Raw genomic sequence first — 56,959 nt, forward strand, 5'->3', positions numbered from 1 at the left:
AATCCCTGTCGAATTCCGGCCAGCGTGGTTTAACGGGGCGCCTAAGATCAAAAGCGACTCGCTTCGCATCGTGGTTACCGTCGCCTGCTACAACCTACAAAATTGTGTAGATACCTATGGCTATCGCAGTTCAAGCCAGCTCCCACATTTGATCTCTGTCGGATAGACTCCTCCACACTTCCCCCGCCCGCGAGCCGCCCCCATGCTCCATGTGTTATTCAGCGTTTACCTGAAGATGCTGGTGCTCTACAGCCCGTTTTTTGTGCTGTCCTGCTTTATCAGCCTGACCCGTGGCTATTCCAGCAAGGAACGTCGGCGCCTGGCCTGGAAAGTCGCACTGGCGACCCTGGTATCGAGCGTGTTGCTCTACCTGTTCGGCAGGGTGATTTTCAGCGTGTTCGGCATTACCGTGGACGCGTTCCGTATCGGCGCCGGCAGCGTGTTGTTTATCTCGGCCCTGGGCATGGCTCAGGGCAAGTCGGCGGTGCAGACCGACAACGTGCAGCAGGACGTGACCATCGTGCCGCTGACCATCCCGCTCACTGTCGGCCCAGGCACCATCGGTGCGCTGCTGGTGATGGGCGTGAGCCAGCCCCACTGGGACGACAAGCTCACCGCCATCCTCAGCATCGCCTTGGCCAGCCTCACAGTGGGTGTGGTGCTGTACCTGTCCAACCGTATCGAACGGATTCTCGGCGACCAGGGCTTGCAGATTGTCAGCCGGTTGATGGGCCTGTTCGTATGCGCCCTGGCCGCGCAAATCATTTTTACCGGGGTTCGCGGCTACCTGGTGCCTTAGATCCGGTATTTGGCAATCGCCAGCTGCACCTTGTCACCGGCGCTTTCGCGCATCAGCTGGATGGTTTTTTCGTTGACCACCGAGGTGTTCAGCACCAGGCAGGTTTGCCCGCTGAAAGCCTCGAACGATGAGCTGTCCCATTCAAGGAACGGCACTCCCACCTGTTTGTTCACGCCGTGGCTGCTGAAGGTCACCAGCACCATCATCACTTCACCATTGGTTTCGGCGCAGGACGCCACGCCGAAGTCACCGCCCTCATGCACCGCGCTATTGCGCTTGAACAAATCAAAAGACGCCGGCTGCCGCTTCAATGCCTCCAGCGCATCGGCGGCCAGTTTTGGCAGCGCGGTAACCAGCGGCCCCGACAGTGACATCGACGCCAGCAGCGCGCCGATAATATTCAGCGCCGCCAATTGCACCGTCAGTCCCTTGCCGGAGCGCGAGACACGCTCGAAACTGCTGCGCACCGGCAGCCAGCCAAGACTGACCATGACCTTGATAAATTCGTCGTACCACGCCTCGGTGCCCCGATGTACTTTCAATACATCGCTCACGTAACTGCTGGCCAGCAGGTAACTCTTGCGAATGTATTCGCGGTTCAGCCCAGACAGCCCCTCGGCGAAGGAAATCACCCCGTTGTTGACCACCGCCGCATTGCAGTCGTCGTCAGTGTCCAGGGGTAACGCCGCGTGCACTCCTGGTGCCCCCGGCAACTTGTAGGCGGCAATCAGCTTGCGCCGTTTGATAGTGTTGATCCTTCTGTGACGTCGCTCCATTTTTCAGTTCTCCACAAGCACCCGACATGGGGCTTTCCTTCACACTAGTCCAGCGGGCGGAGGGCTTTCCATGCGACAAACATGCCTTGGTGGCACCGGTCAAAACCCAGTGCCCAGCAATCACAAGGCACAGCCGGCAGGCTTGCGGTTTTCACCGTAAAAAAAAGAAAAAGCCCCGAACAACCTCAGGAGAATCCCAGGGTCATTCGGAGCTTTCCGGCGGCCAGCGGGCCGTTTTCAGGAGGCGGGTTTGTCGCCGTACCAACGCGGCGTGTACACCCACGCCCCGCCACCGGCACGCGGGAACACGCAGGTGGTGGACGAGCCGATCAGCACCATGGTGCGCATGTCCACCTGCTCGGGCGTCAATTGGCCCAGGGTGGTGACGCGTAGCGTCTGGCCCGGGCGGCCGATGTCGCGGCCCAGCACCACCGGCGTATCGGGCGTGCGGTGCAGGCCGACGATCTCCAGGGCACGCCCCAGTTGCCAGGGCCGCGAACGCGAGATCGGGTTGTAGAACGCCAGGGCCAGATCGGCCTGGGAAGCCAGGTCCAGGCGCTTTTCAATGATCGACCAGGGCTTGAGGTTATCCGACAGCGACATGACGCAGAAGTCATGCCCCAAGGGTGCACCGGCCTGGGCAGCGGTGGCCAGGGAGGCAGAAACCCCCGGCAGGATTTCCAGGTCGACCTGATGCCAGGCCGGGTCCGTGGAGTCGTGCAGCGCCTCGATCACCGCGGCGGCCATGGCGAATACACCCGGGTCGCCGGACGATACCACCACCACCGAACGCCCCTGCGCAGCCAGCTCGAAAGCATGGCGAGCGCGCTGCATTTCTTCGCGGTTGTCGGTGCAGTGTTGCACTTGATCGTCACGGAACGGCCCGGCCATGCGCACATAGGTTTCATACCCCAGCACATCGGTGCAACGCGCCAGTTCCGCCTTGACCGCCGGCACCATCAACTCGGCCGCGCCGGGACCCAGGCCGATCACTGCGAGACGGCCACGGGGGCGTCCCACCTGCGACACGTCCAAGGGCTGTTCGGCCACTGTAATGCTGATGTCCGCAACGGGCGTCACCGGGGCAAAACGCAGCGGCACACCCAACGCCAGCGCAGCTTCATGCAATGAGGCGTCGGCCATCTGCAGGTCGCTGGCCAACAGGCAGGCCACGGCTTGCACCGCGATCCCCGCCTCATGCAGCGCAGTGCGCACGCGCTCAGCCAACCGCGCACCAGGCTTGCAGGTAATGCAGACGTTTTGCGGATAAATCAGCAGCTCGTTCGCTGCCGGTGGGCGCTCGGCACTGCCCACATGAATCGCCAGGCGCGCCTGTGGGTCCTGGGCCAGATTGGCTTGATCCAGCCACGGCGCCACGCCTTCGACGCGTACCGACTCACCGGCCAAAAGGTCCGAGACAAAGCGCTTGCCCAGTTCAATGTCCGCCAGTTGATAACCCGTCGGCGGGTTGAGCAGGCAGGTGCCAAAACGCAGTTCGCCACTGGTGGTGATTGCCGCGGATACGCCCAATGCCGCGGCGATGTCCCGCGCCATCACATTCACCCCGCCCAGGCCACCCAGCAGCGGCACCACGGCGCTGCCGTCTTCTGCCACGGCCAGCACGGCGGGTTCCTCGCCCTTTTCCAGCAGCAGCGGCGCCAAGGTGCGAATCACAATGCCGGCCGCGCACAGGGCAATCAGCGGCGTGCCTTGCTGGTAGAGCTGGCGCAGCGTCGCGCCGAACTCGCTGTAGCTCTGGTCCGCCCCTTCAACCCGAGCGGCCAGGCCGTGGATCAACGCGCCAGGGTAAACCTGCTGGATCTTGCGCGCCGTGGCCAAACTGCCTTGGCCCAGAATCACAATCGCCGGAGTCATCAACCTTGCCACCTTTCACCGGGCACGATGATCAGCGAGAAATACGGCGACGACATCGGCTCCACCTGGTCCAGCGGCACGATCTTCTGGTTGGCCATGGTGGCGCGCTCCACGTACAACGCACGTTCGGCCAGGCCCAGCTCTTCCAACACCTGGCGCACCTTCGGGAAGTTGCGCCCCAGCTTCATGATCACTGCGGCATCGGCATCCGCCAGGCGGCGCTTGAGGTCATCATGGGGCAACACGCCCGAGAGCACCGACAAGCTCTGGTTGCGATACACCAACGGCGCGCCGAGCACCGAAGCGCCACCGAGCATCGAACACACGCCCGGAATTACCTGGGCTTCGTAGCGCTCGGCAAGGCGGTCATGCAGGTACATGTAGGAGCCGTAGAAGAACGGATCACCTTCGCAGATCACCGCCACATCGCGGCCCGCGTCCAGGTGCGCGGCCACGTCGAGGCTGGCGTTGTCGTAGAAGTCGCTGATCACTTGTTCATAAGACAGCGGCGCCGGCAGCGCTTCAGTGGTGACCGGGTACACCAGCGGCATCAGGGTCTGCTGTGGCACCAGGTGGCCTTCGATGATGCCGAAAGCGTTGCCCTTCTTGCCCTTGGCCACGAAATACGCCACCACCGGCGATTCACGCAGCAGGCGCAGGGCCTTGAGGGTGATCAGTTCCGGGTCACCGGGGCCTACGCCCAGCCCGATCAAACGTCCGCGCACCTGCATTATTCGACCTCCGTGGCCAGGGCGTTGACGGCGGCGGCAGCCATTGCGCTACCGCCCAGGCGGCCTTGCATGATCACGAAGGGTACGCCACGGCTGTCGGCGGCAAGCATGGCCTTGGATTCGGCGGCGCCGACGAAACCGACCGGGAACCCCAGGATCAGCGCCGGTTTCGGCGCGCCGGCGTCGAGCATTTCCAGCAGGTAGAACAAGGCGGTCGGCGCGTTGCCGATCACCACCACGCTGCCTTCCAGGTACGGGCGCCACAGCTCCAGGGCGGCAGCGGAACGGGTGTTGCCCAGCTCCCGCGCCAGCTGCGGCACGCTGTCGTCGCGCAGGGTGCAGATCACTTCGTTATTGGCCGGCAGGCGCGCACGGGTCACGCCCTCGGAGACCATCCGCGCATCACACAGGATCGGCGCGCCAGCAGCCAGCGCATCGCGCCCGGCCTTGCCCGCCCCTTCGGAAAATTGCAGACCGTCGATGGCCTCGACCATGCCGCACGCATGAATCACCCGCACCGCGAGTTTTTCCAGATCGGCCGGGATGCGGTCCAGGTTGGCTTCCGCGCGAATAATGGCAAAGGAGTTGCGATAGATCTCCTGACCGTCGCGGATGTAATCAATCATCGGTGTTGCTCCGTGGGCGAGCGCGTAACAGGGCGCCCGCCGCTTCAATGGAAAGAGTGCGCGCGTGCAGCCGACCGAAACCCGAGTGGGCTGCATCGCGAAAATAGAGGTCGTAATGGCCGGGGCTCACCGCCAGCAACGTGACCGGCGCGGTGTGCGCAGCGGCGCATGAGCGCGAGCAGCCGGACAGGTGCGCTTCGACGCCGGGTTGCAGGGCGGCCAGTTGCACCGCGTCGGCCTTGGTATCGGCCAGGCCCTTGCTGCAACCGCTGGAACCGGTGCAGGCAATCATGCGTGCCAGGGGTTGGTCGATTGAACACACAAAGCCCAGTTGCGCCAGGCGCTCGGTCACAGCGCCTACGCGTTCAATGTTGGGCAATAGCACGCCCTGCCAGGGCGTGAAGCGCAGCGTGCCATCGCCGTACTCGCTGGCCAGTTGCGCGGCGCCCTGGAGCATCAGCGAATCCAGGCGGCCCAATGGCGCGACTGCCGCGACGTAAAACTGATTTTTTTGGGTCTGTGGATAACTGCCGATGTGCAACAACGCACCACTGGCCGGGCGCTTGAAGCCCTGCGCCGACAACAGCGGCAGCCTCAGGCGGGCCAACAAGTTATCCACAGGCAGATGACGCATACGTGTTTGCTCGGGCGTCGCCAGGTCGAGAAAGGCCTCCAGCACCGCCACCACCAGCGCATGCCCCTGGTCCAGCGGCACTGCTGCCAAGGGCGCATCCAGCCCCGGACAACCGGCCAGGCCGAACGCCAACAGCGTCTGACCATCGCGCACAAACGCCGACAGCCACAGGTCATGGTGATGCTCCAGCATCGCCAGGGCTTCACCGCCATCGAGTTGTATCGCGAACTTGGCCGACAGCTGGTGGAACCGCGCATGGTTTTGCAAGGTGGCAAGAATCTGCGTGGCCAGCGGGCGGGTGTCGAACAGCATCTGCGGGTCGATACCAGCAGCGGGGCTGAGCATCAGGTTGCGCACGTCGTCACCGGCAGCGTTATTGGGGCCCAGACCGGCGGCAAGCAACCTGGCGATCAAGGCGTCCTGCTCGGCGCCAATGCCGCGGATCTGCAAGTTGGCGCGGTTGGTCGCCTCGATTATCCCCCCCGCGTACGTACGGGCCGCGTCGGCCACGGCGCTGGCCTGGGCTGCGGTGATCGAACCACCGGCCAGTTTGATCCGGCAAATGCCGCCGTCCAACGCCTGGACAATACGCAGCAACCCCGGACAAGCCGAGGGGCGCATGGTATTCACAGCGGGCGTTGGGTTCACGGGGCTACCGGTTGACGGGTAAAGGCGCGGTATTATGCCTGCTTTGTCCGGCGGCATGAAAAGCCTGCCCGTCGGATGTCGTTCAAGGAATTGATATGTCGCCCTGGCTGACGGTTGTAGGCATCGGTGAAGACGGCTTCAAGGGCCTGGGCAAGAATGCCCGGCACGCCCTGTTGCGCGCCACGCGGATTATAGGCGGCCAACGCCAGTTGGACCTTTTGCCGGTGTGTATTCGTGGCGAACGCCAGGTGTGGCCGAGCCCGTTTTCCCTGGAGCCGGTGTTGTCGCGGCGCGGGGAGCCTGTGTGCGTCTTGGCCAGTGGCGACCCGATGTTCTATGGCGTCGGCGCCAGCCTGGCCCGGCAAGTGGCAGCTGAAGAGTTGTTGATTTTGCCCGCACCATCGTCGGTGTCCCTGGCGGCAGCGCGCCTGGGCTGGCCGTTGCAGGAGGTGGTGACGCTATCGGTGGTCGCTCGTCCTTTGGCGGCACTTAATGCACATCTGGGCGCTGGCGTGCGCTTGTTGGTCTTGAGCAATGACGGCAGCAGCCCCGCTTTGATGGCTGCGTTGTTGGCCGAACGCGGTTTCGGCCCCAGCCGGATTACTGTGTTTGAACACCTGGGCGGCCCGGCTGAGGGGCGCATCGACGGGCACGCGCAATCCTGGGAACACGCCGAAGTTGCCGCTTTGAACCTGGTCGCCATCGACTGCCTGGCGGATGCGAACGCACCACGTCTGTCACGCCTTGCAGGTTTGCCCGACGCGGCCTTCAAGCACGATGGCCAACTGACCAAACGCGACGTGCGCGCCATGACCCTCGCCCGCCTCGCCCCCATGCCCGGCGAACTGCTGTGGGACGTGGGCGCGGGCAGCGGCTCCATCGGCATTGAATGGATGCGCACGCATCCAAGCTGCCGCGCCGTGGCAATCGAGGCCGACGCAGGCCGCCAAAGCCTGATCGAACACAACCGCGACGCCCTCGGCGTGCCCGGCCTGCAACTGATTCGCGGCAAGGCGCCGGATGCGTTAAGCGGTCTGGAAGCACCGAACGCCATCTTCATCGGCGGCGGCGTCACCCGCGAAGGCGTGCTCGACACCTGCTGGCAACACCTGCGCCCCGGCGGGCGGTTGGTGGCCAATGCCGTGACCCTGCAAAGTGAAATGACCTTGATGAACTGGCGCGCCGAGCACGGCGGCGAACTGACCCGCATCCACGTGGCCCAGGCGCAGCCATTGGGCGAGTTCGATACCTGGCGCCAGGCGTTGCCGATCACGCTATTGGAAGTGATCAAGCCCCTATGAAAAGGATTCTGTTGCTGGGCGGCGTGACGGAGGCGCTGGCCGTTGCCCGCACCCTGGGGCCGGAGCATATCTACAGCCTGGCGGGCGTAGGCCGTGTGCCGACCGACCTGAGCTGCCAGGTTCGAGTCGGGGGCTATGGAGGCGCTGAAGGGCTCGCGCAGTTTGTTCGTGACGAGCGTATCAGCCTGATTCTCGATGCCACGCATCCGTATGCGGCGCAGATCAGCCACAACGCGGCTCAGGCGGCGCGATTGAGCGATGTGCCTTGCTGGGCGTTGCGACGTCCAGCGTGGCAGCCGCAGGTGGGGGATGACTGGCGGGAAGTGCCTGACTGGGCCGCCCTGATAGCCGCGTTGAAGCCCTTCAAGCGCCCATTGTTCACCTTGGGTCGCGAACCCTTGCAGCATCTGGAGGAAATCCCCGCCGACCAGTTCTGGACGCTGCGCGCACTGGACGTTTATCCGGGGAATGCGCGGTGTGAAGTGATCGGCGCGCGCGGACCGTTTCTGATCGAGGATGAGCGGGCTTTATTCGAACGGCGCAGGATCGATGTACTGATCAGCAAGAACAGCGGCAGCACCGCCACCGAACCGAAGCTGGAAGTGGCGCGTGAGCGTGGCGTGCCGGTATTGGTGCTGAAGCGGCCAGTGCTGGCGGCGGTGAATCGAGAGTTCACCACCGTAGCTGCGGTGCTGCAGGCAATACACCCCCTCTGAGCAACACCGACCTAATGTGGGAGGGGGCTTGCTCCCGATGGCGGCGGATCAGCCACAAATCAGTAACTGACACACCGCGATCGGGAGCAAGCCCCCTCCCACATTTGACCTGCGCAGCCCTGAAGATCCTCATCCACTCAATTCCCGTCTACGCTCAAATCCAGCACTGCGACACCAAACCACACCGCCCCTTTTTACTTATCCCTCCCGATCAGGCTAAATACCCCCTGATCGTTTAACCCTACGGATTATCCGCCATGGCCCGTCAACGCTTTGCAATTGCCTGGATCGCCTGCCTTGCAGTGCTGTTCAATGCGTTTGCCATGCCGTTGGCCAGTGCGATGCAGCAGACTGATGACCCGGTCAAGCGTCTGATGTGGGGTGGGTTCTGTTCGTCCAATGGTGCCAGCCTGAAGGCGATTGCTCTGGGCAAGCTGGAAATCCCGGCAGCGCCGGACGATCACTCTGCCATGCAGCATTGCTGGTGTTGCTCGGGCTCGGCGCCGTTGGTGGCGTTGCCGGGGCATGTGCCGCAGCTGTATGTGACGCGCTTCGAGGCGGTGCAGAGCCTGCCGCCACGCTTATTGCGCAATCCCACCCCGCGCCAGCAATGGCCAAGCCTTAACCCTCGCGCCTCCCCAACGGTCTGATCTTCTTCGCAAGTGAACTGCGTTTAGAACCGTTCTGGAGAACTGCCATGCTTAAATCTTCCCTGCTTCTGGCTGCGTTGCTGTTGCCGGTGTTCAGTGCTGCCAATGCCGATGACTACAAGGCCGGCGACCTGTTGGTGAGCGATCCCTGGTCCCAGGAGCTGCCACCGAATGCGCCGACCGTGGCGGCCTACTTTGTGATTCATAACACCGGGGCTGCTCCGGATCGCCTGCTCAGCGTTGAAACCAGCGTCGCGGAGAAAGCCGAGCTGCACGAGCATGTGATGCAAGGCGACTTGATGAAGATGCAGCAAGTGCCCAGCGTTGCCGTACCGGCCAAGGGTGAGCTGACCTTCGCGCCGATGGCTTATCACGTGATGCTGCTGGGCCTCAAAGACCGCAGCCTGTTGGCCGATGGCAAGCAATTCCCACTGACCCTGACCTTCGAGAAAGCAGGCAAGGTTCAGGTGCAAGTGTCGGTGCAGAAGGTCCCGCCGATGGCCACGCACGAGCATAAGCACACTCACTAGACCTACCCGATGGGCGCCCCCCGCGCCAGGTTGTCTCCGCACCGCCGTGTGATGCGCGGCAGTTGGATCAGCCTGTTCGCCATGCTGATGATCTTTATCGGTCCGCTGATTTCCCAAGCGATGCCGATGGATCATCACGCCGGTATGTCCATGGACATGCCCGCGTGCCACGGCGAGCCCAAGCCGACCAAAACCCCCGACGAACATCATGTCCTCTGGGAGAAATGCGGCTATTGCAGCCTGCTGTTCAGTTGCCCGGCCCTGCCCGGCAGCGTCTCCTACGTAACGCTCGGCACCCCGCCGCCAGCCAACGCACTCATCCCCGCCCCCCGCCTGGGCCATGCTCGGCAGAGCATCTTCCCTGGCGCCCGCAGTCGTGCGCCGCCCATCGTGTCGTAAGCCCTTCACCGCGTTACTTCACCCCGGCCGACTTCAATTAGACAGCCGCAGGCTGCTGGCCGTGTTGTTTACGATTGATTGATGGAATTTGTCATGTCCAGGTTTTCTGCTGACACCCGTTTGGGCGCTGCCCCTGTTTTCGCCGCTCTGTGCGGCGCACTGCTTGCCCCCTACGCCCATGCGCACGAACACGAGCTGAGCCCCACGGTGATCACCGCGATCGCTCCCAGCTCGCCCCTCACCGTTGTCACCAACCCCAAGGATCCACGCCAGCCGGTGCCCGCGAGCGATGGCGGCGACTACCTCAAGACCATCCCCGGCTTCGCCCTGGTGCGCAACGGCGGCACCAACGGCGACCCGGTGCTGCGCGGCATGTTCGGCTCGCGCCTGAACATCCTTACCAACGGCGGCATGATGCTCGGCGCCTGCCCAGGCCGCATGGATGCGCCGACTTCGTATATTTCGCCGGAAACCTACGACAAGCTCACCGTGATCAAAGGCCCGCAAACCGTACTCTGGGGCCCGGGCGCGTCGGCCGGTACGATCCTGTTCGAGCGTGAGCCCGAGCAGTTCGGCGAGCTGGGCACGCGGGTCAATGCCAGTGTGCTGGCCGGTTCCAACGGGCGCTTCGACAAGGTCATCGATGCTGCTGCAGGAGGCCCGTTGGGCTATGTGCGGGTGATCGGCAACCAGGCCCATGCCGACGATTACAAGGACGGCAATAACGACACTGTCGCCTCGCGCTATGACAAGTGGAATGGCGATGTGGCGGTGGGTTTCACCCCCGACGCCGACACGCTGCTGGAACTCACCGCCGGCCGTGGCGACGGGGAAGCGCGCTACGCCGGACGCGGTATGGACGGCTCGCAATTCCTGCGCGAAAGCCTCGGGCTGCGCTTCGAAAAATCCAACCTCGGCGAGGTACTGGACAAGGTCGAGGCCCAGGTCTACTACAACTACGCCGACCACGTCATGGACAACTACAGCCTGCGCGTCCCTTCGGGCAGCGGCATGATGGCCGGGCCCATGGCCTCCAACGTCGACCGTCGCACCCTGGGCGGTCGCATCAAGGCAACCTGGCGCTGGGCCGATGTGCAACTGATCGGCGGTCTGGACGCGCAGACCAACGAGCACCGCGCGCGCAGCAGCATGGGCATCGACACCTACAAGGACCTGCCGCGCAACAAGGACGCCAACTTCCACAACTACGGGGTATTCGGCGAGCTGACCTGGTACGCCGCCGACAACGACCGCCTGATCACCGGCGCCCGCCTGGACCGTGCCTCAGCCAAGGATTTTCGGCAACGCACCGGCTCGGCAATGATGAGCCGCCCCAACCCCACCGCCGACGACACCCGCGCAGACACCTTGCCATCGGGCTTTGTGCGCTATGAGCACGACCTGGCGGACACGCCCACGACCGTCTATGCGGGCCTGGGGCACGCTGAACGCTTTCCGGATTACTGGGAATTGTTCTCCCCCAACACCGGCGCGGTCGGCTCGGTGAATGCCTTTGACGGCGTGAAGCCCGAGAAGACCACGCAGCTGGATTTCGGCGCGCAATACAAAACCGCCGACCTCGAAGCCTGGGCCTCGGGTTACGTCGGCCAGGTGCGCGACTTCATCCTGTTCGACTACCGGCCCGGCATGATGGGCACCACCTCCCAGGCGCGCAATGTCGACGCGCGCATCATGGGCGGCGAGTTGGGTGCGGCCTACAAGCTGAGCCGCAACTGGAAAGCCGACGCCAGCCTCGCCTACGCCTGGGGCAAGAACAGCAGCGATGGCAAAGCCCTGCCGCAGATGCCGCCGCTGGATGCACGCCTGGGCCTGACCTACAGCGAAGACGACTGGAGTGCCGGCGCCTTGTGGCGCGTGGTCGCGGCGCAAAACCGCATCGACCAGAATAAGGGCAACGTGGTCGGCAAGGACTACGACAAGAGCGGCGGTTTTGGCGTGTTCTCGCTCAACGCTGCGTACCGCATCAATAAGAACTTCAAGGTCAGTACCGGAGTCGACAACCTGTTCGGCAAGGCTTATGCCGAGCATTTGAACCTGGCGGGTAACGCAGGCTTCGGTTACCCGGCGAATGACCCGCAAGCCATCAAGGAGCCGGGGCGTACGCTCTGGACCAAGGTGGACATGAGCTTCTAAAAGCATCGCAGGCAAGCCAGATCCCACAGGTGGAATACGGTCCCATGTGGGAGCTGGCTTGCCTGCGATGACGATGTAACAGACCAAGAAAAATCAAAAGCCTCATGCGGAGCAGCCGATGACCACACAAAAGATTTCCTTCTACAACCTGGCCTGGCGCTGGCACTTCTACGCCGGCCTCTTTGTCGCCCCTTTCATGGTGCTGCTGGCCCTGACCGGCATCATCTACCTGTTCAAACCCCAGCTCGACCCGCTGATGTACGGCCACCTGCTCACCGTCCCCACAGCCGAGCACGCTCTGAGCGCGGACGAACTGCTGCAACGCGCCAAAGACGCCTACCCCCAGGCCGCGATCAGCAAATACCTGCCGCCTGCCGACGCCACCAACAGCGCGCAGTTCGTGATGCACAACCAGGGCCGCGAGATCAGCGTATTCGTCGACCCGTATCGCGGCACAGTCCTGGGTGAGCAGGACGCCAAATACAACCTGCAGGCCATTGCCCGCGCCCTGCACGGCGAGCTGATGATCGGCACCACCGGCGACCGCCTGATAGAACTCGCCGCCGGCTGGGGCGTCATGCTGGTGGTGTCCGGCCTGTACCTGTGGTGGCCGCGTGGCAAGTCATCGGCTGGCATATTGTGGCCGCGCCTCAACAGCCGTGGCCGCTTGTTCTGGCGTGACCTGCACGCTGTCGCCGGCTTCTGGGGCGCGGCATTTCTGCTGGTCATGCTGCTCAGCGGCATGACCTGGACCGGTTTCTGGGGCAAGCAATACGCCGACCTGTGGAACACCTTCCCGGCGGCGATGTGGAACAACGTGCCGCAGTCCGACCAGCAGGCACGCGTGCTTAACACGGCCACCCAACAGACCGTGCCCTGGGCCATGGAAAACACGCCGATGCCGATGTCCGGCGACCACGCCGAACACATGAAGCATGGCGCCATGCACTCAGGCCCTGCCGCGCCAAGCGTGCGCCTGCAACAAGTGGTCGACCTGGCCAATGCGCGCGGCGTGGAGCCCGGCTACAGCATCGCCTTCCCCCCCACCGCCACGGGGGTATTCACCGTCGCGGTGTTCGCCAACGACCCGCGCAATGACGCCACCCTGCATGTGGACCAGTACACCGGCAAGGTCCTGGCCGATGTGCGTTGGGAACATTACAACCTGGTCGCCCGCGCCACCGAGACCGGCGTGATGCTGCATGAAGGCAAGATGTTCGGCTGGGTCAACCAACTGATCGTGCTGGTGATCTGCCTGATGATCCTGCTCAGTGCGGTCAGCGGCGTGGTGATCTGGTGGAAGCGTCGCCCTGCCGGTGGCGTGGGTGTTCCGCCGTTGCGTCATGACCTGCCAAAGTGGAAAACCGCGATGGTGATCATGCTGGGCCTGGCACTTGTTTTCCCGCTGGTGGGGGCGTCGCTGATCGTGGTGTGGGTACTGGATCGTCTGGTGCTGTCGCGCTTTTTTGGCCAAGGTGAATCCGCTTCAGGTTCCGCATGAAACAGGCGAGATGCCCAATCCAGGGGGCTTGTGTAGCCTTGCGCAGACTTTTGCCCCGCAGCCGATAAGTGTTAACTTATAACACTTTCTGCGCTATCGTTGCTCGCCGCGCCCTGCGGCGAGTACCTCTCAAGAAGCGACTGATCGACCGATGAACAACTACCTTGCGAGCGGCCTGTGCCTGCTCGCCCTGCATACCAACGCCCAGGCCCTGACCCTGCCCGCCAGCCCCATTACCGCACCGGCAGTGGATAGTGAGCGCGTTGACCTCAACACCCCGACCACCGCCGGTTCGCGCCTGAATCTCACAGCGCTGCAAACCCCCGGCAGCGTTGAAAGCCAGACCGGCGCCCAGATCCGCGAACGTGGCGACGCCAGCGTGCAGGACGCCATCTCCCGCGCCACCGGCATCAGCCGCACCGGCACGCCGGGCGACGGCGGCACCTCGTTGCAGGCCCGCGGCTTTACCGGCCAAAGCTCGGTTATGCAGCTGTACGACGGCAACCGCATGTACACCGGCATGGGCACCTCGACCTTCCCGGTGGACAGCTGGGCAGTGGAGCGGGTGGACGTGCTGCGCGGCCCGGCCTCGGTGCTGTACGGCGAAGGCGCCACCGGCGCGGTGATCAACACGATCTCGAAAAAACCCTTTGCGGGCGAGATCGAAAACCATATCCGCCTTGGCTACGGCTCCTACGACCGCCAGCAGCAAGCCCTCGACAGCGGCGGCTCGCTGACCGACACCTTGAGCTACCGCTTGAACCTCAACCGCCTGCGCAGCAACGGCTTCATCGACCGTGGCGATTCCAGCAGCGATTTCGTCAGCGGCGCCCTGCGCTGGCAACCAGCCGACAACCTGAGTTTCACCCTGGCCAGCGACTACGGTGATCAGCGCCCACAAAACTACTTCGGCACGCCCCTGGTCAACGGCCAGTTGCACAAGGGCCTGCACGACAAGAACTATAACGTCAGCAACGACACCCAGCACTACAACGACCAGTGGACGCGCCTGACCAGCGAGTGGCAACTCAACGACAACGTCAGCGCCACCAACGAGCTGTACTACCTGAAAAACCAGCGTCGCTGGCAGAACGCCGAGAACTACAATTTCACCAACGGCCAACTGACCCGCAGCGGCAACTTCGGTATCAAGCACGATCAGGAACAGGTGGGCGACCGCCAGACCTTCACCTTCAAGCACACCCTGTTCGGCCTCGATAGCCAGACCGTAGCGGGCGTGGAATACAACCGCATTCGCTTTCGCCTGGCGAGCAACACGCCATTTAATGATGTGTCGGGAACCGGCCAACCCATCGACCTGTATCACCCGGCGCCCGCGCCGTTTGCCAGTAAAGACCCGTTCAAACCGGTGTTTTCCACTACGACCAAAACCTTCGCAGGTTTTGCTGAAAACCGCTTGCAGTTGACCGACCAACTCACGCTGATCACCGGTATCCGCCGCGACTACGCGCATATCGACCGCGACGACCTGCGCACTGGCGGCCAATCCGACAAAACCCTCACCGGCAATAACTGGAAAGCCGGTCTGGTCTACGCGATCACCCCGGACACCTCGGTCTACGGCCAGTACGCCACCAGCACCGACGGCGTCGGCGGGCTGATCTCCCTGAGCCCGAGCCAGCAACAGTTCGACCTGTCTACCGCCAAGCAGACCGAGGTCGGCATCAAACAAGCGTTCTGGGGTGCCCGCGGAGAATGGACCCTCGCCGCCTACCACATCGTCAAAAAGAAACTGCTGACGGATGTGCCGGGTGAGCCGGACTTCAAACAGCAAGTCGGCCAACAATCCTCCAACGGCCTGGAAGCCAGCCTCGACTTGCAACTGCCCCACGCCTGGCAGTTGCAAGCCAACGCCGCCGTCGTGCGGGCGCAGTACGACGATTTCAAACAAGACGTCAACGGCGTACAGGTCTCCCGCGACGGCAACCGCCCGGTGGACGTTCCGCGCCGCACCGCCAACCTGTGGCTGAGCAAGGCCGTGACCGACAACGTGCGTGCCGCTGCCGGTGTGCGTTACGTCGACGCACGCTATGCCGATATGGCCAACCAGAGCGAGCTGCCGAGCTATACCGTGGTCGATGCCACGTTGTCGTGGAAAGCCATGCGCGACACCACGCTGGGCCTGCAACTCAATAACCTGTTCGATCGCACTTATGCGGTCAGCCAATACAACGATGGGCAGCAGTGGATTCTAGGTGTACCTCGCTCCATGTTCATTACCGCGGACTACACCTTCTAATGACCTCACTCACCCTCACCGACCTGGCTTGGACTCCACCCGGCCACAACCACTGCCATCACCAGTTCCAACTGCGTGACGCCAGCCTGCGCGTCGGTGCCGGGGAGTTTGTCGGGCTGATCGGGCCTAACGGCAGTGGCAAGACCAGCCTGTTGCGCTGCGCCTATCGGTTCACCCGGCCAGAACACGGTGATGTATCGCTTGCGCACCAGAATGTCTGGAAGCAAAGCGCAAAGTGGTGCGCGCAACGCATCGCCGTGGTGCTGCAGGAGTTTCCCGATACCTTCGGCTTACGCGTGGATGAGGTGGTCGCCATGGGGCGCACACCCCACAAGGGTTTGTTCGACAGCGACACACTGCACGACCAGCAACTGATCCTTCAAGCGCTGGAATCGGTGGGCATGCAAGGCTTCGAGGACCATGCCTTCGCGACCCTGTCCGGCGGTGAAAAACAGCGCGTCATCCTTGCCCGCGCCCTGGCCCAGCAACCGCAACTGTTGATCCTTGACGAGCCGACCAACCACCTCGACCCGCGTTATCAACTTGAGTTGCTCAGGCTGGTCAGGCGTTTGAACATCGGCACCCTGGCCAGCATCCACGACCTCAACCTGGCCGCCGCCTTCTGTGATCGCCTGTACGTGATCCACCACGGGCGCATCGTCGCCAGCGGCACGCCCCACGAAGTGCTGACCGCCGCGTTGCTGCGCGACGTGTTTGGCGTCGAGGCCTTGATCGACACTCACCCCTTGGACGGCTACCCACGAATCACTTGGATAACCCAGCCATGATCCTGCGCGTCCTGCTGTCTCTGCCTCTGTTGCTCGGCACGGCCCATGCTCTCGCCGAAAACACCCGATACCCGCTGACCATCAAAAGTTGCAACCGCGCCGTAACCTTCCAGCAAGCCCCACAACACGCGGTCAGCCACGACATCAACATGACCCAGATGATGCTCGCCCTGGGCCTCAAGCCACGCATGGCCGGCTACAGCGGCGTGACCGGCTGGAAGTCAGTACCGCCGCAAATGGCCACGCTCCTCGACGGCCTGCCGGAACTGGCGAGCAAGTACCCGTCGGTGGAAACCCTGCTCAACGCCAACGTGGATTTCTTCTTCGCCGGCTGGGATTACGGTATGCGCGTGGGCGGCGACCTCACGCCGTACACCCTGCAACCCTTGGGCATCAATGTGTATGAGTTGACCGAGTCATGTGCGTTCGTGATGAAGCGCCCAGCCGCAAGCCTCGACGATACCTATAACGACCTGCGCAACCTGGGCAGGATCTTCGACGTGCAGGATCGCGCCAATACCCTTATCGCCCAGATGCAGGCGCAAGTGGCCGAGGTGCAAAAAGACCTGCCCGCCGACAAGCCACGGGTGTTCCTTTACGACAGCGGCGAAGACCGCGCCATGACCTCGGGCCGCCTGGGCATGCCCCAGGCGCTGATCGACGCCGCCGGCGGGCGCAACATCCTCGATGACATCGACGCCAGCTGGACCCGAGTCAACTGGGAAACCGTCGTTGAGCGCAACCCACAAGTCATCGTGATCGTTGACTACAGCGAGGTCACCGCCGAACAGAAGAAACAGTTCCTGCTTGACCACCCTGCACTGCAATCGGTGGAGGCCATCAAGCACCAGCACTTCATCGTGATCCCCTATATGCAAGCCACACCAAGCATCGACAACGTGCTAGCGGTTGAAACCCTGGCCAAGGGGTTTCACGGCGAATGATCACCCGTCACTACGTCCTGTTATTAAGCGCCCTGGGTGCCTTGTTGCTGGTCTCCTGCGTGATCTCCCTGGGGTTCGGTTCGGCGCAGGTGCCAGTGGACGTGGTGTGGCGAATTTTGCTGAACAAGGTGTTCGGCTTGGGTGTGGTGGACTGGAGTGTGGGCCAGGAACATATCGTCTGGCTGATCCGTGTGCCGCGTATGCTACTGGGGGCGCTGGTAGGCGCCGGGCTGGCACTGATTGGCGCGGTACTGCAGGCGGTCACGCGTAACTCGCTGGCCGACCCGCACCTGCTCGGTGTGACCTCCGGCGCCACCCTCGGCGCGGTGATCGTGGTGCTGCATGTGGGTGAAATCATCGGCCTGCTGACCTTGCCCCTCGCCGCCTTTATCGGTGCACTGCTGAGTATGTTGGTGGTGCTGGCCGTAGCCAGTCGCAACGGTCGCCTGGAAAGTGATCGCCTGCTGCTGTGCGGTGTAGCGGTGTCGTTCGTGATGATGGCGGTGGCCAACCTGTTGCTGTTCATGGGTGACCACCGCGCCGCCTCGGCGGTGATGTTCTGGATGCTCGGCGGCCTGGGACTGGCCCGCTGGGAACTGCTGGCAATTCCCGCCACCACGGTGCTGCTGGGGTTGCTGTTGCTGCTCGGCATGGCCCGCCCGCTCAACGCATTGATGGCCGGTGAGCAGACCGCCGTGACCCTCGGTTTGAACGCACGCAATGTACGCTTGAAAGTCTTCCTGGTCGCCTCGCTGATGACCGGCGTGCTGGTGTCCATCAGCGGCTCTATCGGCTTTGTCGGGCTGATGGTGCCGCACATCGCCCGGCGCCTGATAGGTGCCGAACACCGGCGTTTACTGCCAGTGTGCGTGCTGCTGGGCAGTGTGTTCCTGGTGTGGGTCGATGTCGCCGCACACACACTGATAGCGCCCGAAGACTTGCCGATTGGCGTGGCGACGGCGGCGATTGGCGGGCTGTTTTTTATCGGTTTGATGCGCAAGCGTTGAGCGCGCCCCGTTGTAGCGCACAGCCACGCACCTGGCAGACCGACCCGCCATTTCATGGTGCATTTCCCATGCGCTGACCTGGGCGAAGCGACCATTTCATGCCTTTTTCCGACTCGGCACAGCGCTTGCAATCACCTGCTCAACTTTCCCCTCATAACAGTGTTGAGTCCACGGAGATCGCACCATGCAGCGTCGCAGCTTGATCAAGGCTTTCACTTTGTCGGCATCCATTGTCGCCATGGGTTTGACCTGGACCGTCCAGGCCGCCGAGACCATCAAGGTCGGCATCCTGCACTCGTTGTCCGGGACCATGGCGATCTCCGAAACCTCGCTTAAAGACATGGCGCTGATGACCATCGACGAGATCAACGCCAAGGGCGGCGTGAACGGCAAGATGCTCGAACCAGTGGTGGTGGACCCGGCGTCCAACTGGCCGCTGTTCGCAGAAAAAGGCCGGCAACTGTTGACCCAGGACAAGGTTGCCGTGGTGTTTGGCTGCTGGACCTCGGTGTCGCGCAAATCCGTATTGCCGGTGTTCGAAGAACTCAACGGTTTGCTGTTCTACCCGGTGCAATATGAAGGCGAAGAGATGTCGCCTAACGTGTTCTACACCGGTGCGGCGCCGAACCAGCAGGCGATTCCGGCAGTGGAATACCTGATGAGCGAAGAAGGCGGCAGTGCCAAGCGCTTCTTCCTGCTGGGCACCGACTACGTGTACCCGCGCACCACCAACAAGATCCTGCGCTCGTTCCTGCATTCCAAAGGTGTGGCGGATAAAGATATCGAAGAGGTCTACACCCCGTTCGGCCATGCCGATTACCAGACCATCGTCGCCAACATCAAGAAATTCTCCGCCGGCGGCAAGACTGCGGTGGTCTCCACCGTCAACGGCGATTCCAACGTGCCGTTCTACAAAGAGCTGGCCAACCAGGGCTTGAAAGCCACCGAAGTACCGGTGGTGGCGTTCTCGGTGGGCGAAGAAGAACTGCGCGGCATCGACACCAAACCACTGGTGGGCAACCTGGCGGCGTGGAATTACTTCCAGTCGGTAGAGAACCCGGTCAACCAGAAATTCGTCGCCGACTGGAAAGCCTACGCCAAGAAGCACAACCTGCCGGGCGCAGACAAAGCCGTGACCAACGACCCGATGGAAGCCACCTATGTGGGCATCCATATGTGGGCCCAGGCGGCAGAGAAAGCCAAGTCCACCGACGTCGACAAAGTGCGCGAAGCCCTGGGCGGCCAGACCTTCGCCGCACCGTCGGGCTTTACCCTGACCATGGACAAGACCAACCACCACCTGCACAAGCCGGTGATGATCGGCGAGATCCAGGCTGATGGGCAGTTCTCGGTGGTGTGGCAGACCGAAGCACCGATTCGGGCACAGCCATGGAGCCCTTACATCCCGGGCAATGACAAGAAGCCGGATTACGCGGTGAAGAGCAACTAAAGCCCCACGACTCTAATGTAGGGCATGGTCAATGTGGGAGCTGGCTTGCCTGCGATGCAAACAACTCGGTGTGCCTGACACACCGCAGCGATGCCATCGCAGGCAAGCCAGCTCCCACAGACAACCAGCGCCCCCACTGTCCCCGCATGATCAGGACATTTTTGTATGCCCACTGCCCTCCACCGCTTCATCCTCGCCGTGCTGCTATTGCTGCCTTTGGCCGCACACGCCAGCGATGCCGAAGACTTCATCAACGCCAACCCGATGCAACAAGCCAAGCTGCTCCAGGACTGGGCCGCCCAGCCTGACCCGGCGCGCATCGAGCTGGTGGATGCCCTGCAACAAGGCCAACTTAACGTCAACGGCGAAACCAAGACCGTACGCCTGAACAACCGTCTGCGCGGCCTGATCGACAACGTCCAAGCCAGCCAGCAACTGCTCGCCGCCGATCCCAAGGTTCGCCTGGCGGCAGCTCGAACCCTGCAAAAAAGCGCTGTGCCTGCGCAGTTGAAATTCCTCGACCAGCAGGTCGCCGCCGAAACCGACGAGGATGTGCACAGCGCCCTCAGCCTGGCCCTGGCCAACCTGCAACTGGTGGACACCGACCCTGCGGTGCGACTGGCCGCCGTGCGTCTGCTCGGCAGCACCGGCGACCCGCTGGCACGCACGCGCCTCGAAGCGCTGCTCGCGCCGGGCGTGGAAACCGATGCCGCCGTGCACACCGCCGCCGAAACCAGCCTGGCCCAGGTCAAACGCAAACTGATGGTCGGCGAGATCCTCGGGCAGGCGTTCAGCGGCATGTCGCTGGGCTCGATTCTATTGCTGGCGGCACTGGGTCTGGCGATCACCTTCGGCCTGCTCGGCGTGATCAACATGGCCCATGGCGAGATGCTGATGCTCGGCGCCTACTCCACCTATGTGGTGCAGCTGATGATGCAGCGCTATGTGCCCCAGGCCATCGAGTTCTACCCGCTGATCGCGCTACCGGTGGCGTTCTTCGTCACCGCCGCCATCGGCATGGCCCTGGAACGCACGGTGATTCGTCACCTCTATGGCCGACCACTGGAAACCCTGCTCGCCACCTGGGGCATCAGCCTGATGCTGATCCAACTGGTACGCCTGGTGTTCGGCGCGCAGAACGTCGAAGTGTCCAACCCCGCCTGGCTGTCCGGCGGTATTCAAGTACTGCCCAACCTGGTGCTGCCGTACAACCGCATCGTCATCATTGCCTTCGCGCTGTTCGTGGTGGTGCTCACCTGGTTGTTGCTGAACAAGACACGCCTGGGCCTTAACGTGCGCGCCGTCACCCAGAACCGCAACATGGCCGCCTGCTGCGGCGTGCCCACCGGGCGCGTGGACATGCTCGCCTTTGGTCTGGGCTCCGGCATCGCAGGCCTTGGCGGCGTGGCCCTGAGCCAGATCGGCAACGTCGGCCCGGACCTGGGCCAGAGCTACATCATCGACTCGTTCCTGGTGGTGGTACTCGGTGGCGTCGGCCAGTTGGCCGGTAGCGTAATGGCAGCCTTCGGCCTGGGTATCGCCAACAAGATTCTTGAACCGCAAATCGGTGCCGTGCTCGGCAAGATCCTGATCCTCGCGCTGATTATTCTGTTTATCCAGAAACGCCCGCAAGGACTCTTCGCACTGAAAGGACGGGTGATCGACTGATGAACCAGCCATTGATGCTTACGGCTACGCAAAAGGCCGGCCCCAAGGTGACGATCGCCGTCGGCGTGGTGATCCTGTTCCTGCTGCTGGCGCTGCCACTGTGTTCGCTGCTGGCGCCGGACAATCCACTGCATGTATCGGCCTACACCCTGACGCTGGTGGGCAAGATCCTCTGCTACGCCATCGTCGCGCTCGCGCTGGACCTGGTGTGGGGCTATGCCGGGATGTTGTCCCTGGGCCACGGTCTGTTCTTCGCCCTGGGCGGTTATGCCATGGGCATGTACCTGATGCGCCAGGCGTCGGGCGACGGGTTGCCGGCGTTCATGACCTTTTTGTCCTGGACCGAATTGCCCTGGTACTGGGCGGGCACCGACAACTTTCTCTGGGCGCTGTGCCTGGTGGTGCTGGCCCCGGGAGTGCTCGCGCTGGTGTTCGGTTTCTTCGCCTTCCGCTCACGGATCAAAGGCGTGTATTTCTCGATCATGACCCAGGCCCTGACCTTTGCCGGAATGCTGTTGTTCTTTCGCAACGAGACCGGCTTTGGCGGCAATAACGGCTTTACCAACTTTCGCAGCATCCTGGGCTTTGGCATTACAGAACCTGGCACACGGGCGGTGTTATTTGTGGCCACGGTGCTGTTGCTGGTAGCCAGCCTGTACATCGGCTGGCGCCTGGCGCAGAGCAAGTTCGGCCGCGTGCTGACCGCCTTGCGCGATGCCGAGAACCGCCTGATGTTCTGTGGTTACGACCCGCGTGGCTTCAAGTTGTTCGTGTGGGTGTTGAGCGCAGTGTTGTGCGGGTTGGCGGGGGCGCTGTATGTGCCGCAGGTGGGCATTATCAACCCCAGCGAAATGTCGCCGACCAACTCCATCGAGGCCGCCGTATGGGTCGCCCTCGGCGGGCGGGGCACACTGATCGGGCCATTGCTCGGCGCTGGGGTGGTCAACGGCATGAAGAGCTGGTTCACGGTGGCGTTTCCCGAGTACTGGCTGTTCTTCCTGGGGGCGCTGTTCATCATCGTCACCCTGTACCTGCCCAAGGGCGTTATCGGCCTGCTGAAGAAATGAGGAACGTCATGCTTGAACCTATTTTCGATGCGGGCAGCGGCCGCGATGCGATCGGTATCGGCCAGGCCGCAGGCAAAGGGCTCAACACCCGCCACGGCACCATCCTGACCCTGGAAGATATCAGCGTCAGCTTCGACGGTTTCAAAGCGTTGAATGACCTGAACCTGTATATCGGCGTCGGCGAATTGCGCTGCATCATCGGTCCCAACGGCGCGGGCAAGACCACGCTGATGGACGTGATCACCGGCAAGACCCGGCCCAGCCACGGCAGGGCCTGGTTCGGCGAAACCCTGGATCTGACCAGCATGAGCGAAGTGAAAATCGCCCAGGCCGGTATCGGCCGCAAGTTCCAGAAACCCACGGTGTTCGAAGCCCTCAGCGTGTTCGAAAACCTTGAGCTGGCGCAGAAGACCGACAAGTCGGTGTGGGCCAGCCTGCGGGCGCGCCTGAGTGGCGAGCAAAAAGACCGCATCGATGAAGTACTCGACACCATCCGCCTGACCGCCTCGGTGCATCGGCCCGCGGGTTTACTGTCCCACGGTCAGAAGCAGTTCCTGGAAATCGGCATGTTGCTGATGCAAGACCCGCAACTGTTGCTGCTCGACGAACCGGTGGCCGGCATGACCGACGCCGAAACCGAATTCACTGCCGAACTGTTCAAGCGCCTGGCCGGCAAGCATTCGTTGATGGTGGTGGAGCACGACATGGGCTTTGTCGGCTCCATCGCTGATCACGTCACCGTGTTGCACCAGGGCAGCGTATTGGCCGAAGGGTCGCTGGAACAGGTGCAGGAAAATGAGCGGGTGATCGAGGTCTACCTCGGTCGCTAACGCTGACACGAACTGCTTTATGTGGGAGCTGGCTTGCCTGCGATGGCGTCACCTCAGTGTCACACAAACACCGAGTCGCCTGCATCGCAGGCAAGCCAGCTCCCACATTTGATCCGGTTCCCGCAGGGGGATTGAAGAGGTATTGAGAATGCTGCAAGTCGACAAACTGCACCAGTACTACGGCGGTAGCCACATCCTGCGCGGGCTGTCCTTCGACGTGAAAATCGGCGAAGTCACCTGCCTGCTCGGCCGCAACGGCGTGGGCAAGACCACCCTGCTCAAGTGCCTGATGGGCTTGCTGCCGGCCAAGGAGGGCGCGGTAAATTGGGAAGGCAAGGCCATCACCGGCTTCAAGCCGCACCAGCGTGTCCATGCCGGGATCGCTTATGTGCCTCAGGGCCGGGAGATTTTTGGCCGGCTGACGGTGGAAGAAAATCTGCTGATGGGGCTGTCGCGCTTCCCCGGTTCCGAAGCCAGGGAAGTGCCCGCGTTCATCTACGAGCTGTTTCCGGTGTTGCTGCAGATGAAGCATCGACGCGGCGGCGATTTGTCCGGGGGCCAGCAGCAACAGTTGGCGATTGGCCGCGCCCTGGCCAGCCGCCCGCGCCTGCTGATCCTCGATGAGCCCACCGAAGGTATCCAGCCGTCGGTGATCAAGGAGATCGGTGCGGTGATCAAGAAGCTTGCCGAGCGTGGCGACATGGCGATCCTGCTGGTGGAGCAGTTCTACGACTTCGCTGCCGAACTGGCCGACCACTACCTGGTGATGTCACGCGGTGAAATCGTGCAGCAGGGCCGCGGTGAAAATATGGAGAGCGAAGGTGTACGCGGCCTCGTAACCATCTAATCTGTGGCGTCACGACATTAAGCCAAAAACCATGAACCTGCCCGTTTCCCCTGCCCTGTTCACCCCCAGCTGGCACGCCGCGCTGGAACTCGGCTACGCGCGTTTCGGCGACACCACGCGCCCGGTATTGCGCCGCCACCTGGGCCCGCTGCGCGTGCAAAAGCACCTGTACGCCGAAGGCCCCCAGGTGTGCCAGCACATCATCGTGCACCCGCCCGGCGGAATTGCCGGCGGCGATCGCCTGGACATCAGCGCCCACGTCAGCGCCGGTGCATGGGCGCAGTTGACCAGCCCCGGCGCCGCCAAGTGGTACCGCGCCAGCGGCCCGGCATTTCAGCAACTTGAGTTGACCGTCGAGGCCGGCGCGACCCTGGAATGGCTGCCCCAGGAAACCATCGTGTTCAGCGCCGCCCAGGCCGAACTCACTACGCGCATCGAGCTCTCGGGCGATGCGCGGTTGTTCTACTGGGACGTGGTCGCCCTGGGGCGCCCGGCCAGCGGCGAGCGGTTCGACCTCGGCCACTTTCAATCACACCTGGATATTCGCCGCGACGGCCAGTTGCTCTGGCATGAGCGCCAGCGCATTGTGGGCGCCGATGGGTTGCTGGATTCGCCCATCGGGCTGGATGGGCAGCCGGTGTTTGCCACGTTGCTGGTGACGGGTGAGGTCGATCCTGAATTGCTTGAGCGTTGCCGCTCGCTGCCCCACGCGGTGCGCGGAGATTTGACCCAACTGCCTGGGTTGCTGGTGGCGCGTTGTCTGGCCGAGGAAGCGCTGTTGGCGCGGGGGTGGTTGATTGATTTATGGCGGCTGTTGCGCCCGGCAGTGCTGGGGCGAGAAGCCGTCGCACCACGAATCTGGAGCACATGAAGATCAACAAGTGAAACTGAGTTTATGTGGGAGCTGGCTTGCCTGCGATGGCGGTGTGCCTGATACACCGCTATCGCAGGCAAGCCAGCTCCCACACCGGCCTGTTTCCACAGGGGATCTGCGGTGTTTTTATGAATGCTGTTTGAAGGACCTTGAACCATGGATTTGACCCCACGGGAAAAAGACAAACTGCTGATCTTCACCGCCGGCCTGGTGGCCGAGCGCCGCTTGGCGCGCGGCGTGAAGCTCAACTACCCGGAAACCATCGCCTATATCTCGGCCGCGCTGATGGAAGGCGCTCGCGATGGCCGCACCGTGGCCGAGTTGATGCACTTCGGCACCACCTTGCTCAGCCGCGAGCAAGTGATGGAAGGCATCCCGGAAATGATCCCGGATATCCAGGTGGAAGCCACCTTCCCCGATGGCACCAAGCTGGTGACTGTCCACCAGCCAATCGCGTGAGGCCCGGCCATGATTCGTGATGCTACCGAGCAAGACCTGCCGGCGATCCGCGACATCTACAACGACGCGGTGCTCAACACCACGGCGATCTGGAACGAACAACCGGTGGACCTGGCCAACCGCCAAGCCTGGTTCAGCGCACGCCAGGCGCAGCAGTACCCGATCCTGGTCGCGGTGGAAAACGACGAAGTCACCGGCTACGCCTCATTCGGCGACTGGCGACCTTTCGAAGGCTTTCGCTACAGCGTCGAACACTCGGTGTACGTGCGCAATGACCAGCGCGGCAAAGGCCTCGGTCCACGCCTGATGCAGGCCCTGATCGAGCGCGCCCGCAGCTGCGGCAAGCACGTCATGGTCGCCGCCATCGAAAGCGGCAACCTGGCCTCGATCCGCCTGCATGAGCGCCTGGGTTTCACCATTACCGGGCAGATGCCTCAAGTGGGCATCAAGTTCGGCCACTGGCTGGACCTGACCTTTATGCAACTGACCTTGAACCCGGGCGCCGAACCGCCCAAGGAGTGAGATCGATGAACGCTGCACAACTGCGTCGAGTCAATGCTGAAAGTTTTGCCCATTACCGCCTGGGCTTGATCGAGTTGTTGCTGGACGCGGTGCAGCATGGCGCGTCGGTGGGCTTTATGGCCGACTTCGATGAGGCCCAGGCCCGCGAGTATCTGGCCGGCGTGCAAGCCGGTATCGAAGACGCCAGCCTGCTGTTGTGGGTGGTGGTACGTGAAGAACGGGTAGTCGCCAGTGTACAACTGGCGCTGTGCCAAAAGGCCAATGGCCTCAACCGCGCCGAAGTGCAAAAGTTGCTGGTGCACAGCAGCGCCCGCCGCCATGGCCTGGGCCAGCAATTGATGCACAGCCTGGAGCTCGCCGCACGCCAGCACAAGCGCGGCCTGCTGTATCTGGACACCGAGGCCGGCTCCGGCGCCGAAGCCTTCTATCAGTCGCTGCGCTACATCAAGATCGGTGAGCTGCCCGATTACTGCCAAAGCCCGGACGGGCGCTACAGCCCGACCGCCATCTACTACAAGACCCTGGGGCAACCGGCATGATTCCTGGTGAATATCAGATCCAGCCTGGCGAGATCGAACTGAATGTCGGCCGCCGCACCGTCACCTTGAGCGTGGCCAATAGCGGCGACCGGCCGATCCAAGTGGGCTCGCATTACCATTTTTTCGAGACCAATGACGCGCTGGAATTTGACCGTTCAGCGAGCCGCGGTATGCGCCTGAATATTCCGGCAGGCACGGCGGTTCGGTTTGAGCCGGGGCAGCGTCGGGAGGTGGAGTTAGTCGATTTGAGCGGCGGACGCCGGGTGTTCGGGTTTGCCGGTCGGATTATGGGCGACCTCTAGGGCCTCATCGCAGGCAAGCCAGCTCCCACCTTTTGACAGTGCTCACAAATCAAAATGTGGGAGCGGGCTTGCCCGCGATAGCGATCTCACATTCAACACAATTAATCAGGGCAACCACATGAAAATCAGCCGCCAAGCCTACGCCGACATGTATGGCCCAACCGTCGGCGACAAAGTCCGCCTGGCCGACACCGAGCTGTTTGTCGAAGTCGAACAGGACTTCACCGTCTATGGCGAAGAAGTCAAATTCGGCGGCGGCAAGGTGATCCGTGACGGCCAGGGCCAGAGCCAGTTGCTCGCCCATGAGGTAGTGGACACCCTGATCACCAATGCGCTGATCATTGACCACTGGGGCATCGTCAAGGCTGACGTTGGCTTGAAGAACGGTCGCATCCATGCCATCGGCAAGGCCGGCAACCCGGATATCCAGCCCGGCGTGACCATGGCCATTGGCGCCAGCACCGAAGTGATCGCCGGTGAAGGCATGATCCTCACCGCCGGCGGCATCGACTCCCATGTGCACTTCATCTGCCCGCAGCAGATCGAAGAAGCACTGACCAGCGGCGTCACCACCATGATCGGTGGCGGCACCGGGCCGGCCACCGGTACCAACGCCACCACCTGCACGTCGGGTCCGTGGCACCTTGCACGGATGCTGCAGGCCAGTGATTCGTTCCCGATGAACATCGGGTTCACCGGCAAGGGCAACGCCAGTTTGCCCGAGCCGTTGATCGAGCAGGTCAAGGCCGGTGCCATTGGTTTGAAGCTGCATGAAGACTGGGGCACCACGCCCGCCAGCATTGATAACTGCCTGAGCGTCGCCGACCAGTACGATGTGCAGGTGGCGATCCACAGTGACACGCTCAACGAGTCGGGCTTCGTCGAAACCACCCTCGCCGCGCTCAAGGGCCGCACCATTCACACTTACCACACTGAAGGTGCCGGTGGCGGCCACGCACCTGACATCATCAAGGCGTGCGGTTACCCGAACGTGCTGCCCAGTTCTACCAACCCGACGCGGCCATTCACCCGCAACACCATCGACGAGCACTTGGACATGCTGATGGTGTGTCATCACCTGGACCCGAGCATCGCCGAAGACGTGGCCTTCGCCGAGAGCCGCATCCGCCGCGAGACCATCGCCGCCGAAGACATCCTGCATGACCTCGGCGCGTTCTCGATGATCAGTTCAGACAGCCAGGCCATGGGCCGTGTCGGCGAGGTGATCACGCGCACCTGGCAGACCGCCGACAAGATGAAAAAACAGCGCGGCCCACTGCCAGGTGACGGCCCCGGCAACGACAACTTCCGCGCCAAGCGCTACATCGCCAAGTACACCATCAACCCGGCGATCACCCACGGCGTGAGCCATATCGTCGGTTCCGTCGAAGTCGGCAAATGGGCGGACCTGGTGTTGTGGCGCCCGGCGTTTTTCGGTATCAAGCCGACCCTGATCCTCAAGGGCGGCGCGATTGCGTCGAGCCTGATGGGCGATGCCAACGCCTCGATTCCCACACCGCAACCGGTGCATTACCGCCCGATGTTCGCCAGCTTCGGCAGCTCACTGCACGCCACCAGTCTGACGTTTATCAGCCAGGCGGCACAGGACGCCGGCCTGCCCGAGGCCCTGGGATTGAAGAAGCAGATTGCAGTGGTCAAGGGCTGCCGCGATGTGCAGAAAAGCGACCTGATCCACAACGATTACCTGCCGGATATCGAGGTTGATCCGCAGACCTATCAGGTCAAGGCCGATGGCGTACTGCTGTGGTGTGAACCGGCTGAAGTCCTGCCGATGGCGCAGCGATATTTCCTGTTCTAGCTCAAACTCATGTGGCGAGGGAGCTTGCTCTCTCGCCACAGGACCTTAGAACTGCTCGCGTGGGTTAAAAGCGGCTTTTTGCGCCAGCTCCTGCCACAACGCTTTCACATCCTCATTGCCCGCAGGGGGCATGACCGCCTTCAACTGGATGAACAGGTAGCCACGTTGCCCGGCCTTGTTCAGCAAGCCATGGCCCTTGGCGCGCATACGCTGGCCATTCTGGCTGCCGGCAGGCACCTTGAGGTTGATCTTGCCGGTCAGGGTCGGCACTGCCACTTCCGCACCCAAGGCCAACTCCCACGGGGCCAGCGGCAGGTTGATGACCAGGTTCTCGCCATCGACCTCGAACTTGGGGTGCGGCGCAAACTTGATGATCAGGTACAGGTCGCCATTGGCGCCACCGCCAATGCCTGGCGCGCCCTGGGCCTTGAGACGGATGCGCTCGCCGTCGGCTACACCGGCGGGGATCTTCACATTCAGGCTCTTGACGCTATTGCTGACATGCCGGCCAGAGGCGTCGTATTGCGGCACCTGAAAGCTGATCTGCTTGGACTCGGCCGACAGGGTTTCCTCAAGGGAGACCGACAGCTGCATCTCCACATCCTGGCCCTTGCGCCCGGTAGGACGACGTTGGCCACCACCAAAAGCATCGCCGCGCGAGCCAAAGATCGAGCTGAAAAAGTCCGAGAAATCGCCCGCGTCCTGGCCTCCGCCAAAGCCGCCACGGCTCTGCCAGCCCGGCGGGCCCTGGAACGGCTGGCCATGCTGGCCGTATTTGCGCAATTCGTCGTACTCGGCTCGCTTGTCGGCGCTTTTAAGCGCTTCATAGGCTTCGGACGCGTCCTTGAATTTCTCTTCGGCGTCTTTTTCCTTGCTCACATCGGGGTGATATTTGCGCGCGAGCTTGCGATAGGCAGCCTTGATTTCCTTGTCATCGGCCGTCGGCTCGACACCCAGAATCTTGTAGTAATCTTTGAAATCCATCGACGGTTCACCATCCTTTATCGAGATCGCACTGCCCGGGGCGCAACGTGCGCTGGTTTGCACCTGGTGAGGGTTGCGGCCTGGGGGTACGTCAAAGTGTTATCGGCATCAGCCGTATGCAACAGATGTGGGGGCAAATCCCGTACTTTCAAGCACGATTTAACGGATGGTTGGCCTACGCAAGCGCTTGCGACTGGCATACACTGCGCGGCCGTTTTTAAACCGGAACCCGATAGACATGAAAAACCCATCCCCAGCCCGTGCCTGCGGCATTGACTTCGGCACGTCCAACTCCACCGTCGGCTGGATCCGCCCCGGCATGGAAACGCTGATCGCGCTGGAGGACGACAAAATCACCCTGCCGTCGGTGGTCTTCTTCAACTTTGAGGAGCGCCGCCCGGTGTACGGTCGCTTGGCGCTGCACGAATACCTGGAGAACTACGAAGGCCGCTTGATGCGCTCGCTCAAGAGCCTGCTGGGTTCCAAGCTGATCAAGCACGACACCAGCGTGCTTGGCACTGCAATGCCTTTTACCGACCTGCTGGCGCTGTTTATCGGCCAACTCAAGAGCCGCGCCGAAGCCAACGCGGGGCGTGAGTTCGAAGAAGTGGTATTGGGCCGCCCGGTATTCTTCGTCGATGACGACCCGATGGCCGACCAGGAAGCCGAGAACACCCTGGTGGACGTGGCGCGCAAGATCGGCTTCAAGGACATCTCGTTCCAGTACGAACCGATTGCGGCGGCGTTCGACTACGAGTCCACCATTGAAAAAGAGGAGCTGGTGCTGATCGTCGACATCGGCGGTGGTACCTCCGACTTCTCCCTGGTGCGCCTGTCGCCGGACCGCCGTCACAACGACAACCGCCAGAGCGACATCCTCGCCACCGGTGGCGTGCACATCGGCGGTACCGACTTCGACAAGCAGCTGTCCCTGGCCGGCATGATGCCGCTGTTCGGCTACGGCAGCCGCATGAAGAGCGGCGCCTACATGCCTACCAGCCATCACATGAACCTGGCGACCTGGCACACCATCAACTCGGTGTACTCGCAAAAGTCCCAGCTGGCCCTGGGCAGCATGCGCTACGACATCGAAGACACCGGCGGCATCGACCGCCTGTTCAAGCTGATCGAACAGCGCGCCGGGCACTGGCTGGCGATGGAAGTGGAAGAAACCAAGATCCAGCTGACGCAGGCAGACAGCCGCCATGTGCCACTGGACCGTATCGAAGCCGGCCTGAGCGTGGACCTGAGCCGGGCGCTGTTCGAGTCCTCCATCGACAACCTGCTTGAACGCGTGCGCGGCAGTGTCACGCAACTGCTCAATGACGCCTCGGTGAGCGTGGCCCAGGTGGACACGGTGTTCTTCACCGGTGGTTCCAGCGGCATCCCCGCGTTGCGCCACAGTATCTCGGCGATGCTGCCGAATGCGCGGCATGTGGAAGGCAATATCTTTGGCAGTATCGGCAGCGGGTTGGCGATTGAAGCCAGCAAGCGTTATGGGTCTTAAGCGGTAAGTTTTCAGCTGCAAGCGGCAAGTAAAAGCCAATCTGCTTCCACTTGCCGCTTGCAGCTTGTAACTCGCATCTGCGCCTAAACCATCCCACCCAACTTCAGCTCACTCTTCAGATACGCATAATAAATCGGCCCCGCCACCACCCCCGGCAAACCGAACGCGGCTTCAAACACCAGCATCGCCAGCAGTAACTCCCACGACTTGGCACTGATCTGCCCGCCGACGATGCGCGCGTTGAGGAAGTACTCGACCTTGTGGATCACGATCAAATACCCCAGCGCCGCTACCGCCACCCAGATCGACAGCGACAGCGCGACGATGGTGATCAGGGTGTTGGACATCAGGTTGCCGATCACCGGCAGCAAGCCGAGCAGGAAGGTCAGCACGATCAGGGTTTTGGTCAGCGGCAGGTGGATGCCGCACAGCGGCAGCACCACGGCGAGAAACACGGCGGTGAAAGCCGTGTTGAGCGCGGCGATTTTGATCTGGGCGAAGACGATGTTGCGAAACGCCTGAACCAGCAGGTGCAAACGGTCGAACAGCGCGGCGGCCAGGGGTTTGCGTTTGGTCAGGTCGGGCACCCGTTGCAGGGCGATGATGGCGCCGAGCACCATGCCGATCAGCAAGGTGACGAACATATGGGCGGCGTCTTTGCCGACCAGTTGCAGTTCGCTCAAGTGCTTGCTCATCCAGTCGCCGATGGCCACGCGAAACTCGGCGGCGCTGGCGGGCAGGTAGGCGTCGATGAACGGCGGTAACTGGCCGCGTGCGCGGTCGACCACGCCCATGAATTTATCCAGGGAAGCCCCGGGGTTTTCAGCTTCGTGGAGCAGGAAGCTGATGGCGCCGGCGAAGATCAAGGTGAGTACGCTGACGATCAGGGTGCCGAGCAAGGCCACCGCCAGCCAACGGGCGCGCCGGCCTTCGATCAGTCGTTGCAGTTGGGGGGTGAGCATGTTGACCAGTTCATAGACCAACAGGCCGGCCAGCAGGCTGGGCAGCAACTTCAGCGGCAGCACCAGCAGCAACCCGCCGAAAATGATGATGTAACTGGCCAGCAACAACACATGACGCTGAGAAAACGTTGGCATACAGCCTCAAAACGAACGGCGTTAAAGGATGGGCAGTCTGCCAGCGTTGCAGGCATCAAGCGAGGGGGGACGACTGTGAATGCGATCAAGTGTGGGAGGGGGCTTGCTCCCGATTACGGAGGATCAGCCAATGAATCGATTGACTGACACGGCGCTATCGGGAGCAAGCCCCCTCCCACATTTGATCTGCAGCGCCTGCGAAATCGTGATTAACCTTTGAGGCAGGTGCTCATGAATGTTTTACGCGCATCGCCGGTCAACGCTTTGGTTTTAGCCGACGCATTGCAGTCCTTCATCTTCTGCTGCTGCGGCGTCAGGGTCTTGGCATCGTTGGCGGCAGGCGCCGACAGGCAGGTCTTCATGAAGGCCTTGCGGTCATCGCCCTTGAGGGTCTTGGTGGTGGCTTCGGCATTGCAGGTGGTCATTTTGTTCTGCTGGGCAGTGGCGGCAAAACCTTGTGAACACAACAGCAGGCCCATCATCAACAACGGAATACGCAGCATCTTCATGGAGTTTTCTCCCTGTTACCGTGCCGACGGGCACGGCCTACAGCGCAGTGTAGTCAAAAGCTGTTACAACTTCACCGGCCACGAATATTCGTCCGTCGGTAGTGCTCCGGGGTGCAGCCAGCATGGCGTTGGAACATGGCGATAAATGCCGAGGCGGTGCTGTAGCCCAAATCAAACGCCACGTGCTGCACGCTGCGATCACTGTCCAGGGCTTCGATGGCCGCCAGGTAGCGCAGGCGCTGGCGCCATTCACCAAAACTCATACCCAGCTCGCGCACAAACTGACGCGCCAGGGTGCGTTCGCTCACATGTACCTGCTCAGCCCATTGCCCGAGCGGGCGATTGTCGGCGGGCTGCGCCTGCATACCTTCCAGCACCCCCAGCAGCCCGGGGTGGCGGGCGTAGGGCAGGAAGCCATCATGGATCGGCGCCTGCTTGAGTTGGTCCACCAGCACCTGGGCCAGGCGGATATCCGCGTCCGATTGCGGGATATTCACGTCGCGCTGGGCGAAATCGCTGAGGATGGCCTTGAGAATATCGCTGATCGTCAGCGTGCACGGCGCTTGCGGCAGCTGCTCGCAGAGCGTCGGCGCCAAGCCCACCGAACGATAGACAATCGCCTGGGCGTTGTAGGAGCTGTGTTCGGTGTTGGGCGGGATCCACACCGCGTACTGCGGCGGCGACATAAAACGGCTGCCAGCCACCTCCATGCGCATCACGCCGTTGGCTGAATAGTCCAACGACCCCCAGCTGTGCCGGTGCGGTGTGCACTCGGTATCGGGTGCGAAATCGGAATAGCGAAAGTACACAGGGCTCGGCAGGCGGGGGAAATCCGCCAGGCGTACGGTATGTCGGGGCATGTTGTCTGGATTCAGAGGTCGGTTGTCTGGATCGCAGTATAGGCTTCGATCCAGACAGGGGATAATCGCGCCTCGTCAATACACTGGGTTTCTTTCGATGCAATACGCGTATCCGCTGCTGGCCATCTTTATCTGGGCCGGCAACACCGTGGTCAACAAATTGGCCGTGGGCTCGATTTTCCCGGCTGAAATCGGCTTTTACCGCTGGCTGTTCGCAGCACTGCTGTTCACCCCGTTCATGCTCAAGCCGGTCGTTGCCAACTGGGCGCTTATCCGTCCCAACCTGGGCAAGATCTTCATCCTCGGCGTGCTGGGCATGGCGGTGTATCAAAGCCTGGCCTATTACGCCGCCACGCTGACCAGCGCCACTAACATGGGCATCATTCTCTCGCTGATGCCGCTGATGGCGTTGACCGCCGCGATTATCAGCCTGGGGCAACGCCTGACCTTAGGCGCGCTGACCGGCGCGGTGCTGTCGTTCGCCGGTGTTGTGGTGGTGGTATCGTCCGGCAGCCTGGGCGCGCTGTTGCAACACGGGGTCAACCTGGGTGACGGCATGATGCTGGTGGCGACGCTGGCTTATGCGGTCTACAGCACCCTGCTGAAAAAATGGCAACTGCGCCTGCCACCGTTGGTGCTGCTGTATTTGCAGGTGCTGGTGGCGGTGGTGGTGCTGCTGCCGCTGTACCTGTTCTCGGCCAAGGCCGGTTTGGGCTGGACGAATATTCCGCTGGTGCTGTACGCCTGCCTGCTGGCTTCAATGCTGGCGCCGCTGGCGTGGATGCACTCGGTGAAGACCCTGGGGCCAAGCCGTACCACGCTGTTTTTCAACCTGCTGCCGTTGATTACCGCACTGATCGCAGCAGTGGTGTTGAAGGAAGAGTTGGCGCTGTATCACCTGGTGGGTGGCTTGCTGACCCTGGGTGGAGTGATCCTGTCGGAGCGCTGGACCACACCGGTCAGACGTGCTCATGACACATCCTGTTAAATCCGATAAAACTTTTCGCCTGGCCCGGGACTCACAACCTATAGCGATCACGCCGGCAGAGCGTGGCGTACAACCGGATTAGCCCCAGGAGATTGAAATGACTGAAGCACACTTGACTGACATTGCGACCCTGCGCAGCCGCGCCCGCCAGAATGTCGAAAACGGTGCCGTGACCGAAGGCTACGACGCCGACCGTCAGGAAATCATCCGCCTGCTCAACGAGTCGCTGGCCACTGAGCTGGTTTGCGTGTTGCGCTACAAGCGTCACTACTTCATGGCCAACGGCCTGAAAGCCAGCGTGGCTGCCGATGAGTTCCTTGAACACGCCACCCAGGAAGCCGAGCACGCCGACAAACTGGCCGAGCGTATCGTGCAACTGGGCGGCGAGCCGGAGTTCAACCCCGACCTGCTGTCGAAGAACTCCCACGCTCAATATGTGGCAGGCAACTCGCTCAAAGAGATGGTCTACGAAGACCTGGTAGCCGAGCGCATCGCGGTGGACAGCTACCGTGAAATCATCCAGTACATCGGCGATAAAGACCCGACTACCCGTCGCATCTTCGAAGACATCCTGGCCCAGGAAGAAGAGCACGCCGATGATATGGCGGATATTCTGCAGGACCTCTGACAGGTCGCAGTTCAAACCCCAGGTGCAAGCCGAGCGCTTCCACCTGGGGTTTTATTCTGTCTATATGCCCACCACCGACCTGTCAGGTTTGACAGTAGATTTTCCAGCGCACCAGCGCTAATTAATACTTCCAACGTTCGCTGACAACACTGTCAGCCGAATGAAAAGGGAGTAACCGCCCATGAAAAATACTTACCTCTTTGCAACGGCGATGGCCACGCTGCTGATCAGTCATGGCGCCTTGGGCCTGGATGCGAACGAGGAGATAACCCCCAGCAGCAAGGGTTACCAATATTTAGTCTACGCGGTGACCTGGCAGCCCAGTTTCTGCAAGCTCAAGCCGAAAACGTCGGGCTGCGATAAACCGCCGCAAAAGTTTCTGACCCATGGCATCTGGCCCTATAACAACAGCATCGGGCAAAAAACCAATCGTCATCCGGCCAATTGCAATACCGCGCCCAGCTGTAAATCATCCACAGAGTGCGATATCAGCGAGGACAAACTCAACCAAATTTCCGACACCCGCGCAATTGCCGGGCTAGTAACCGCCTCCCCGCAAGAAATGTTCAGATACGAGTGGAAGAAACACGGGACCTGCTCCAATCAAACTGAGACGGACTATTTCAATGACATTGTCAGACTGCGAAAAGCAGTGATGTACCTCGAGCCAATGTTTAATACCTGGATAGGTCGTAGCGTGAAGTTCGATCAGCTCAAAAATGCATTCCCGACCCATGCATCTTTCCGCTGTTTTACCCTGGACGGTAAGCAGTACTTGCATGAAGTGTTCTACTCGATCTATCCGGACGGCACCCCCTATAAAGGCGATCCGTCCCTCCAGATCGGTATTCCCTGCGCGCCCGGGGAAACGCTTATCCCCAGTGGCAGTTAACCTTTCACCGTCTTGGGTGCCTTGCCTTCCTTCATCTGCTGCAGCAACGGTGCGCACTCATTGGGCTCTCCGCCACTTGGAGCGACCAAGGCGAGCAAGCCGGCGGCTGGCCCGGCGATAACGCCCAGGGCGACCATGCCTGCACCACGTAGCGCCAGCGGAATGGCTTTCACGCCAGCATTGGGCTTGATAAACGGCCCATTGACGTACAGCGGCGAGCGCAGCGAAAACAAGCGAAAGCCCTTGGACTCCGGCGTGATGGTCAGGTCCAACTGCTCCGTGGCCATGTTCGCGGTGCCGTCGATGTAGATGATGGCGTTCTCGGTATCGAACACAAACAACCGCGTGGTCGCCAGGCCCGTCTTGATACCGAAGTCTGCCGCCGCGCAGTTGATCTTCACTTCCTCGTCGCCGAACAGGCGCCCCACGACGTAGTTGCCCACGTTGAGCCCGGCGATTTCCATCAGGCTGCGGCTGATGGCGCCATCGTTGATCAGCATCTTCAGGTCGCCGTTGGAGGTTCCCAGCAGTGCCGCCACCGAGTTGCCGCGCCCGGAAATATCGGCATCGCCGTTGAGTTCGCCGAAGCTGGTTTTCATCGGCTCAAAGGTCGGGAACAGTTGCTTGAGCTTGAAGTTGCGTGCCGTCAGCTTGGCGCTGCCTTCCATCGGCGTAATGCGGCCATTCAAGCGAATCTGCGCATCGAGCTTGCCGCCGGCCACGCCGAAACGCAGGGGTTCGAGGCTCAGTTGGCCGTCGTTGAGCACCAGGTGCGTGTAGAGATCGGTGAAGGGCAAGTCGGCGCTGTGCACGATACGCTTGCCGGTGAATTCCACGTCGGCATCCATCTCGCGCCAGCGCTCGGTGCGGAACTCTTCAACCGGCAGCACTTTGGTCGCCGGTTGTTTGCTTTCACCGCCACGAGCTTTTTGCTCGGCGTTGGAATCCGCGCCAATCAGAGGCGCCAGGTCATCCATCAGCAGTTGGTTGGACACCAGCGCGCCGCTGAGCTTGGGCCGTGGCTGGCTGGCGACATAGGCCAGGTCGCCATGGATGTCGCTGTTGCCGATCTTGCCGTTGAAGTTCTCGTAGCGGAATGAGGCGCCGCTGGTTTCATGCAGCTTGGCGATCAAATGGCCGTCGGTTGAATAGGCCGGCGAATCCGGCAAGGTCACACCAGTCAACGGGTAAAGGTTACCCAGGCTGCTGCCCGAGAGTTTCAGGCGCAGGTCCAGGGCACCGAGGTTAAGCGGGTCGGTCAAGGTGCCGGCCAGGGCGATGCTGGTGTCGGCGACTTTCACCTGGGCTTGCAGCGGGAACGGCTTGGCCGCGTCCTGCAAGGCCAGCAGACCGCCGATCTTGCCGGTGCCGGCGAGCTTCTGGCCGTGATATTGGCCTTTGACCTTGAGGCCGAACGCGTAGTCCTGAGGCGCCGAGCCTTTTTCCAGCGCCTTCTTGGCATCGGCGTCCCCGACAATTTCACCAAACGGGATGGGTTTGCCCAAGGGGTCGATGATCACATCCAACTGAGTCTTGAGGGTTTGATCGTCGAGGGTCACATGGCCCTTGTCAAAGCCGATGGCGCCGATATCCACCACCCAGTTGGAGGGCTCGGCGTCGGGGTCCTTGGGATCGAACTTGAACGTCCAGTTGGCGCGGCCGTCGGCCAGGCGCTGCAACTGGGCACTGGGTTCGGTGAGGTCAATGCGCGGGATCACCACGCGCTGCACCAGCAAAGCCAGGGGTGAAATACGCAGCTCGACCTTCTTGAGCGTGACCATCTGCGGTTGTTTCGACCAATCCGGGTTGCCCAGGGTCAGGTCTTCGGCGATCACATGGGGCCACGGCACCCAGGCACGCCAGCCGCCCTCATCGGGCTCGCGCTGCCACACCACCGCGAGGTTGCCGTTGATGGCGAACGGGCGATGCAGTTCTTCGGATACCTTGGCGTTGAGCGGCGGCTTGATGCGGTTCCAGTCGAAGAACACCAGCACAAGTACCGCTATGGCAATTAACAGAACGAAGCTGGCGCAGCTCCAAGCGACGATTTTACGAGTGCGCGTCATTGCACAGGGCTCCTGAATACGACTGGCTGGGCAACAGCCTTTGACACAGCTTATAGAACTACGACTGGCAAAGTGCCGGAGGGTTTAACCCAACGGCGGATTTAGCCGAAAAAAACGATTTTCCTGATCAAGCAGACAGATTTCATCATCGACAGCGCACCATTGTTACCCAGGTTCGTGTCGAAAATACCCACTGCGGTGCAAAACCGCGTGCTTGAGAGGCTCGATCTAGAGCCTTTGCAGGGAACAATCAATTCTGTTGATTATTACCATTGTGTTTATGAACTTTTATATCGACTTATCAAGAGTAGCATTAGCCCCGTACCCACTTTATCGCCCTCCCAAGGAGCAACCATCATGAAACGCCAATTACTCGCTACCGTCCTGTTATCTGTCCTGGCTTCCAGCGCTTTCGCCCTGCCAGCCGCCGAACAGGCCACTCCACAGAACAAAGCTCAAGCCATGCAGACTAGCCAAACCGTGGCGCGCAGCGGTTCGCAAGAAGACGAAAACCGTGACTACGCCAAAGGTGCTGTCGCTGAAAATGGCTACAATCGCCTGCAAGAGAAAGGTCTGGTAGAAGGCGGTGCTGAACAAGCCAACAAACGCGCCTACACCGAAGGCGTTGCTGAAGGTGGTGCCGACCGTCTGCAAGAACTGCATCAAGCACAGAGCTAAGCCCGTGGTGGCCCAGAAAAAAGCCCGATCAGCCGATCGGGCTTTTGCTTTTATATAGACCGCGTCACGCCTCGCCCCCGCCAAGTTCGACGCCGGCAAAGCGCTTTTGCTAGAGTGCGTCGCTGTACTTGCCGACAAAGCCCATCCGCTCATGCTGCCCCGCGCCGAACAGAAGCAACAGACACGCCTTGCCTTGATGGACGCAGCCCGCCATCTGATGGAGTGTGGCCGTGGGTTTGGCAGCCTGAGCCTGCGCGAAGTGGCCAAGACCGCCGGTATTGTGCCAACTGGTTTCTATCGCCATTTTGCCGATATGGACCAGCTTGGGCTGGTATTGGTCAGCGAAGTCGGCCAGACCTTCCGTGCCACGATCCGCCTGGTGCGCCACAACGAATTCGTGATGGGCGGCATTATCGATGCCTCTGTGCGGATCTTTCTCGACGTAGTTTCGGCCAACCGTTCGCAATTCCTGTTTTTGGCCCGCGAACAGTACGGCGGCTGCCTGGCCGTGCGCCAAGCCATCGGCGCCCTGCGCGAGGACATCACCCGCGACCTGGCCGCCGACCTGACGCTGATGCCCAAATTGCAGCATCTGGATGCAGAAGGTTTACATGTGATGGCCGACCTGATCGTCAAAAGCGTGTTTGCCACCCTGCCCGATATCATCGACCCACCGGCCCATGCCCTGCCGGCCCACCTCACGCCCCAGGCGAAAATCACCCAGCAACTGCGCTTTATCTTTATCGGCCTCAAGCACTGGCAAGGGCTGGGCAGTACCGAGTAATCCCTCAGCCAGCCTTGTGAAAACGCTTGGCCGTTGTGTAGTTCTTGCTCCAGTACTTATTGCTCAACGAATCGATACGCACATGCTTGCCGGTACGCGGTGAATGGATGAACTTGCCTTCGCCGATATACAGCCCGACGTGACTCACCCGCCCTCGCCCGTTGCCTTTGAAAAATACGGCATCGCCCGGTTTTAACGCTGTGCGCTTGATGGTTGCAGCGGTTGAACGGTGCATCGCCGCAGTGGTACGCGGCAGCTGAATGTTGGCTTCGGTCTTGAACAGATAGACCAGGAAACTGCTGCAATCAAACCCCTGCTCGGCAGACGTACCGCCCCACTTGTAGGGAGTGCCGAGCAGTTGATGGGCGCGGTCGATCACATCGTCGACCGAAGACGCCGCATGGCTTGAAGCGAAAGTCGGCGGCTGTTGAAGATTGGCCGAGGCTGACGAGATAACACACGACAGGCCGACAATGACTGAACAAATAAATGACTTGAACATGATGAACATCGCGGTGAATTAAACACGGCGCGAATGTTAAAGAACCATCACGTAAGCCCACGAAGGCCGATTCTCGGGTCTTTGTAGGATAAATCCTTAAAAACGCAACGGATAATTGGATGAAAGAAATTTCATGCAGCACCAGGCTTCTTTCAGGGAAAACGCCCTTTTCCAGTGCTATAACCGCTCATGTGCACCAAATTTGAACGCTCTATACAACCCGTGGATGCCCCATCCATGCGCAACCACCTGCACTGACAGGAAACTCCTACGCCAATAGCAGGTTGGCAAGCCCCTTGCTCTAGCACTGCTATCGCTCATAGCTGGAAGCCTACCGATGCTGGTGATCCACCGCCGAATCGCCCCCCAAGCCCTCTGGGCCGCTGAGTTGCTGCTGAACTTCGAAGCCCGCAGCAAAAGCCGCCTGCGCTGTTTCAGTGCCGACGGTGAAGACGTCGGCCTGTTTTTGGAGCGTGGACAGCCGCCCTTGCACGATGGCGAGTTCCTACAAGCTGAAGACGGACGTGTCGTACGCGTTTGCGCCCGCCCTGAACAACTGCTGCACGTCACTTGCCGCAACGCCTTTGAACTGACCCGCGCTGCCTATCACCTGGGTAACCGCCATGTGGCCCTGCAAGTCGGCGACGGCTGGCTGCGCCTGCTCGACGACTACGTGCTCAAGGCGATGCTGGAACAGTTGGGCGCCGACGCGCAAACCATCGAGGCGCCGTTCCAGCCGGAACATGGCGCCTACGGCGGCGGCCATCATCATTCGCGCCATGGCGACGAAGACTTCAACTACCCGCCCAAGCTGCACCAGTTCGGCGTACGTCTATGAACCCAGCCTGGGCGCTGTTGCGCCTGGCCAGTCCGCAGTTGCCGATTGGCGGCTACAGCTATTCCCAGGGCCTGGAAATGGCTGTGGACAACGGCCGCGTACAGGATGCCGCGAGCGCAGGGCGCTGGATCAGCGATCAGTTGCTGCTCAACCTTGCGCGCTTCGAAGCGCCGCTGTTGCTCGGCCATTGCCGCGCTGCCGCTGAACAGGACTGGCCTGGGCTGGCGCAATTGTGCGAAGAACACCGCGCCAGCCGTGAGACCCGCGAGCTGTATCAGGAGAGCCGGCAAATGGGTTACTCCCTGCAGCAACTGCTCAATGGCTTACCGGAACTGGACAGCGCCGCCCGTGAGTTCCTTGCACAACGCGGCGAACCGCACCTGGCTCTTGGCTGGGCCCTGGCCGCCCGCGCCTGGCACATCAGCCCCGACGATGCTCTCGCCGCGTGGCTGTGGAGCTGGCTGGAGAACCAATTGGCCGTGCTGATGAAAACCCTGCCACTGGGCCAGCAAGCCGCGCAACGCCTGACCAGCGAACTGCTGCCCTTGCTACAGCAAGCCCAGCAGGACGCCGAGCGCATTGACCCTGCGCGGTTGGGCAGCGCCGCCTTTGGCCTGTCCCTGGCGTGCATGGCCCACGAACGCCAGTACAGCCGCCTGTTTCGTTCCTGAACGTTTTTTATTGTGGAGAAGCACATGAACACACAACCCCTGCGCGTCGGAATCGGCGGCCCGGTGGGCTCCGGCAAGACCGCCCTGACCCTGGCCCTGTGCCTGGCGCTGCGTGATCGCTATAACCTGGCGGTGGTCACCAACGACATCTATACCCGCGAAGACGCCGACTTTCTGGTACGTAACAAGGCGCTGGCGCCGGAGCGCATCATCGGCGTGGAGACCGGCGGCTGCCCGCACACGGCGATTCGCGAAGATGCTTCGATCAACCTTGAGGCCGTGGACCAACTCAACCGCCGCTTTCCCGGCCTGGACCTGATCCTGGTGGAGTCCGGCGGCGACAACCTGTCGGCCACCTTCAGCCCGGAACTCTCAGACCTGACCATTTACGTGATCGATGTGTCCGCGGGTGACAAGCTGCCACGCAAAGGCGGGCCCGGTATTTGCAAATCCGACTTGCTGGTGATCAACAAGATCGACCTGGCCCCGCTGGTGGGCGCCTCGCTGGAGCTGATGAACAGCGACACCCAGCGGATGCGCAACGGCAAACCCTTTGTGTTCAGCAACCAGAAAACCGGAGTCGGCCTGGACGATATCGTCGCCTTCATCGAACGCCAGGGCTTGCTGACCGCCGCCTGATCAACCCATAAGGAACCTGTCCATGAGCCTCAACAAACTCTTCGCCGCTGCCGCGCTGCTGCTGGCCCCTGCCCTGACCTTCGCGCACCCTGGCCACGGCGACAACGGCCTGGTGGCCGGCATCAGCCATCCCTTGGGCGGCCTCGATCACTTGCTGGCCATGGTTGCGGTCGGCCTGTGGGCGGCCCAACAGAAAGGCGTCGCGCGCTGGGCACTGCCATGCACCTTCGTCGGCACCATGCTGATCGGCGGGGTGTTGGGTTTTGAAGGGCTGCAATTGCCGGCGCTGGAAAGCGGGATTGCCGCTTCGGTGCTCGCCCTGGGCCTGGCCGTGGCACTGGCGGTGCGGCCGCCGCTGTTCATGGCGGTGGGTGCCACGGCGTTGTTTGCGTTGTTTCACGGCGTGGCCCATGGCCTTGAACTGCCGGACATGACCAGCCCTTGGGCGTATGCCATTGGGTTTGTGGGTGCGACCGCGGCGTTGCATGCCGCCGGTTATGCAGTGGTGCGCTTTTTGCCAGCGGCTGCAGCACCCTTGGTGCGGGTGGCCGGGGCGGCTTCGGCAGCGACTGGGGTGTGGTTGTTGGCGGGCTGATCGTCAGCGACTGCAAGGACCTCATCGCAGGCAAGCCAGCTCCCACATTTGAGAGGGTTCACACTTCAAAAATGTGGGAGCGGGCTTGCCCGCGATAGTGCCAGTACAAACACCACCGATCCCAAGCCTGCTACCATGCGCGGCAAACACCCCTGCCGTGACGACGCCAGCCAATGCCCATCGCTTCCCCCTCTTCCCTGACGCCTGTGCTCACGCACTTCCATGACCTGATCGTGCCCCTCTGGCAAGGTCCGGGTTGGAATGCCGACCTCGCACTGCCCTTTGAGGCACTGGATGCCGATCATCAACCATTGCCCCCACAACGCTATCGCGCCATGGCGTGCGCCCGGCAGCTGTACCTGTTCGCCAGCCTGATCGGCGAGCCAGGTGCGGCCTTTGCCGATGAACGGGCGGCGGCGCTGTTCCGCTCCCTGCAGCGGCACTTCCATGATGCCGAGCACGGCGGCTGGTTCTACAGCATCGACCCGGCCGGCCAACCGCTGGACAAGCGCAAGGACCTCTACACCCACGCGTTCATCATCTTTGCCTGTGCCCATTACTGGGCCAAGGTGCGTGAACCCTTGGTGGAGTCAGTGCTCAACGCCGCACTGGAAGTTGTGGCTCAACGCTTTGCCACAGGCGATGGCTTGTATGAGGCCGTACTTGAGCGCAACTGGGCCTCGCTGAAATCCGGCCCGTTGCAAAACCCGCTGATGCACTTGGCCGAGGGCTTCCTCGCCACCCTCGCGGTACGCGAGGACGCGCAGGTACAAGCGGCACTGCTGGCACTGGCGACGGCCATGCAGCAACGCTTCATCGACCGCGAGCACGGCGTGATGCTGGAGAAACCGCTGGGCGCTGTGGATAACTGGTTTGAGCCAGGGCACCAGTTCGAATGGTTCTTTTTGCTGGAATCCTCAGAGGTGCTGCGCGGCACGCCGCTGCATGCATCACTGACACGGGCGTTTGCCTATGCCGAGCAAAAGGGTGTGGATAAGTTAAGCGGTGCGGTCAGTGGCATGTTGGCACTCGATGGCACGGTGCGCGACGGCACTCAGCGCATCTGGGCCCAGGCGGAATACCTGCGAGCACTGACCTTGCGTCCCGGCAGCGAGACGGTGCTGCAACGTCAATTGCTGGCGCTGCAACAGCGTTTTCTGCATGCAAAGGGCTGGCATGAATGCCTGGATGCCGACGGTAAGGTGAGCCGGCGGGATATGCCTTCTACCACCCCTTATCATTTGGCGACTTGCTATCAGGGTCTGGTCCAGCATCTGGGCTGACCTGCAAGGCCCCATCGCAGGCAAGCCAGCTCCCACACCTTAATGTGCGAACCCAATCAATGTGGGAGCTGGCTTGCCTGCGATAGCCTCACCTCGGTCTAACAGACGTTATGCAATCCACTTGCGATCGCCCGTAAAACTGATCGTCAACCAACGCGCCGCATCCGGCGTGCCCAGCCCTGTGGATATCTCGTCGCGCAACCTGTCGAGGGTCGCAACCTTATCCACTGGGTAATCAGCCGGCAGCACTACATGAATCTCGATAAACCGCGCCCGCCCGTGCTTCTGCACATAGGACACGTAGTCATCGAAACCATGCCTGGCCTGCGCCGCATCCATCACTTCGCGAACTTTATCGTCCAGGTGATCCGGCGCGATCCCCAGCACTTCACGCAACGCCGGGCGCAGGATCTTGAACGCTGGCGCCAGCATACTCAGGGCCAACAGGATCAAAATCAGCGGGTCGACGTACACCGCCCATTCGCCATAGCCCTGGGACTTGAGCAGCAGTGCGGCAAGGAAGCTGATCAGCAAGCCCACCGACAGCATTGCGTCCACCAGCCAACTGATGTTGTCGAACTGGATCAGCGACGATTTAAGCGTGCGGTTGCGGTAGCGCACATAAAAGAAGTAGGCGAACTCCACGACGGTAAACACCGCCGCATAAATGATCACCAGCCCCAACTCGATCTCGCGCCCGCCGTTGATGATGCCGAACACACCATTGAGGAACGCGTAGATGGCGATCAGCAGCAGGAAGCTGCCTTCGATCAACAGCACCATCGGTTCCAGGTGCCAATAGCCGAACTGGAAGCGCTCGTTGCTTTTCTTGGCGATCAGCTTGGCCGTGATCAGCATCAGCACCTTGATGGCGGTGGCGATCAGCGAGAAAAAGCCGTCGAATAAAATGGATTGGGCGCCAGATATGACACCCGTGACAATCCCGGCGATCGCCACGGCGAACATCAGGATGGTCGATTGTTTGAGCAGTGCCTGCTCACCTCGGTTACTCACATTTCCTCCTGTCAAAACCTTTAAACCGCACAGTGCGGAGGGTTTTCAGGAGCGGAGTGTACCTTATGGCCTGTTTTTGGCCGATTTACCGCTATCGGGGCAAGCCCCCTCCCACACTTGATCTGCGAACCCGATCAATGTGGGAGGGGGCTTGCCCCCGATGCAGGCGACGCGGTCTAAGGCCCTATTTGGCCCCCCGCTCAATCGCAAACCCAGCCCAGGTCTGGCTCACAGGCATCAGCTCCAACCGGTTGATATTCACGTGCGCCGGCGTATTCATCACCCAGAAAATCGTATCGGCAATATCCTGCGGCTGGATCGGCTCGGCACCTGCGTAGGTGGCGTCATAACGCGCCTGGTCACCGCCAAAGCGCACCAGCGAGAACTCGCTCTCGCACAGGCCCGGCTCGATGTTGGTCACACGCACGCCAGTGCCTTGCAGGTCGCAGCGCAGGTTCAACGAGAACTGCTTCACGAACGCCTTGGAGCCGCCATACACATGGCTGCCGGGGTACGGGTAGTTACCGGCGATGGAACCCAGGTTGATGATCCCCGCACCACGGCCATGAGCAATCAGGCGCGGCAGCAGCAGGTTGGTAGTGGTCAGCAGGCCCTTGATATTGGTGTCGACCATGGTTTCCCAGTCGTCGAGGTCGCACTTGGGGGCCGGATCAGTGCCCACGGCCAGGCCAGCGTTGTTGATCAGGCCACGCAGTTTGGCGAACGACGGCGGCAAGTTGGCGATGGCCTCCTCCATGCCTTTGCGATCGCGCACATCCACCACCAGGCCATGCACTTCGGTCTGCCTGGAAAGTTCTTCGACCAAGGCATTCAAGCGCTCGGCACGACGACCGGTGAGCACCAGTTTCCAGCCGGCTTCGGCAAAACGACGGGCACAGGCCTCGCCGAAACCTGAAGTAGCGCCAGTAATGAATAGCGTGTCGGACATGGTGTTCTCCTTGAGTGCATCGGGGAAAAAAGTTGCCAGCAGAATGCCCTTCCGCCGCGGCTGCGGCAACCGCTACGCACGTAACTTCACACGCAACTGTGCGTTTTTTAACCACCCCAAGCAAAGCCTTATAAAACGTGGCCTGCAGCCATATGCGCGCAGGTTATCCACAACTGCGCCCACAGTCTTTGGGGGCAAGTGCAAATCGCTCGAAGCCACTGTGTACAAGGCTTACAGGCGTTTTTAGAAAGTTTTTTGCTTGACCTTGGCTGGGGCGTATGTAGCCCCTGAAAAATTCGGAAAAACGCAACGATGGCTTCAGGCCAGTCATTCCGGCCCCTGCGGGCGTCTTTCCAGAGTTTAGTCACAGACTTATCCACAGGCTGGATGGACATATTCCGGTCATATACCTGTGTCTTTAAACAGGTTGACAAAGCCGGTAGAGGGTCGAGAAAAAGCCGCCGATCAAAAAACAACCACAACGCTACAGGCCCCGTATTCAAAGGCTTTCAGCCAAGTACACCCACGTTACCCACAGCCGGTTCCACAGTGGATGGGGACAAGTCAAAACTGTGACAAAACAGGGATTTGCGGCGGCTATATGTCGCGCTTTGGAGGTGGGCTGGATTTGTTTTCCACAATTTGGTGGAGGGCTTGTTGACACCGCAAAAACAAATGTGGGAACCGGGCCTTGGGTGGGAGCTGGCTTGCCTGCGATGCAGCCACCTCGGTATGCCAGCTAAACCGAGGTGATGCTATCGCGGGCAAGCCCGGCTCCCACATAAGGCCAGGTTCCCACAGGGGTGATGTGTCTGGACTTGAGGTCAGTGACCGCCCAGGTAGGCGTTGCGCACTTCCTCGTTCACCAGCAGCTCTTTACCGGTGCCCGTCAGGCGAATCTCGCCATTGACCATCACATACGCCCGATCCGACAAGCGCAGCGCATGGTTGGCGTTCTGCTCCACCAGGAAGATGGTCATCCCGGTAGACGCCAGCTCGCGCAGGGTAGAAAAGATCTGCTTCACCACAATCGGCGCCAGTCCCAGGCTTGGCTCGTCGAGCAGCAACAGTTTGGGCCGGCTCATCAGCGCACGAGCGATGGCGAGCATTTGCTGCTCGCCGCCGGACATGGTCATGGCGCGCTGGTTACGCCGCTCCTTGAGCCTGGGGAACAGCTCGAACATGCGTTGCATATCCTCGCTGGCAAACTTGTCGCCAATGGGGATGGTGCCCATCAGCAGGTTTTCCTCGACGGTCATGTCGGGGAACACCCGCCGCCCTTCCGGCGACTGCGCAATGCCGTTGGAGGCGATGTAGTGGGACGACTTGTGGGTAATGTCGACGCCGTTGTACAGAATCTGCCCCGACTCGGCCCGAGGCTGGCCGAAGATCGACATCAGCAGCGTGGACTTTCCCGCGCCGTTGGAGCCGATCAGGCTGACGGTTTCGCCTTCGTTGATGTGCAGCGAGACTTTCTTCAACGCCTGGATCGGGCCGTAGAACACGTCCAGGTCCTTCATTTCGAGGATAGGTGCGCTCATACCAACTCCTCTTCGTCCGCGCCCAGGTAGGCGGCGATCACTTTCGGGTCGTTGCGGATCGCGTCGGGGCCGCCTTCGGCGATCACGTTGCCGTGGTCCAGCACCACAATGTGGTCGGAAATACTCATCACCATGCCCATGTCGTGTTCGATCAGCACCACCGTGAGGTCGTGTTCGTCGCGCAGCAGGCGAATCATCGCGCTGAGGGCTTCGGTTTCCTGAGGGTTGAGGCCCGCTGCCGGTTCGTCCAGGCAGATGATCTGCGGCCGCGTGCACATGGCGCGGGCGATCTCCAGGCGGCGCTGCTGGCCGTAGGAGAGCTCGCCAGCCAGGCGGTTGGCGCAGTCCACCAGGTCCACAACCTCCAGCCAGTAGAACGCACAGTCCAGTGCATCACTTTCAGCCTTGCGGTAGCCCTTGGTATTGAGGATGCCCGCGAGCATGTTGCGGTTGACCCACATGTGCTGGGCCACCAGCAGGTTTTCCAGCACCGACATTTCCTTGAACAGGCGAATGTTCTGGAACGTCCGCGCCAGGCCGGCGCGGTTCACCAGGTGGGTGCCGCCGAACATCTTGTAGTACACGCGGCTGAGGAAGCTTTTGGGCGATACGAAGTCGGTGGCCTCAAAGCGCTCACCCAACAACTGGATGACGTTGGTTTGCTTGCCGCGCACGTTGAGTTCGATCTTGCCGCCGCTGGCTTTGTAAAAGCCGGTGAGGCAGTTGAACACCGTGGTTTTGCCGGCGCCGTTGGGGCCGATCAGGGCAAATATCGAGTTGCGTTCGACCTTGAGGCTGACATCGCTCAGGGCCTTAATGCCACCGAAGTGCATCATCAGGTGTTCGACAGATAGCACGACTTCCTTGCTCATGGCGCTACCCCCTTGCGTGGCGTCACACCGGTGCGGCTGATCCGAATCAAGCCACGCGGTCTCCAGATCATCATCACCACCATCAACACGCCAAACAGCAGCACGCGGTATTCGGAGAAGCTGCGCAGCAATTCAGGCGCCACGGTCAGCACGAATGCCGCAATCACCACGCCGACTGTCGAGCCCATGCCGCCCAACACCACGATGGCGAGGATCAAAGCCGACTCGAAGAAGGTAAACGACGACGGGTTGACGAAGCCCTGGTAACTGGCAAAGAACACCCCGGCCAAACCTGCGGTTGAAGCGCCGATGGTGAACGCCGAGAGCTTGACCAGCACGTGGTTCAGGCCCATGGAGCGGCAGGCGATTTCATCTTCACGCAAGGCTTCCCAAGCACGACCGACTGGCATACGCGTGAGGCGATGCTTGATGTACAGCACGGCCAGCACCACCAGAAACAGCACGATGTAGATGAACATGAACTTGATGTTGGGGTTGTAATCAATGCCGAAGAACTCGTGGAACGGGATGCCGCCATCTTTGGCACGCTTGCCGAACTCCAGGCCCAGGAACGTCGGCGAAGGCACCGGCATACCGTTGGGGCCGCCGGTGAACGACAGCCAGTTGTTGAGCACCAGGCGAATGATTTCACCAAAGCCCAGGGTCACGATGGCCAGGTAGTCACCGTGCATTCGCAGCACCGGGAAGCCGAGTATGCACCCCGCCAGCGCCGCCGCGATTGCCGCCAGCGGCAGCACCGTCCAGAACCCCAGGCCGAGGTATTGGTAACCCAGCGCCAGGCCGTAGGCACCGATGGCATAGAACGCCACGTAACCCAGGTCGAGCAGGCCCGCCAGGCCCACCACGATGTTCAGGCCAAGGCCAAGCAACACGTAGATCAGCCCGAGAATCACCACGGTCAGCAGGTATTTGTTGGCGAAGATCGGGAACACGATGGCGATCACGATCAACGCCGGGATGATCCAGCGCAACCGCGATTTGTAGTCCGGTGGCAGCACGTGCACACCCGAGCCGCTGCTTTCAAAACCCTGCAGAATCTTCACGCCCTTGGGGGTTTGCAGGAACAGGCTGAGGGCAAAACGGCCGGCCATGACGATGGCGACCAACGTGGCAACGCGCAGCGGCTCCAGGTTGAAGCTGTAGCCGTCGAGCACTACGCCGACGATGGGCCCGAACACGATCAGCGAAATCAGCCCGGCGAGGACCGTATCGACCACACTTTTCTTGATATCGATAGATTTGGCAGCAGACATGTTTACACCTTCGCCACAAGTGGGCGACCAAGCAGGCCCTGGGGACGGAAAATCAGAATCACCACCAGCAGGGAGAAACTGAACACGTCTTTGTAGTCAGAGTTGATCAACCCCGAGAACAGCGACTCGGAGATACCAAGGATGATCCCGCCCAGCATCGCCCCAGGCAGGGAGCCGATGCCGCCGAGTACCGCCGCGGTAAACGCCTTGATGCCGATGATGAAGCCGGCATAGAAGTCGAAGGTGCCGTAGTTGAGGGTGATAAGCACGCCGGCCAGGGCAGCCATGGCCGCGCCGATGACGAACACGTAGGAGATCACCCGGTCGGTGTTGATGCCCAGGATCGAGGCCATCTTGCGGTCTTGCTGGGTGGCGCGGCACATGCGACCCAGCTTGGTGTACTTGATGATGTAGGTGAGCAACGCCATGCCGGCGAATGCCGCCACGAGGATGAACACTTTGGTGTAGGTCAGTTGCACGAAGCCAGTGCCGATATCGACGCGCCAGGCGCCGGCCAGCAGGGTCGGGATACCTTGTTGCTTGGCGCCCTGGGCGATCTGTGCGTAGTTCTGCAGGATCAGCGAGATGCCGATGGCGCTGATCAGCGGAGCCAGTCGGGTGGAGTTGCGCAACGGTTTATAGGCGACCCGTTCAATGACCCAACCGTACACGCCGGTGACGACCACGGTGAAGATCAAGGTGCCGAGAATGAGCAGCGGGAAGGATTCGATGCCGAAGTAAGCCAGCAGTGCCAGACTGATCGCCGCGAGGTAAGCGGAAATCATATAAACCTCGCCGTGGGCGAAGTTGATCATGCCAATGATGCCATAGACCATTGTGTAGCCGATGGCGATCAGGCCATAGACCGACCCGAGGGTCAGGCCGTTGACCAGTTGCTGCAGGAAAATACCATCCATAACGCAATCTCACGCGGTGAGCACCTGCACACCTGTCGGTGTGCGGCGCTTCTGGAGGAAAAAACAGATCTCAATAACAACACCGTTCCCCTGTGGGAGGGGGCTTGCTCCCGATTTCGGTGGGTCAGTCATGCATGTGTTGGCTGACACTGCGCTATCGGGAGCAAGCCCCCTCCCACATTGGAAGTGTGGTGCTCAGCCTTACTTCTGTTTTTCCAGCTGATGGTACTTACCGTCCTTGTCCCACTGGTAAACCACATAGTCAGAGACTTTCAGGTCACCTTTGCCGTCCCATTCCTTCTTGCCCATTACCGTCTGCACGGGGTTGGCCTTGAGCCACTTGGCCGCGTCTTCGCCCTTGTTGGACTTGGCACCGTTGAAGCCGGCGGCCAGGGCCTGGATCGAGGCGTAGGCATACAGGGTGTAGCCTTCAGGCTCGGTGCCGTTTTTGCGGAACTCTTCAACCACGGTCTTGCTGTCCGGCAACAGGCGCGGATCGGCGCCGAAGGTCATGTAGACGCCATCGACGTACTGCGCACCACCGGCGGTCGCCACCAGTTCGTCGGTCACTACGCCGTCATCGGACATGAACTTGACGTCTTTGAGGCCCGCTTCACGGATCTGGCGCACCAATGGGCCGGCCTCTGGATGCAAGCCGCCGAAGTACACGACGTCGGCGCCCAGGGAGCGGATCTTGGTGACCAGGGCGCTGAAGTCTTTCTCGCCACGGGTCAGGCCCTCTTCCAGCACCGGCTTGACGCCACGCTTGGTCAACTGCGCAGCGGTGGCGTCGGCCAGGCCTTTGCCGTAGGTGTCCTTGTCGTTGATCACCGCGACTTTCTTGCCCTTGAGCACATCGACGATGTAGTCGCCGGCGACGATGCCTTGCTGGTCGTCACGCCCGCACATACGGAACATCGCGGCCAGGCCGCGCTCGGTGACCTGTGGATTGGTGGAGCCTGGGGTGATGGCGATGATGCCGGCTTCGTCGTAGACCTCAGACGCCGGGATGGTGTTGGACGAGCAGAAGTGCCCGACCACACCGATCACCTTGTCCTGGTCCGCCAGGCGGTTGGCCACGGCCACGGCTTGCTTGGGTTCGCAGGCGTCATCGCCGGCAATCAGCTTGATCTGCTCGCCGTTGATGCCGCCGGCCTTGTTGATAACGTCGGCTGCCGCCTGGGCACCCTTCATGTACTGCTCACCGAAAGCGGCGTTGGCACCCGTCATCGGGCCCGCCACACCAATTTTCACATCAGCTTGAACAAACGTAGAAACACCCAGCGCCGCTGCAACGGCGAGGGCCAGAAAACCTTTCTTGTAAAACGTCTGGGACATGAGTGGTGCTCCGATATTTTTGATTTTTGGCACGACAACTTGCATTCAAACTTTTCACTGAAAGCTCAGAGCAAGCCGCGTGCCATTACTTTTTTATTCTTCAAAAAGACACGGTGTCATTGTTATTACAGGCGTTTCGACGCCTTTTGCCAGGACGTGCAACCGTCTAGCCCCGATAGGTGCAACCAACGAACCAAAAAAGTACAACCCCGCCAGGTCGCAGCTGCAACCAGAGGGATAAACGACAGTTCCTACACCTGTAACAACGTGCGTAACGGAACTGCACATTTACAGTGCGTGATTGCTACGCCTTGCACCAATACAGATGGGTAGCCTGCTAAGAAAAAGCAGGCTTTTGAGCGGTATTTCGCTGATCAGATCACGATCCTCAGACATTGCCCGGCGTGATACAGCGAGAATCCTGCTTCATACAGGCAACTGCGCAGACCTGCACCCGCCAGTGGCTGCATCGGTGCAAAGGGGATCGGCAAGGCCTGGGGATTCTGGTGACACAGATAGTCGGCAAACGCCTTGCCGACCACACTGCCGGTGGTCACACCGCGCCCGTTATAGCCGGTGACTGCGACCAGGCCAGGGGCGGGTTCGAACAGGCGCATCAGATGGTCTGGGGTAAACGCGATGCAGCCGGTCCAGGTGTATTCCCACTGCACCGATTTGAGATACGGGAAGTAGTGCTGCTGCACCCGATCGGCCCACGCCTTGAGGAACCAGGCAGGTTTCTGGTTGCCATTGCCCAGGCTGCCAAGCAACAGACGGCCATCGGCATCGCGACGGATGCTGCTCAGTACCTGGCGCGTATCCCACGAGCCCTGGCCACCGGGGAGGATTTGCCGGGCGGCATCATCGGTCAGCGGCGCTGACGCCACTTGATAGTAATAGCCGGGGAAAAAATTGCGCCGCAACTCGGTCCATTCGCCTTCGGTGTAGGCGTTAGAGGCGATCACCACCTGAGCGGCCTGTACCGCGCCCTCGGCAGTCTGCACCGACCAATCGGCACCTTGGCGCTCAAGCTGGGTGACCGGGGAATGGTCAAACAACTGTCCGCCCAGCGCTGCGGCGGCATTCGCCAAGCCCGTGGTGTAGGCCATGGGGTTCAGGGTGCCGGCCCGACGATCGAGCAAGGCGGCGGAGATTTTTTGGGTGCCGGTGGCTTGCTCACACGCCTGCCCGGTGAGTAATTCGACCGGCGCGCCACGGCGCTTCCATTGCTCTTCACGACTGCGCAAATCTGCCTCGCCACGGGCGTTGTGGGCCATGTGCAAGGTGCCCTCGCGGCGCAATTGGCAATCGATCTTGTATTTGTCGATCAGGCTGAATACCAGGGCCGGCGCTGCGCCCAACATGCGGTTGAGCTGGCTGCCAACCGCCGTGCCAAACCCGGCTTCGATCTCGTCTGGCGGGATCCACATACCGGCATTGACCAACCCGACGTTACGCCCCGAACCGCCATGACCGGTGCGATGGGCCTCCAGCACGGCAACGCTTTTACCCTGCTCCAGCAAATGAACGGCCGCCGACAAACCGGTGATACCGGCGCCGATCACGCAGACATCCACCTTGAGCGCGCCCTTGAGCGCGGCACGATCCGGCCGGCCGGGGGTGAGGTGTTCCCATAAACATGTTTCGCGTAGTGCCATTGCCAGACTCCGATGAGACCTAACAAACAACTTTTCAGAATTGAAAATCTGATCAAATGTGGGAGGGGCTTGCTCCCGATAGCGGTGGGTCAGCTACAGATTTGCTGACTGAAACACTGCTATCGGGAGCAAGCCCCCCCACATTTTGATCTCACTTCGACGCGAGGGCTCAGTCGAAGGTAATGCCTTGGGCCAGAGGCAATTCCAGCGAGTAGTTCACGGTATTGGTCTGGCGGCGCATATACCCGCGCCACGCATCCGACCCCGACTCTCGCCCGCCGCCAGTCTCTTTTTCACCGCCAAAGGCCCCCCCGATCTCCGCGCCGCTAGGGCCGATATTGACGTTGGCAATCCCGCAATCACTGCCCACCGCCGACATGAATTGCTCGGCTTCACGCACATCCGTGGTGAAGATGCATGACGACAGCCCCTGTGGCACCGCGTTGTTCAAGCGCAGGGCTTCGGCGAAGTCGGTGTAGCCGACCACGTAGAGAATCGGCGCGAAGGTTTCCGTACACACCACGTCGCTTTGCTCGGGCATTTCCACAATTGCCGGCGAGACGTAGTAAGCGTTGGGGAATGTGTCTTGCAGTTGGCGCTTGCCGCCGAACACCTTGCCGCCTTCGCTCAAGGCTTGCTCCAGGGCGTCCTGCATGTTGTCAAAACCCTGCTTGTCGATCAGCGGGCCGATCAGGTTGCCTTCCAGCGGGTGGCCGATGCGCACCTTGGAGTAGGCAGCCTTGAGGCGGGTGACGATGTCCTCCTTGACCGATTCATGGGCGATCAGCCGGCGCAAGGTGGTGCAGCGTTGGCCGGCAGTGCCGACGGCGCTGAACAGGATGGCGCGCACGGCCATGTCCAGATCGGCGCTTGGGCCGAGGATCATCGCGTTGTTGCCACCCAGCTCAAGAATGCTACGGGCGAAGCGCGCCGCGACTTTCGGCGCCACTTCGCGGCCCATGCGCGTACTGCCGGTGGCACTGATCAGGGCCACACGCGGGTCGTCCACCAGCGCGGCGCCGGCATCGCGGCCGCCGATGATCACCTGGCTCAAGTACTCGGGAGCATCGTCAAACTTGCTCAATACGCGCTCGAACAGCGCCTGGCACGCCAGGGCGGTGAGCGGGGTCTTTTCAGAGGGTTTCCAGATCACTGCGTTGCCGCACACCAATGCCAGCGCGGTGTTCCAGGCCCATACGGCCACCGGGAAGTTGAAGGCGCTGATCACCCCGACCACGCCCAGCGGGTGCCAGGTTTCACGCATATGGTGGCCTGGGCGCTCGGAGGCGATGGTCAAGCCGTACAACTGTCGGGACAGGCCCACGGCGAAGTCGCAGATGTCGATCATTTCCTGGACTTCACCCAAGCCTTCCTGGGTGATCTTGCCGGCTTCCCAGGAGACCAGTTCGCCCAGGTCGGCCTTGTATTGGCGCAGTACATCGCCAAACTGGCGCACGAGCTCGCCACGCCGCGGCGCCGGCACTTTGCGCCACGCCTCAAATGCATGCTCGGCACGACTGACCTGTTGCTCCACCTCGGCGGCGCCTTCCCAGTGCACACTGCCGATACGGCTGCCATCAATCGGCGAATGCACGGGCTGTTTGCCCGCCTGGTACAGCGCCGGGTTTACCCCGAGACGATCAAGCAATGCGGCAACCATGGGTCACTCCTTCAATCTGCATACAAAAATTCGCGCCGCAATACGCACGGCGATCCTGGCCCTATTTGTAGCTGGCCCAAGACTTGCCAACAAACGACGATTAGGCGAGATATCATTCCGTTTATTCATGCAAAGAATAAAAAGAGGCAAGCCGTGCTGAACAAAAGACATTTGCCGTCGATCACCGCTCTGCAGTGCTTCGAAGCCGCCACCCGCCACCTGAGCTTCACCCGCGCCGCCGAAGAGCTGAACCTCACACAAAGCGCCGTGAGCAAACAGGTGGCGCAGTTGGAAGAGTTGTTGCAGCACCTGCTGTTTCGCCGGGTACGCCGCCGCTTGCAGATGACCCCGGCGGGCGATCTGTACCTGGTGGAAGTGCGCAAGATCCTCACCCAGGTGGAGATGTCTACCCATTACCTGCGCTCCTACGGCGGCGAGACCGAGGTGCTGCGCGTGTCCACGCCCTATACCTTCGGCGCGCGCTGGCTGGTGCCGCGCCTCAAGGGTTGGCGCCTGCGTCACCCGCAGATCCACCTGGACCTGTGCAACGAACAGCAGCCGGACGAGCTGCTGCAAGGCAAGGCTGACATGGCGTTCTATTTCGGCCAGGGCGCACGCCCGGGTACCGAAAGCCTCAAACTCTTCAGTGAAGAGCTGGTGCCGGTATGCGCGCCGGAGAGCCTGCCGGCGCAGCCTTTCACCGACCCCACGCAACTGAGCGACCTGGTGTTGCTGCAAAACGCCTCGCGGCCCCAGGGCTGGCATGACTGGTTCGCCAGCCAGGGCTTCCACACCGAGCACAGCTACCACGGGCCGCGGTTCGACACCTTCTATATGTGCATTCGGGCCGCGCAAGTGGGTTGTGGCGTGGCGCTGTTGCCGCGCTTTCTGGTGGAAGAGGAATTGGCCGAGGGCAAGCTGGTGATTCCCTGGCAACATGCGATGCCGAGCCAGGATGCGTATTACCTGGCTTATCCGGAACATTCGGCGGAGGTGCCGAAGGTGCGCGAATTTGTGAAGTGGATGATGGAGCAGGTGCTTTAGCGCCTGGAGAATCGCCATCGCAGGCAAGCCAGCTCCCACCGTTTGGAATGCATTTCAAATGTGGGAGCTGGCTTGCCTGCGATGGCGCCTCTGGCCTTACTGAAAAAATCACTGGCAAAACCCCACAGGTGTATGCGCCACTAGCCCCCTTCCTTAATTGTGCGTAAAGGCCGGCGCCCATCGCCGAGCCGTCTGGAGATTCCCGTTATGAGCGAGAGTGTGTTTGCCGATCGCATCGTGCAGAACCTGCTCGACACCGACTTCTACAAGCTGACCATGATGCAGGCGGTGCTGCACAACTACCCCAATGTGGAAGTTGAATGGGAGTTCCGTTGCCGCAACAGCGAAGACCTGCGCCCGTACCTGGCGGAGATCCGTTACCAGATCGAACGCCTCGCCGAGTTGAGCCTGAGCCCCGATCAATTGGGTTTTCTGGAACGCATCAGCTTTATGAA

General features: G+C 61.3%; 56 protein-coding genes (1 of these 56 only partly in view). 36 read left to right on the plus strand and 20 right to left on the minus strand.

The window, feature by feature from the left end; translation table 11 throughout:
- Positions 1-202: 202 nt before the first annotated feature.
- Positions 203-799 carry a MarC family protein gene (locus E3O56_RS13780; protein ID WP_003171467.1) on the plus strand — a complete coding sequence of 199 codons (597 nt, stop codon included), beginning with the start codon at positions 203-205 and terminating at the stop codon, positions 797-799.
- Here the strand turns inward: E3O56_RS13780 and E3O56_RS13785 are convergent.
- From E3O56_RS13785 to cobG, 5 genes are all read right to left on the minus strand, one after another.
- On the minus strand, positions 796-1,575 hold the full coding sequence (locus tag E3O56_RS13785) for a hypothetical protein (RefSeq protein ID WP_032878118.1): 780 nt from the start codon (positions 1,573-1,575) through the stop codon (positions 796-798). The two genes, E3O56_RS13780 and E3O56_RS13785, sit on opposite strands and share 4 nt — an antisense overlap.
- A gap of 237 nt (positions 1,576-1,812) precedes the next feature.
- Complete coding sequence (cobJ, locus tag E3O56_RS13790) at positions 1,813-3,450, minus strand: precorrin-3B C(17)-methyltransferase (protein WP_078820176.1); 1,638 nt, start codon at positions 3,448-3,450, stop codon at positions 1,813-1,815.
- Entirely contained in the window at positions 3,450-4,181 is a 732-nt protein-coding gene (locus E3O56_RS13795) for a precorrin-2 C(20)-methyltransferase (RefSeq protein WP_005784378.1), read from the minus strand. Before E3O56_RS13795 ends, cobJ begins: the two co-directional genes overlap by 1 nt.
- Positions 4,181-4,807, minus strand: coding sequence for a precorrin-8X methylmutase (locus tag E3O56_RS13800; RefSeq protein ID WP_032878122.1), 627 nt, complete (start codon positions 4,805-4,807; stop codon positions 4,181-4,183). The genes E3O56_RS13795 and E3O56_RS13800 overlap by 1 nt, the downstream gene beginning before the upstream one ends.
- Positions 4,800-6,146, minus strand: coding sequence for a precorrin-3B synthase (gene cobG, locus E3O56_RS13805; RefSeq protein ID WP_248128428.1), 1,347 nt, complete (start codon positions 6,144-6,146; stop codon positions 4,800-4,802). Before cobG ends, E3O56_RS13800 begins: the two co-directional genes overlap by 8 nt.
- Positions 6,147-6,184: 38 nt before the next feature.
- Here cobG and cbiE point away from each other — a divergent pair, with 38 nt between their 5' ends.
- The 22 genes from cbiE to ureC all read left to right on the plus strand — a co-directional run bounded on the left by cbiE (position 6,185) and on the right by ureC (position 28,716).
- Positions 6,185-7,390, plus strand: a complete 1,206-nt coding sequence (gene cbiE / locus E3O56_RS13810) for a precorrin-6y C5,15-methyltransferase (decarboxylating) subunit CbiE (RefSeq protein WP_248128429.1) — start codon at positions 6,185-6,187, stop codon at positions 7,388-7,390.
- Complete coding sequence (locus E3O56_RS13815) at positions 7,387-8,106, plus strand: cobalt-precorrin-6A reductase (protein WP_248128430.1); 720 nt, start codon at positions 7,387-7,389, stop codon at positions 8,104-8,106. Before cbiE ends, E3O56_RS13815 begins: the two co-directional genes overlap by 4 nt.
- A 257-nt stretch (positions 8,107-8,363) precedes the next feature.
- Positions 8,364-8,756, plus strand: coding sequence for a DUF2946 domain-containing protein (locus E3O56_RS13820; protein ID WP_005784364.1), 393 nt, complete (start codon positions 8,364-8,366; stop codon positions 8,754-8,756).
- Positions 8,757-8,803: 47 nt separating this feature from the next.
- Entirely contained in the window at positions 8,804-9,286 is a 483-nt protein-coding gene (locus tag E3O56_RS13825) for a copper chaperone PCu(A)C (protein ID WP_032878127.1), read from the plus strand.
- Between the two features lie 9 nt (positions 9,287-9,295).
- Positions 9,296-9,685 (plus strand): DUF2946 domain-containing protein, encoded by a 390-nt coding sequence (locus E3O56_RS13830; RefSeq protein WP_032878129.1) that lies wholly within the window; start codon positions 9,296-9,298, stop codon positions 9,683-9,685.
- 93 nt (positions 9,686-9,778) lie between these two features.
- Positions 9,779-11,839, plus strand: coding sequence for a TonB-dependent copper receptor (locus tag E3O56_RS13835; protein ID WP_248089401.1), 2,061 nt, complete (start codon positions 9,779-9,781; stop codon positions 11,837-11,839).
- A 118-nt stretch (positions 11,840-11,957) separates the two neighbouring features.
- The gene (locus E3O56_RS13840) at positions 11,958-13,340 is read left to right on the plus strand and encodes a PepSY domain-containing protein (RefSeq protein WP_248128431.1); all 1,383 of its coding nucleotides are present in this window, start codon (positions 11,958-11,960) and stop codon (positions 13,338-13,340) included.
- 151 nt (positions 13,341-13,491) lie between these two features.
- The gene (locus tag E3O56_RS13845; RefSeq protein ID WP_248128432.1) at positions 13,492-15,600 is read left to right on the plus strand and encodes a TonB-dependent receptor; all 2,109 of its coding nucleotides are present in this window, start codon (positions 13,492-13,494) and stop codon (positions 15,598-15,600) included.
- Positions 15,600-16,388 carry an ABC transporter ATP-binding protein gene (locus tag E3O56_RS13850; protein ID WP_078820168.1) on the plus strand — a complete coding sequence of 263 codons (789 nt, stop codon included), beginning with the start codon at positions 15,600-15,602 and terminating at the stop codon, positions 16,386-16,388. Before E3O56_RS13845 ends, E3O56_RS13850 begins: the two co-directional genes overlap by 1 nt.
- The gene (locus E3O56_RS13855; protein ID WP_248128433.1) at positions 16,385-17,332 is read left to right on the plus strand and encodes an ABC transporter substrate-binding protein; all 948 of its coding nucleotides are present in this window, start codon (positions 16,385-16,387) and stop codon (positions 17,330-17,332) included. Before E3O56_RS13850 ends, E3O56_RS13855 begins: the two co-directional genes overlap by 4 nt.
- Entirely contained in the window at positions 17,329-18,339 is a 1,011-nt protein-coding gene (locus E3O56_RS13860) for an iron ABC transporter permease (protein ID WP_248128434.1), read from the plus strand. The genes E3O56_RS13855 and E3O56_RS13860 overlap by 4 nt, the downstream gene beginning before the upstream one ends.
- 184 nt (positions 18,340-18,523) lie before the next feature.
- Positions 18,524-19,789 carry an urea ABC transporter substrate-binding protein gene (gene urtA / locus E3O56_RS13865; protein WP_032878139.1) on the plus strand — a complete coding sequence of 422 codons (1,266 nt, stop codon included), beginning with the start codon at positions 18,524-18,526 and terminating at the stop codon, positions 19,787-19,789.
- A gap of 165 nt (positions 19,790-19,954) precedes the next feature.
- Positions 19,955-21,457, plus strand: a complete 1,503-nt coding sequence (gene urtB / locus E3O56_RS13870) for an urea ABC transporter permease subunit UrtB (protein ID WP_148852887.1) — start codon at positions 19,955-19,957, stop codon at positions 21,455-21,457.
- Positions 21,457-22,524, plus strand: a complete 1,068-nt coding sequence (gene urtC, locus E3O56_RS13875) for an urea ABC transporter permease subunit UrtC (protein WP_032878142.1) — start codon at positions 21,457-21,459, stop codon at positions 22,522-22,524. The genes urtB and urtC overlap by 1 nt, the downstream gene beginning before the upstream one ends.
- Complete coding sequence (gene urtD / locus E3O56_RS13880) at positions 22,521-23,354, plus strand: urea ABC transporter ATP-binding protein UrtD (protein WP_248128435.1); 834 nt, start codon at positions 22,521-22,523, stop codon at positions 23,352-23,354. Before urtC ends, urtD begins: the two co-directional genes overlap by 4 nt.
- Before the next feature lie 148 nt (positions 23,355-23,502).
- Positions 23,503-24,201, plus strand: coding sequence for an urea ABC transporter ATP-binding subunit UrtE (gene urtE, locus E3O56_RS13885; protein WP_078820165.1), 699 nt, complete (start codon positions 23,503-23,505; stop codon positions 24,199-24,201).
- Positions 24,202-24,232: 31 nt separating this feature from the next.
- Entirely contained in the window at positions 24,233-25,072 is an 840-nt protein-coding gene (locus E3O56_RS13890) for an urease accessory protein UreD (RefSeq protein WP_032878148.1), read from the plus strand.
- Between the two features lie 159 nt (positions 25,073-25,231).
- Positions 25,232-25,534, plus strand: coding sequence for an urease subunit gamma (gene ureA, locus E3O56_RS13895; RefSeq protein WP_032878149.1), 303 nt, complete (start codon positions 25,232-25,234; stop codon positions 25,532-25,534).
- A gap of 9 nt (positions 25,535-25,543) precedes the next feature.
- Complete coding sequence (locus E3O56_RS13900; RefSeq protein WP_248128436.1) at positions 25,544-26,056, plus strand: GNAT family N-acetyltransferase; 513 nt, start codon at positions 25,544-25,546, stop codon at positions 26,054-26,056.
- Positions 26,057-26,061: 5 nt separating this feature from the next.
- Positions 26,062-26,595 (plus strand): GNAT family N-acetyltransferase, encoded by a 534-nt coding sequence (locus tag E3O56_RS13905; protein WP_223018727.1) that lies wholly within the window; start codon positions 26,062-26,064, stop codon positions 26,593-26,595.
- The gene (locus E3O56_RS13910) at positions 26,592-26,897 is read left to right on the plus strand and encodes an urease subunit beta (RefSeq protein WP_032878152.1); all 306 of its coding nucleotides are present in this window, start codon (positions 26,592-26,594) and stop codon (positions 26,895-26,897) included. The genes E3O56_RS13905 and E3O56_RS13910 overlap by 4 nt, the downstream gene beginning before the upstream one ends.
- A 118-nt stretch (positions 26,898-27,015) precedes the next feature.
- A complete protein-coding gene (gene ureC, locus E3O56_RS13915; RefSeq protein ID WP_078820161.1) occupies positions 27,016-28,716 on the plus strand; it encodes an urease subunit alpha in 1,701 nt (566 codons plus the stop codon).
- A gap of 45 nt (positions 28,717-28,761) precedes the next feature.
- Here ureC and E3O56_RS13920 read toward each other — a convergent pair whose 3' ends face one another.
- Positions 28,762-29,700, minus strand: a complete 939-nt coding sequence (locus tag E3O56_RS13920; protein WP_032878155.1) for a DnaJ C-terminal domain-containing protein — start codon at positions 29,698-29,700, stop codon at positions 28,762-28,764.
- Positions 29,701-29,938: 238 nt separating this feature from the next.
- Between E3O56_RS13920 and E3O56_RS13925 the strand changes: the two genes are divergently transcribed.
- On the plus strand, positions 29,939-31,207 hold the full coding sequence (locus E3O56_RS13925; protein ID WP_078820160.1) for an Hsp70 family protein: 1,269 nt from the start codon (positions 29,939-29,941) through the stop codon (positions 31,205-31,207).
- Between the two features lie 83 nt (positions 31,208-31,290).
- Here E3O56_RS13925 and E3O56_RS13930 read toward each other — a convergent pair whose 3' ends face one another.
- From E3O56_RS13930 to E3O56_RS13940, 3 genes are all read right to left on the minus strand, one after another.
- Positions 31,291-32,304 carry an AI-2E family transporter gene (locus E3O56_RS13930; protein WP_032878157.1) on the minus strand — a complete coding sequence of 338 codons (1,014 nt, stop codon included), beginning with the start codon at positions 32,302-32,304 and terminating at the stop codon, positions 31,291-31,293.
- A gap of 209 nt (positions 32,305-32,513) precedes the next feature.
- The gene (locus E3O56_RS13935; RefSeq protein WP_005784310.1) at positions 32,514-32,813 is read right to left on the minus strand and encodes a PsiF family protein; all 300 of its coding nucleotides are present in this window, start codon (positions 32,811-32,813) and stop codon (positions 32,514-32,516) included.
- Between the two features lie 71 nt (positions 32,814-32,884).
- On the minus strand, positions 32,885-33,673 hold the full coding sequence (locus E3O56_RS13940) for a helix-turn-helix transcriptional regulator (protein ID WP_005784308.1): 789 nt from the start codon (positions 33,671-33,673) through the stop codon (positions 32,885-32,887).
- Between the two features lie 97 nt (positions 33,674-33,770).
- Here E3O56_RS13940 and E3O56_RS13945 point away from each other — a divergent pair, with 97 nt between their 5' ends.
- The 3 genes from E3O56_RS13945 to E3O56_RS13955 all read left to right on the plus strand — a co-directional run bounded on the left by E3O56_RS13945 (position 33,771) and on the right by E3O56_RS13955 (position 36,181).
- Positions 33,771-34,661 carry a DMT family transporter gene (locus E3O56_RS13945; protein ID WP_228309285.1) on the plus strand — a complete coding sequence of 297 codons (891 nt, stop codon included), beginning with the start codon at positions 33,771-33,773 and terminating at the stop codon, positions 34,659-34,661.
- Between the two features lie 97 nt (positions 34,662-34,758).
- Positions 34,759-35,289: a ferritin-like domain-containing protein gene (locus E3O56_RS13950; protein ID WP_005784304.1), complete on the plus strand. Its 531-nt coding sequence runs from the start codon at positions 34,759-34,761 to the stop codon at positions 35,287-35,289.
- Between the two features lie 181 nt (positions 35,290-35,470).
- Entirely contained in the window at positions 35,471-36,181 is a 711-nt protein-coding gene (locus tag E3O56_RS13955; RefSeq protein ID WP_050549358.1) for a hypothetical protein, read from the plus strand.
- Here E3O56_RS13955 and E3O56_RS13960 read toward each other — a convergent pair.
- Positions 36,178-38,247: an AsmA family protein gene (locus tag E3O56_RS13960; protein ID WP_032878160.1), complete on the minus strand. Its 2,070-nt coding sequence runs from the start codon at positions 38,245-38,247 to the stop codon at positions 36,178-36,180. The two genes, E3O56_RS13955 and E3O56_RS13960, sit on opposite strands and share 4 nt — an antisense overlap.
- A gap of 357 nt (positions 38,248-38,604) precedes the next feature.
- On the opposite strand from E3O56_RS13960, the gene E3O56_RS13965 reads away from it, so the two are divergent.
- Positions 38,605-38,925 (plus strand): hypothetical protein, encoded by a 321-nt coding sequence (locus E3O56_RS13965; protein ID WP_005784302.1) that lies wholly within the window; start codon positions 38,605-38,607, stop codon positions 38,923-38,925.
- Between the two features lie 151 nt (positions 38,926-39,076).
- Positions 39,077-39,709 (plus strand): TetR family transcriptional regulator, encoded by a 633-nt coding sequence (locus E3O56_RS13970; RefSeq protein ID WP_005784300.1) that lies wholly within the window; start codon positions 39,077-39,079, stop codon positions 39,707-39,709.
- Positions 39,710-39,713: 4 nt separating this feature from the next.
- Here E3O56_RS13970 and E3O56_RS13975 read toward each other — a convergent pair whose 3' ends face one another.
- Positions 39,714-40,211, minus strand: a complete 498-nt coding sequence (locus tag E3O56_RS13975; protein ID WP_148852897.1) for a C40 family peptidase — start codon at positions 40,209-40,211, stop codon at positions 39,714-39,716.
- A 337-nt stretch (positions 40,212-40,548) separates the two neighbouring features.
- Here E3O56_RS13975 and ureE point away from each other — a divergent pair, with 337 nt between their 5' ends.
- The 5 genes from ureE (at position 40,549) to E3O56_RS14000 (ending at position 44,237) form a co-directional block, all read left to right on the plus strand.
- Positions 40,549-41,049, plus strand: coding sequence for an urease accessory protein UreE (gene ureE / locus E3O56_RS13980; protein ID WP_078820157.1), 501 nt, complete (start codon positions 40,549-40,551; stop codon positions 41,047-41,049).
- Positions 41,046-41,720, plus strand: a complete 675-nt coding sequence (locus E3O56_RS13985; RefSeq protein ID WP_248128437.1) for an urease accessory protein UreF — start codon at positions 41,046-41,048, stop codon at positions 41,718-41,720. The genes ureE and E3O56_RS13985 overlap by 4 nt, the downstream gene beginning before the upstream one ends.
- Before the next feature lie 24 nt (positions 41,721-41,744).
- Positions 41,745-42,359, plus strand: coding sequence for an urease accessory protein UreG (ureG, locus tag E3O56_RS13990; RefSeq protein ID WP_005784294.1), 615 nt, complete (start codon positions 41,745-41,747; stop codon positions 42,357-42,359).
- 22 nt (positions 42,360-42,381) lie between these two features.
- Complete coding sequence (locus E3O56_RS13995; RefSeq protein ID WP_248128438.1) at positions 42,382-42,954, plus strand: HupE/UreJ family protein; 573 nt, start codon at positions 42,382-42,384, stop codon at positions 42,952-42,954.
- A 173-nt stretch (positions 42,955-43,127) separates the two neighbouring features.
- On the plus strand, positions 43,128-44,237 hold the full coding sequence (locus E3O56_RS14000; RefSeq protein WP_032878163.1) for an AGE family epimerase/isomerase: 1,110 nt from the start codon (positions 43,128-43,130) through the stop codon (positions 44,235-44,237).
- A gap of 108 nt (positions 44,238-44,345) precedes the next feature.
- On the opposite strand, the gene E3O56_RS14005 is transcribed toward E3O56_RS14000, so the two are convergent.
- From E3O56_RS14005 to E3O56_RS14045, 9 genes are all read right to left on the minus strand, one after another.
- A complete protein-coding gene (locus E3O56_RS14005; protein WP_248128439.1) occupies positions 44,346-45,251 on the minus strand; it encodes a cation diffusion facilitator family transporter in 906 nt (301 codons plus the stop codon).
- A gap of 184 nt (positions 45,252-45,435) precedes the next feature.
- Positions 45,436-46,200, minus strand: coding sequence for an SDR family oxidoreductase (locus tag E3O56_RS14010; protein WP_032878165.1), 765 nt, complete (start codon positions 46,198-46,200; stop codon positions 45,436-45,438).
- Positions 46,201-47,024: 824 nt separating this feature from the next.
- A complete protein-coding gene (locus tag E3O56_RS14015; protein ID WP_005784287.1) occupies positions 47,025-47,741 on the minus strand; it encodes an ABC transporter ATP-binding protein in 717 nt (238 codons plus the stop codon).
- Positions 47,738-48,613, minus strand: a complete 876-nt coding sequence (locus E3O56_RS14020) for an ATP-binding cassette domain-containing protein (RefSeq protein ID WP_005784285.1) — start codon at positions 48,611-48,613, stop codon at positions 47,738-47,740. Before E3O56_RS14020 ends, E3O56_RS14015 begins: the two co-directional genes overlap by 4 nt.
- Complete coding sequence (gene livM, locus E3O56_RS14025) at positions 48,610-49,887, minus strand: high-affinity branched-chain amino acid ABC transporter permease LivM (protein ID WP_005784284.1); 1,278 nt, start codon at positions 49,885-49,887, stop codon at positions 48,610-48,612. The genes E3O56_RS14020 and livM overlap by 4 nt, the downstream gene beginning before the upstream one ends.
- A gap of 2 nt (positions 49,888-49,889) precedes the next feature.
- On the minus strand, positions 49,890-50,804 hold the full coding sequence (locus tag E3O56_RS14030) for a branched-chain amino acid ABC transporter permease (protein ID WP_003188099.1): 915 nt from the start codon (positions 50,802-50,804) through the stop codon (positions 49,890-49,892).
- Between the two features lie 201 nt (positions 50,805-51,005).
- Complete coding sequence (locus E3O56_RS14035; protein ID WP_032878167.1) at positions 51,006-52,142, minus strand: branched-chain amino acid ABC transporter substrate-binding protein; 1,137 nt, start codon at positions 52,140-52,142, stop codon at positions 51,006-51,008.
- 374 nt (positions 52,143-52,516) lie between these two features.
- Positions 52,517-53,800 (minus strand): FAD-binding oxidoreductase, encoded by a 1,284-nt coding sequence (locus tag E3O56_RS14040; protein ID WP_103733898.1) that lies wholly within the window; start codon positions 53,798-53,800, stop codon positions 52,517-52,519.
- Between the two features lie 169 nt (positions 53,801-53,969).
- The gene (locus E3O56_RS14045) at positions 53,970-55,460 is read right to left on the minus strand and encodes an aldehyde dehydrogenase family protein (RefSeq protein WP_032878171.1); all 1,491 of its coding nucleotides are present in this window, start codon (positions 55,458-55,460) and stop codon (positions 53,970-53,972) included.
- 153 nt (positions 55,461-55,613) lie between these two features.
- Between E3O56_RS14045 and E3O56_RS14050 the strand changes: the two genes are divergently transcribed.
- Both E3O56_RS14050 and pncB read left to right on the plus strand, forming a co-directional pair.
- Complete coding sequence (locus E3O56_RS14050; protein ID WP_005784277.1) at positions 55,614-56,504, plus strand: LysR family transcriptional regulator; 891 nt, start codon at positions 55,614-55,616, stop codon at positions 56,502-56,504.
- Positions 56,505-56,711: 207 nt separating this feature from the next.
- Positions 56,712-56,959: the start of a nicotinate phosphoribosyltransferase gene (pncB, locus tag E3O56_RS14055; RefSeq protein ID WP_005784275.1), read on the plus strand. 967 nt of this gene lie beyond the right edge of the window; 248 of the gene's 1,215 nt are visible here — the first part of the coding sequence; the start codon lies at positions 56,712-56,714; its stop codon lies off the right edge, out of view.

It is taken from the genome of Pseudomonas sp. W2Aug9 (genome assembly GCF_023127755.1).
Taxonomy (GTDB): Bacteria; Pseudomonadota; Gammaproteobacteria; order Pseudomonadales; family Pseudomonadaceae; genus Aquipseudomonas; species Aquipseudomonas synxantha_A.

Coding starts and splice junctions, on each gene's coding strand:
- E3O56_RS13780 (WP_003171467.1), top strand. CDS start 203: ATGCTCCATGTGTTATTCAGCGTTTACCTGAAGATGCTGGTGCTCTAC.
- E3O56_RS13785 (WP_032878118.1), bottom strand. CDS start 1,575: ATGGAGCGACGTCACAGAAGGATCAACACTATCAAACGGCGCAAGCTG.
- cobJ (WP_078820176.1), bottom strand. CDS start 3,450: ATGACTCCGGCGATTGTGATTCTGGGCCAAGGCAGTTTGGCCACGGCG.
- E3O56_RS13795 (WP_005784378.1), bottom strand. CDS start 4,181: ATGCAGGTGCGCGGACGTTTGATCGGGCTGGGCGTAGGCCCCGGTGAC.
- E3O56_RS13800 (WP_032878122.1), bottom strand. CDS start 4,807: ATGATTGATTACATCCGCGACGGTCAGGAGATCTATCGCAACTCCTTT.
- cobG (WP_248128428.1), bottom strand. CDS start 6,146: ATGCCGCCGGACAAAGCAGGCATAATACCGCGCCTTTACCCGTCAACC.
- cbiE (WP_248128429.1), top strand. CDS start 6,185: ATGTCGCCCTGGCTGACGGTTGTAGGCATCGGTGAAGACGGCTTCAAG.
- E3O56_RS13815 (WP_248128430.1), top strand. CDS start 7,387: ATGAAAAGGATTCTGTTGCTGGGCGGCGTGACGGAGGCGCTGGCCGTT.
- E3O56_RS13820 (WP_005784364.1), top strand. CDS start 8,364: ATGGCCCGTCAACGCTTTGCAATTGCCTGGATCGCCTGCCTTGCAGTG.
- E3O56_RS13825 (WP_032878127.1), top strand. CDS start 8,804: ATGCTTAAATCTTCCCTGCTTCTGGCTGCGTTGCTGTTGCCGGTGTTC.
- E3O56_RS13830 (WP_032878129.1), top strand. CDS start 9,296: ATGGGCGCCCCCCGCGCCAGGTTGTCTCCGCACCGCCGTGTGATGCGC.
- E3O56_RS13835 (WP_248089401.1), top strand. CDS start 9,779: ATGTCCAGGTTTTCTGCTGACACCCGTTTGGGCGCTGCCCCTGTTTTC.
- E3O56_RS13840 (WP_248128431.1), top strand. CDS start 11,958: ATGACCACACAAAAGATTTCCTTCTACAACCTGGCCTGGCGCTGGCAC.
- E3O56_RS13845 (WP_248128432.1), top strand. CDS start 13,492: ATGAACAACTACCTTGCGAGCGGCCTGTGCCTGCTCGCCCTGCATACC.
- E3O56_RS13850 (WP_078820168.1), top strand. CDS start 15,600: ATGACCTCACTCACCCTCACCGACCTGGCTTGGACTCCACCCGGCCAC.
- E3O56_RS13855 (WP_248128433.1), top strand. CDS start 16,385: ATGATCCTGCGCGTCCTGCTGTCTCTGCCTCTGTTGCTCGGCACGGCC.
- E3O56_RS13860 (WP_248128434.1), top strand. CDS start 17,329: ATGATCACCCGTCACTACGTCCTGTTATTAAGCGCCCTGGGTGCCTTG.
- urtA (WP_032878139.1), top strand. CDS start 18,524: ATGCAGCGTCGCAGCTTGATCAAGGCTTTCACTTTGTCGGCATCCATT.
- urtB (WP_148852887.1), top strand. CDS start 19,955: ATGCCCACTGCCCTCCACCGCTTCATCCTCGCCGTGCTGCTATTGCTG.
- urtC (WP_032878142.1), top strand. CDS start 21,457: ATGAACCAGCCATTGATGCTTACGGCTACGCAAAAGGCCGGCCCCAAG.
- urtD (WP_248128435.1), top strand. CDS start 22,521: ATGAGGAACGTCATGCTTGAACCTATTTTCGATGCGGGCAGCGGCCGC.
- urtE (WP_078820165.1), top strand. CDS start 23,503: ATGCTGCAAGTCGACAAACTGCACCAGTACTACGGCGGTAGCCACATC.
- E3O56_RS13890 (WP_032878148.1), top strand. CDS start 24,233: ATGAACCTGCCCGTTTCCCCTGCCCTGTTCACCCCCAGCTGGCACGCC.
- ureA (WP_032878149.1), top strand. CDS start 25,232: ATGGATTTGACCCCACGGGAAAAAGACAAACTGCTGATCTTCACCGCC.
- E3O56_RS13900 (WP_248128436.1), top strand. CDS start 25,544: ATGATTCGTGATGCTACCGAGCAAGACCTGCCGGCGATCCGCGACATC.
- E3O56_RS13905 (WP_223018727.1), top strand. CDS start 26,062: ATGAACGCTGCACAACTGCGTCGAGTCAATGCTGAAAGTTTTGCCCAT.
- E3O56_RS13910 (WP_032878152.1), top strand. CDS start 26,592: ATGATTCCTGGTGAATATCAGATCCAGCCTGGCGAGATCGAACTGAAT.
- ureC (WP_078820161.1), top strand. CDS start 27,016: ATGAAAATCAGCCGCCAAGCCTACGCCGACATGTATGGCCCAACCGTC.
- E3O56_RS13920 (WP_032878155.1), bottom strand. CDS start 29,700: ATGGATTTCAAAGATTACTACAAGATTCTGGGTGTCGAGCCGACGGCC.
- E3O56_RS13925 (WP_078820160.1), top strand. CDS start 29,939: ATGAAAAACCCATCCCCAGCCCGTGCCTGCGGCATTGACTTCGGCACG.
- E3O56_RS13930 (WP_032878157.1), bottom strand. CDS start 32,304: ATGCCAACGTTTTCTCAGCGTCATGTGTTGTTGCTGGCCAGTTACATC.
- E3O56_RS13935 (WP_005784310.1), bottom strand. CDS start 32,813: ATGAAGATGCTGCGTATTCCGTTGTTGATGATGGGCCTGCTGTTGTGT.
- E3O56_RS13940 (WP_005784308.1), bottom strand. CDS start 33,673: ATGCCCCGACATACCGTACGCCTGGCGGATTTCCCCCGCCTGCCGAGC.
- E3O56_RS13945 (WP_228309285.1), top strand. CDS start 33,771: ATGCAATACGCGTATCCGCTGCTGGCCATCTTTATCTGGGCCGGCAAC.
- E3O56_RS13950 (WP_005784304.1), top strand. CDS start 34,759: ATGACTGAAGCACACTTGACTGACATTGCGACCCTGCGCAGCCGCGCC.
- E3O56_RS13955 (WP_050549358.1), top strand. CDS start 35,471: ATGAAAAATACTTACCTCTTTGCAACGGCGATGGCCACGCTGCTGATC.
- E3O56_RS13960 (WP_032878160.1), bottom strand. CDS start 38,247: ATGACGCGCACTCGTAAAATCGTCGCTTGGAGCTGCGCCAGCTTCGTT.
- E3O56_RS13965 (WP_005784302.1), top strand. CDS start 38,605: ATGAAACGCCAATTACTCGCTACCGTCCTGTTATCTGTCCTGGCTTCC.
- E3O56_RS13970 (WP_005784300.1), top strand. CDS start 39,077: ATGCTGCCCCGCGCCGAACAGAAGCAACAGACACGCCTTGCCTTGATG.
- E3O56_RS13975 (WP_148852897.1), bottom strand. CDS start 40,211: ATGTTCAAGTCATTTATTTGTTCAGTCATTGTCGGCCTGTCGTGTGTT.
- ureE (WP_078820157.1), top strand. CDS start 40,549: ATGCTGGTGATCCACCGCCGAATCGCCCCCCAAGCCCTCTGGGCCGCT.
- E3O56_RS13985 (WP_248128437.1), top strand. CDS start 41,046: ATGAACCCAGCCTGGGCGCTGTTGCGCCTGGCCAGTCCGCAGTTGCCG.
- ureG (WP_005784294.1), top strand. CDS start 41,745: ATGAACACACAACCCCTGCGCGTCGGAATCGGCGGCCCGGTGGGCTCC.
- E3O56_RS13995 (WP_248128438.1), top strand. CDS start 42,382: ATGAGCCTCAACAAACTCTTCGCCGCTGCCGCGCTGCTGCTGGCCCCT.
- E3O56_RS14000 (WP_032878163.1), top strand. CDS start 43,128: ATGCCCATCGCTTCCCCCTCTTCCCTGACGCCTGTGCTCACGCACTTC.
- E3O56_RS14010 (WP_032878165.1), bottom strand. CDS start 46,200: ATGTCCGACACGCTATTCATTACTGGCGCTACTTCAGGTTTCGGCGAG.
- E3O56_RS14015 (WP_005784287.1), bottom strand. CDS start 47,741: ATGAGCGCACCTATCCTCGAAATGAAGGACCTGGACGTGTTCTACGGC.
- E3O56_RS14020 (WP_005784285.1), bottom strand. CDS start 48,613: ATGAGCAAGGAAGTCGTGCTATCTGTCGAACACCTGATGATGCACTTC.
- livM (WP_005784284.1), bottom strand. CDS start 49,887: ATGTCTGCTGCCAAATCTATCGATATCAAGAAAAGTGTGGTCGATACG.
- E3O56_RS14030 (WP_003188099.1), bottom strand. CDS start 50,804: ATGGATGGTATTTTCCTGCAGCAACTGGTCAACGGCCTGACCCTCGGG.
- E3O56_RS14035 (WP_032878167.1), bottom strand. CDS start 52,142: ATGTCCCAGACGTTTTACAAGAAAGGTTTTCTGGCCCTCGCCGTTGCA.
- E3O56_RS14040 (WP_103733898.1), bottom strand. CDS start 53,800: ATGGCACTACGCGAAACATGTTTATGGGAACACCTCACCCCCGGCCGG.
- E3O56_RS14045 (WP_032878171.1), bottom strand. CDS start 55,460: ATGGTTGCCGCATTGCTTGATCGTCTCGGGGTAAACCCGGCGCTGTAC.